33 protein-coding genes and 2 pseudogenes (1 of these 35 cut by a window edge) are annotated in these 52,642 nt (G+C 66.2%); 18 read left to right on the top strand and 17 right to left on the bottom strand.

Features of this window, described 5'->3' with window-relative positions:
• A protein-coding gene (locus ACZ3HL_RS12935; protein ID WP_465530860.1) for a hypothetical protein crosses the window boundary here: on the bottom strand, window positions 1–424 show its 5' end (the start). The gene continues 533 nt to the left of window position 1, outside the view; the window shows 424 of its 957 coding nt (coding positions 1–424); its start codon is at window positions 422–424; its stop codon lies off the left edge, out of view.
• A gap of 537 nt (window positions 425–961) precedes the next feature.
• On the opposite strand from ACZ3HL_RS12935, the gene ACZ3HL_RS12940 reads away from it, so the two are divergent.
• Both ACZ3HL_RS12940 and ACZ3HL_RS12945 read left to right on the top strand, forming a co-directional pair.
• Window positions 962–1,807, top strand: a complete 846-nt coding sequence (locus ACZ3HL_RS12940; RefSeq protein WP_465530862.1) for a TIR domain-containing protein — start codon at window positions 962–964, stop codon at window positions 1,805–1,807.
• A gap of 153 nt (window positions 1,808–1,960) precedes the next feature.
• Entirely contained in the window at window positions 1,961–3,958 is a 1,998-nt protein-coding gene (locus ACZ3HL_RS12945; protein WP_465530864.1) for a tetratricopeptide repeat protein, read from the top strand.
• On the opposite strand, the gene ACZ3HL_RS12950 is transcribed toward ACZ3HL_RS12945, so the two are convergent.
• Entirely contained in the window at window positions 3,952–4,461 is a 510-nt protein-coding gene (locus ACZ3HL_RS12950) for a hypothetical protein (RefSeq protein WP_465531071.1), read from the bottom strand. The two genes, ACZ3HL_RS12945 and ACZ3HL_RS12950, sit on opposite strands and share 7 nt — an antisense overlap.
• Window positions 4,462–4,501: 40 nt before the next feature.
• Window positions 4,502–6,733: a tetratricopeptide repeat protein gene (locus ACZ3HL_RS12955; RefSeq protein ID WP_465530866.1), complete on the bottom strand. Its 2,232-nt coding sequence runs from the start codon at window positions 6,731–6,733 to the stop codon at window positions 4,502–4,504.
• A 74-nt stretch (window positions 6,734–6,807) separates the two neighbouring features.
• Between ACZ3HL_RS12955 and ACZ3HL_RS12960 the strand changes: the two are divergent.
• From ACZ3HL_RS12960 to ACZ3HL_RS12975, 4 genes and pseudogenes are all read left to right on the top strand, one after another.
• Window positions 6,808–6,983, top strand: a pseudogene (locus tag ACZ3HL_RS12960) (transposase); the annotation flags it as partial.
• Window positions 6,984–7,165: 182 nt separating this feature from the next.
• Window positions 7,166–8,197 (top strand): hypothetical protein, encoded by a 1,032-nt coding sequence (locus ACZ3HL_RS12965; protein WP_465530868.1) that lies wholly within the window; start codon window positions 7,166–7,168, stop codon window positions 8,195–8,197.
• Between the two features lie 597 nt (window positions 8,198–8,794).
• Window positions 8,795–10,819 (top strand): hypothetical protein, encoded by a 2,025-nt coding sequence (locus ACZ3HL_RS12970; protein WP_465530870.1) that lies wholly within the window; start codon window positions 8,795–8,797, stop codon window positions 10,817–10,819.
• A gap of 326 nt (window positions 10,820–11,145) precedes the next feature.
• Window positions 11,146–11,499, top strand: coding sequence for a hypothetical protein (locus ACZ3HL_RS12975; protein ID WP_465530872.1), 354 nt, complete (start codon window positions 11,146–11,148; stop codon window positions 11,497–11,499).
• Between the two features lie 147 nt (window positions 11,500–11,646).
• Here the strand turns inward: ACZ3HL_RS12975 and ACZ3HL_RS12980 are convergent, their stop codons facing one another.
• The 7 genes from ACZ3HL_RS12980 to ACZ3HL_RS13010 all read right to left on the bottom strand — a co-directional run bounded on the left by ACZ3HL_RS12980 (window position 11,647) and on the right by ACZ3HL_RS13010 (window position 28,089).
• Window positions 11,647–12,150 carry an HNH endonuclease gene (locus ACZ3HL_RS12980; RefSeq protein ID WP_465530874.1) on the bottom strand — a complete coding sequence of 168 codons (504 nt, stop codon included), beginning with the start codon at window positions 12,148–12,150 and terminating at the stop codon, window positions 11,647–11,649.
• 468 nt (window positions 12,151–12,618) lie between these two features.
• Window positions 12,619–15,027 carry an ATP-binding protein gene (locus tag ACZ3HL_RS12985; RefSeq protein WP_465530876.1) on the bottom strand — a complete coding sequence of 803 codons (2,409 nt, stop codon included), beginning with the start codon at window positions 15,025–15,027 and terminating at the stop codon, window positions 12,619–12,621.
• Entirely contained in the window at window positions 15,024–18,191 is a 3,168-nt protein-coding gene (locus ACZ3HL_RS12990; protein ID WP_465530878.1) for a phospholipase D-like domain-containing protein, read from the bottom strand. Before ACZ3HL_RS12990 ends, ACZ3HL_RS12985 begins: the two co-directional genes overlap by 4 nt.
• Window positions 18,188–21,775: an AAA domain-containing protein gene (locus ACZ3HL_RS12995; protein ID WP_465530880.1), complete on the bottom strand. Its 3,588-nt coding sequence runs from the start codon at window positions 21,773–21,775 to the stop codon at window positions 18,188–18,190. Before ACZ3HL_RS12995 ends, ACZ3HL_RS12990 begins: the two co-directional genes overlap by 4 nt.
• Complete coding sequence (locus tag ACZ3HL_RS13000; protein WP_465530882.1) at window positions 21,775–25,494, bottom strand: AAA family ATPase; 3,720 nt, start codon at window positions 25,492–25,494, stop codon at window positions 21,775–21,777. The genes ACZ3HL_RS12995 and ACZ3HL_RS13000 overlap by 1 nt, the downstream gene beginning before the upstream one ends.
• 7 nt (window positions 25,495–25,501) lie before the next feature.
• Window positions 25,502–26,965, bottom strand: a complete 1,464-nt coding sequence (locus ACZ3HL_RS13005) for a lipase/acyltransferase domain-containing protein (protein ID WP_465530883.1) — start codon at window positions 26,963–26,965, stop codon at window positions 25,502–25,504.
• 306 nt (window positions 26,966–27,271) lie between these two features.
• A protein-coding gene (locus tag ACZ3HL_RS13010) for an IS5 family transposase (protein WP_465530885.1) occupies window positions 27,272–28,089 on the bottom strand; the annotation gives its coding sequence in 2 pieces (ribosomal slippage) (window positions 27,272–27,741 and window positions 27,741–28,089; 819 coding nt in all).
• A 124-nt stretch (window positions 28,090–28,213) separates the two neighbouring features.
• On the opposite strand from ACZ3HL_RS13010, the pseudogene ACZ3HL_RS13015 reads away from it, so the two are divergent.
• A pseudogene (locus tag ACZ3HL_RS13015) lies at window positions 28,214–29,033 on the top strand (IS5 family transposase).
• Window positions 29,034–29,278: 245 nt separating this feature from the next.
• Here the strand turns inward: ACZ3HL_RS13015 and ACZ3HL_RS13020 are convergent.
• Window positions 29,279–29,626, bottom strand: a complete 348-nt coding sequence (locus ACZ3HL_RS13020; protein WP_465530887.1) for a hypothetical protein — start codon at window positions 29,624–29,626, stop codon at window positions 29,279–29,281.
• A 395-nt stretch (window positions 29,627–30,021) separates the two neighbouring features.
• Between ACZ3HL_RS13020 and ACZ3HL_RS13025 the strand changes: the two genes are divergently transcribed.
• Together ACZ3HL_RS13025 and ACZ3HL_RS13030 are read left to right on the top strand one after the other, a co-directional pair.
• Window positions 30,022–30,486, top strand: a complete 465-nt coding sequence (locus ACZ3HL_RS13025; protein WP_465530889.1) for an AbrB/MazE/SpoVT family DNA-binding domain-containing protein — start codon at window positions 30,022–30,024, stop codon at window positions 30,484–30,486.
• Entirely contained in the window at window positions 30,483–31,520 is a 1,038-nt protein-coding gene (locus ACZ3HL_RS13030) for a tyrosine-type recombinase/integrase (RefSeq protein WP_465530891.1), read from the top strand. Before ACZ3HL_RS13025 ends, ACZ3HL_RS13030 begins: the two co-directional genes overlap by 4 nt.
• Window positions 31,521–31,616: 96 nt before the next feature.
• Here ACZ3HL_RS13030 and ACZ3HL_RS13035 read toward each other — a convergent pair whose 3' ends face one another.
• The 5 genes from ACZ3HL_RS13035 to ACZ3HL_RS13055 all read right to left on the bottom strand — a co-directional run bounded on the left by ACZ3HL_RS13035 (window position 31,617) and on the right by ACZ3HL_RS13055 (window position 38,989).
• Window positions 31,617–35,318, bottom strand: a complete 3,702-nt coding sequence (locus tag ACZ3HL_RS13035; RefSeq protein ID WP_465530893.1) for a KAP family P-loop NTPase fold protein — start codon at window positions 35,316–35,318, stop codon at window positions 31,617–31,619.
• A gap of 440 nt (window positions 35,319–35,758) precedes the next feature.
• Window positions 35,759–36,787, bottom strand: coding sequence for a tyrosine-type recombinase/integrase (locus ACZ3HL_RS13040; RefSeq protein WP_465530895.1), 1,029 nt, complete (start codon window positions 36,785–36,787; stop codon window positions 35,759–35,761).
• Entirely contained in the window at window positions 36,784–37,320 is a 537-nt protein-coding gene (locus ACZ3HL_RS13045; RefSeq protein WP_465530897.1) for a hypothetical protein, read from the bottom strand. The genes ACZ3HL_RS13040 and ACZ3HL_RS13045 overlap by 4 nt, the downstream gene beginning before the upstream one ends.
• Window positions 37,321–37,436: 116 nt before the next feature.
• Window positions 37,437–38,360: a TRM11 family SAM-dependent methyltransferase gene (locus ACZ3HL_RS13050; protein WP_465530899.1), complete on the bottom strand. Its 924-nt coding sequence runs from the start codon at window positions 38,358–38,360 to the stop codon at window positions 37,437–37,439.
• The gene (locus ACZ3HL_RS13055) at window positions 38,360–38,989 is read right to left on the bottom strand and encodes a hypothetical protein (RefSeq protein WP_465530901.1); all 630 of its coding nucleotides are present in this window, start codon (window positions 38,987–38,989) and stop codon (window positions 38,360–38,362) included. The genes ACZ3HL_RS13050 and ACZ3HL_RS13055 overlap by 1 nt, the downstream gene beginning before the upstream one ends.
• A gap of 1,357 nt (window positions 38,990–40,346) precedes the next feature.
• Here ACZ3HL_RS13055 and ACZ3HL_RS13060 point away from each other — a divergent pair.
• The 9 genes from ACZ3HL_RS13060 (at window position 40,347) to ACZ3HL_RS13100 (ending at window position 51,264) form a co-directional block, all read left to right on the top strand.
• On the top strand, window positions 40,347–41,096 hold the full coding sequence (locus ACZ3HL_RS13060) for a sigma-70 RNA polymerase sigma factor region 4 domain-containing protein (RefSeq protein WP_465530903.1): 750 nt from the start codon (window positions 40,347–40,349) through the stop codon (window positions 41,094–41,096).
• Window positions 41,097–41,280: 184 nt separating this feature from the next.
• The gene (locus ACZ3HL_RS13065) at window positions 41,281–41,652 is read left to right on the top strand and encodes a pilin (RefSeq protein ID WP_465530905.1); all 372 of its coding nucleotides are present in this window, start codon (window positions 41,281–41,283) and stop codon (window positions 41,650–41,652) included.
• A gap of 3 nt (window positions 41,653–41,655) precedes the next feature.
• Entirely contained in the window at window positions 41,656–43,689 is a 2,034-nt protein-coding gene (locus ACZ3HL_RS13070) for a hypothetical protein (RefSeq protein WP_465530907.1), read from the top strand.
• Complete coding sequence (locus tag ACZ3HL_RS13075; protein WP_465530909.1) at window positions 43,689–44,681, top strand: PrgI family protein; 993 nt, start codon at window positions 43,689–43,691, stop codon at window positions 44,679–44,681. Before ACZ3HL_RS13070 ends, ACZ3HL_RS13075 begins: the two co-directional genes overlap by 1 nt.
• A 3-nt stretch (window positions 44,682–44,684) precedes the next feature.
• The gene (locus ACZ3HL_RS13080) at window positions 44,685–46,544 is read left to right on the top strand and encodes a VirB4 family type IV secretion system protein (RefSeq protein ID WP_465530911.1); all 1,860 of its coding nucleotides are present in this window, start codon (window positions 44,685–44,687) and stop codon (window positions 46,542–46,544) included.
• Window positions 46,541–47,785, top strand: a complete 1,245-nt coding sequence (locus ACZ3HL_RS13085) for a hypothetical protein (RefSeq protein ID WP_465530913.1) — start codon at window positions 46,541–46,543, stop codon at window positions 47,783–47,785. The genes ACZ3HL_RS13080 and ACZ3HL_RS13085 overlap by 4 nt, the downstream gene beginning before the upstream one ends.
• 26 nt (window positions 47,786–47,811) lie before the next feature.
• Complete coding sequence (locus ACZ3HL_RS13090; protein WP_465530915.1) at window positions 47,812–49,239, top strand: type IV secretory system conjugative DNA transfer family protein; 1,428 nt, start codon at window positions 47,812–47,814, stop codon at window positions 49,237–49,239.
• A 60-nt stretch (window positions 49,240–49,299) separates the two neighbouring features.
• Complete coding sequence (locus ACZ3HL_RS13095) at window positions 49,300–50,241, top strand: replication-relaxation family protein (protein WP_465530917.1); 942 nt, start codon at window positions 49,300–49,302, stop codon at window positions 50,239–50,241.
• 39 nt (window positions 50,242–50,280) lie between these two features.
• Entirely contained in the window at window positions 50,281–51,264 is a 984-nt protein-coding gene (locus ACZ3HL_RS13100) for a M23 family metallopeptidase (RefSeq protein WP_465530919.1), read from the top strand.
• A 736-nt stretch (window positions 51,265–52,000) separates the two neighbouring features.
• Here the strand turns inward: ACZ3HL_RS13100 and ACZ3HL_RS13105 are convergent.
• The gene (locus tag ACZ3HL_RS13105) at window positions 52,001–52,522 is read right to left on the bottom strand and encodes a hypothetical protein (RefSeq protein ID WP_465530921.1); all 522 of its coding nucleotides are present in this window, start codon (window positions 52,520–52,522) and stop codon (window positions 52,001–52,003) included.
• Window positions 52,523–52,642: the final 120 nt, after the last annotated feature.

The raw sequence follows: 52,642 nt of genomic DNA on the forward strand, positions 1-52,642 counted from the left end.
GCTGCCGAAACGACGCCAGATCCAGACACGCGGCAAAGACCCCGCGCTGGGCATCATCCACCGCGACACGGTGATGTGTGCGCTCCCAGTGCAGCAGAACCGGGTCAGTAGTCCCCTGACCAGCAAACGACGCCAGCGGACGATGTTCAAAGCCGGCCGCGGCCAGCGTCGCAGCACACCGGTCGACGGGGAGATACGACAGCTCCTGCATGCGGGGCGGGGTGGTCGCCAGGTCGAGCCCAATACACAGTTCGAAGGCCCACCCGACGCTGTCACGCCCGACGACGGGGGCGCTCGCGTCGACTGCATTCGAGGTCAGCTCGTGGACCCACGCTTCCACTACGGACTCGCGATTCGGTAGCTGGTCGTCGAGGAACCGCGACAGTGGAGTCCCTGCGTACATGGCTTGCTCTTGGATACCCACGCCGTCTCCGATCACTCAAGCCGGCCTCATTAACGGAACCGACCATGCTGCACACGTCGTGCAACCGCAAGCCATCAGCAGAATGGCTCTACCGTTGGTAGCATTCATGCTTCTTTGCTCGTGCGCATACCACCATCCCGCATCATCGATGAATGCGGTGTCCCGGCTGCGCAAGGCGCTCGGTCCGGCGGCCGCGGCGGTCGGGGTGCCGGAGCTAATCCTGACCCGCCCGCCCGGCTACCTCCTAATGCTGGACCGGACACGATCGACGCGGTGCGGTTTGAACGGCTGGCCACCGCGGGGTGCACGACAGCTGCGGGGAGATCGGCGAGGTGTTACCACGACTCCGCGTGCGATCCCTCCAACCGACCTCACACCGCATGGGCGACCGTCCACGCCGGCACCAATCGTGAGCAGACGAGTCGATAGACTCCACCAAGTGAAGGTGCAAGCCCGCTTCAGCGAACCGGTCGAGCGCATCCACTGGGTCCCCGGCTCGACCGGCCGGCCCGGCGACGAATCAAGGAGGCGGGCTGAATGCCCGAGCTAGACCGGGACCGCACGGTCTTCGTGATCCACGGGCGCGACAAGAAGGCGCGACGTGCCCTCTTCGAGTTCGTCCGTGCGATCGGCCTTCAGCCATTGGAGTGGTCACAGGTGTTGGCCGAAGTACAGCAAGGCTCCCCGAAGATCGGTGACGTGGTTCAGGCAGTCCTGAGCAAGGGCCGCGCCGTCATCGCGCTATCCACGCCGGACGACCTCGTCCAACTCAAAGACGAGCACGCCGACGACGAACACGACTTAGAGACCCAGTTGGCGGGGCAGGCCCGCCCGAACGTCATCTACGAGACCGGCATGGCGATGGCGCTGATCCCGGAGCGCACGATCCTGGTCGAGCTCGGCAAGGTACGGCGGTTCACCGATCTCAATGGTCACTTTGTGGTGCAGTTGAGCAATGACGCGGCACCGCGCAAGCTTCTCGCCCAGCGACTGCTGAACGTCGGGTGCGCGGTCGACCTCAGCGGGAGCGACTGGCTGGAAGCGGGCGACCTCACCCCGCCTGCCACGACGACGAACGCGCGAGTCACCCTGGCGCGACTGGCTGCTCGCCCGGAGCAGACCGACGAAAACGGGATCCTGCTGGAAAACTTCACCGTCACGCCCGATCACAAGGTGTATGGGGAGGCGCACAACAACGGTACCGCCACGAAGCATCTGATCATCAAAGTCACGTTCTACGATGCGAACGGCAGGATCCTCGGCACGGGCAATGGCGCGCTGAACGGCCTCGCCCCGGAACGGACGAAAACCTTCACTTTGACCACGCAGGACAAAGTTGACGGCTACCAGGATTATAAGGTCGAGGTCGACACCGCGTTCTAACGAGGTCAGAACCCATCGGGGCGCTCGCATCCGCGGGCGAATGAGTCGACAATTGGACTCATGTCCCCAGAGCACCACGTGCGGAACAGCCTCACCGGTGACCAGACGTTCGCGGTGCAAGCCGGTGTCATCCATGACGGTATGCACATCACGATGCCTGACGGCGACAGACCCGAGCCTCGCCAGCTTCCCGCCGGCGTCGCTGGTCTGATCGGTCGCGAGGGCCTGCTGGCCAGGCTGGACGAGTTGCCACCCGACGGACTCGCCGTCCTGTCCGGGATGGCCGGTGTCGGCAAGACGGCGCTCGTCCTGCACTGGGCGCACAGCGCGGCCCACAGGTTCCCGGACGGTCAGCTGTACGTCGACCTGCACGGCTTCGGGGTAAACGAACTTCTGCGCCCGCATAACGCATTGGCAGGGTTTCTGCGAGCGCTCGGGTACTCGCGCCCCGAAGAGCTGGCCACGCTCGACGAGCGCGCCGCGCACTTTCGGACGTTGATGAGCGGCCGTCGGGCGCTCGTCGTGCTGGACAACGCACTGTCCGCGGATCACGTCCGGCCGCTGCTACCCGGTCCCGCCGGAGGCACCGTCATCGTCATCAGCCGCCACCAGCTGAGTGGCCTCGTCGTCCAGCACGCGGCCACCGCGATCCGAGTTGACCCGCTGCCGGAGGAGGCCGGCTTGATGCTCCTCCGCTCGGCCATCGGCGACCGATCTCGCCACCCCGATGCAGGCACGCTGGTGCGTTTGTGTGCCGGATTGCCGCTGGCGTTGCGCATCGTGTCCGAGCGGATCGCTCGCTCCACCTCGGCCGAGCTCGATGGGGTCGTTGCCGAACTCGCCGTCGAACAAGCGCGCTTGGATGTGCTCGACACTCACGACGACCCCCGTTCCGCAGTGCGAACGGTATTCTCCTGGTCCTGCCGGGCACTGCCGGACCACGAGGCCCGCGCCTTCCGATTGCTCGGGTCGCACCCTGGTTCCGAATTCGGTCCGAACGCCGTCGCTGCGCTTCTTGATATCTCTCCGGAAGCCGCTACGAATTTGCTCAGGTCACTGGCGCGGAAGCACCTCCTATTCGATCTAGGTCACGCCCGATTCGGCTGGCACGACCTCCTCCACACCTACGCTCGGGAGCTGAGCGACCGCACCGAATCAGCGGAAGACCGGCAAGTCGCAATGGCCCGGCTGTACGACCACTACTTGCACTCGGCGGACCGGGCGGGGCGAATCGTGATGCCGCATCGACTCCGCTTTCCGCTCGAAGGAGAGGCAGTGGCACTGCCCGGCATGCAGAGTCGCGACGACGCGCTGCGGTGGCTGGATCTTGAACGCCGGAACCTCGAAACGATGTGCGCGATCGATGATCCGGCGCTCGACAGACGGCACTGGCAGCTCGCATACACGTTGCGGGACTACTACTTCCTGACCAAAGCCCGCGACGGGTGGCTGAGCACCCATCAGAACGCTCTCGAGGCATGCGTTCGGGCCGGCGATTCGCTCGCCGAGGCGCGCACGCGCAACAACCTCGGCATGGTGCTGGTCGAAATCGGCGAGCTGGACGAAGCGGCGAAGCACTACCGGCGGGCACGCGAACTGTTCGAAGAACTAGGCAACGGGCACGGCAGAAGCAATGCCCTCGCCAACGAGGCAGCGGTGCTGCGAAGGCGGGGTCACTTCATAGCGGCGTTGCGAAACCAAGAGCTGGCACTCCAGTGGTATCGCGAAAGCGGGGCACACCGGAACGTGGGGATCACCCTGCGAAGCAAAGCACTCGTGGAGACGGAATTGGGCCGCTTCACCAGCGCCGTCGAGCACGCCGGAGAGGCCATCGACATCGCGCTCGGGCTCGGTCTGGAGGTCGACGCGGCGGAGGGTTACGGCAGGCTCGGCCGGATCCACCAGCGGGCGGGCGACCACCTTCTGGCCGAGATCGCGTTCCATCGAGCCCTCCAGCACGCGCGGAACGGCGGCAGCCAGCACGAGGAGGCCTGTGTCCTGCAGGAACTCGGCGGGCTCGCCGCGTCGGCAGGCCGGTTCGAGGAAGCGCGGGACTTCTGGGTCGCCGCACTGAGCTTGTACCGGAGGCTCGGCCCGGCCGAGGGTAGCGCGGTGGCGATGGCACTCGCCCAGCTTGGGGTCAATCAGTAATTCGGCTGGTCCCCCGCGAGTCCGAGCAGCCAGTGGTGGACCACCTCAGCGATGGCGAGATCGAAGGGCTCCAAGATGAGAGGCGTCCGCGCGGCCGCCTCGCCGAGACGGTCACGCGCGTCCTCTGCGATCGCCACAGCGGCTTCGAGCTGATCTCCGACGACCTCGCCGGCCGCTCCGAGCGAATGTGCCATCACCACGTTCGCCCGCAACGCCCTTGGGTCATCCGGGCCGTGCGCCGATTCCTCCTCCGCGAAGGCAACAGCCAGCTCCATGACCTCGACCACCGTGTCTTCCCACGTCACGACATCTTCGTCCTCAGCGGATCGGTGGTCGCTGAGGTTGGCTTTGAGTAACCTCCGTGCCGTCTCCAGTGTGTCGAAGTGCGCTGGTCCCTGCGCCCGGAGCCGTTCGGCATATACAGCCCAGTACGACAGTCCGTGCGCGGTCGCGCTGTTCTCGCGGGCGTCGATGGTGTCCGGGTGATCGGGGCCGAGAACCACTTGCCTGCAGGCAGCCACGTAGTCGTAGACGTCCGCGGCCTCATCGGCCCGGCCGAGCCGACGCAGGTTGTGGCCAATGGCTTCGACCGCTTCCAGCGTCTCGGGCGTGTCCGGCCCGACCGTCCGCTGCCAGCGGGCCCAGGCGCCGTAGGCCAGTGAGAGCGAGTTTCCTTGAGCCACTTCGCCCCACAGCGAGCACAAGGTTGTTCAGCGCGATCAATGTTCTGCGCGAAGTACACCCGTCGACTTCGCAGCGACTGCGGTAAATTGCGCGGTGCAGGCTCAACGACTTCTCGGCGGCGCCGAGCTTTCCGAGTGTATTCGCCAGGTTCTCCTTGGCCTGCAAGCTGTCGCTGTGCGTCGGTCCTTTAAGGGCGCTGTACCGCACAACGGTCTCCTCCTGCAATTCCGCCGCGGTGGTGAAGTTCCCTTGCCCGAAATGCGCTGCCGCGAGGCTCACCAGCGCCACCAGCCGCGTCTCCTCGTCGGCCTCCGCCGACGTCTCGCACAACCGGTGGAGAACCTCGAACGAATACAGGGAGCCCGAGGTGTCTCCGAGTTCGTATTGCGACCGACCGGCCTCGTTCAATACGTGCCACTCGCTCGGCCCGGAAGGCCACTCCTCGGTAGTAGCGAGGGTGATCACGTGGTCCAGCCAGGACGACAATTTTCTGGTGACGTCGAACTGGTCGCGGGCGGATTCGAGCGAATCGCCGATCACATTCACTGCCGCCTCGTGCAGCCGTTGGCGATAGGTGGCGGGGAAGAAGAATTTCGCCGCCCTGGCCAACAGCGCATGTACCCGATGACTGTGGTCGCCCAGCCGGGTGGCCAGGCCGCGCTCGACCAATGCGCCGAACGAGGCCGTGGTGGCTCGGCGGTCCACAGCTGCGCGGAGGATCTTGTCGACGAGATCCCTCGGTAGCGGGGCGTCACCAAGGACGCTACTCACCGCCAGCGCGTCACGGCCATCGTCGCGAAGCGCTCGGAAACTACGCAGCACGGTGGCACTCAACTGCTTGCGGTAGGCGACGGGGATGTCCGTCAGATGTGTCGCCATCTCCAGCGAATCAGGCGTGTTCCGCTGCAGTTCCCGTCGAAGTGACTCATACCCCGCGAACCCGGCTGTCCTGGTCAGTCCAGCAGCGATCGTCAAGCCCAGCGCGTTACGTCCGAGGTCGGTGACAAGTCCTATCGCTCCCGACCGCTGCGCCGATGGGCCGGCCGGAAGCGGATGAGCCGCCGTTAGGACCTCGACGCAGCTCCGCTCGTCCAGCGGGACGAGGACGAGCTCATCCGATACGAGACCTGCGAACTCACCGCGTGTGGTCAGAAGTGTCTTGCCATTGTCCGTAGGGGCGTACATCACGCCCAGCAAAGCTTCGTCCACCGCCGACGGAACGTCATCGACGAGCCACAGGTACGGCTGCCCAGCACGCAATCTCCTGCCAATGGCCGCTGTCAACTCGTCCGTACGGTCCACTTCGGTATCCACGCCGAGCATTCTCGCGATGTCGCGCAACTGTTGGTGAAAGCGCGCCAACACGAGGGCAGGGTCGAACCGGCCGCGCTGACCGCTACCCCCGAGCCGGAGCTGAAACACACCGCCAGGGTGGTCTTCGGCGAACAGACGTGCGTACTCCTCACACAGAGCCGTCTTGCCCTCGCCCGCATCACCCCGGACCGAGACGACCGGATGGCCACGGTTTCCCGGCTTCGACTTGACCCGCAGCGATTCGTGCAATTCCCACATCATTTCGCCGCGCCCACGAAATCGCTTGTTCGCGGGCAACGGGCGCGGATACCAGTCCGGCTCGCCCACCGGCACGGCATCGCCGAATCTGCGCTGGTCGGTGGCACGAACACGAGCGACCTTCGCCGCGATGATCTCGGCTTGCTCCGCGACGTCATGACCTTCGCGGGTGAGCAGCTTCGGCCGCTTGAGCTGACGCGGCCGCAAGGCGCTCGGACGCACGCGCCAACTGATGGGCATGACCCGCTCGGTAGCGCCCTGTTCGAGTCGGTAGGCCGCGGTCAAGGCGATGAGCAGTTCTTTCCGGCAGCTCGGACTTTCGTGGAACGTCGGCGTCATCAGCGGAACGAGCATCCGTGCCCCGAGCAATGCGTCCTGGAGCGCGGGGTTCAGTGTGTCGCCGAAGGGGATGTTCTTGTCGTCCTGGAACACCGCCACGCCACAACCGACGAGCGCGGCGTGCAAGGCGTCCGCCCAGTCCTTGTCGTCCCAGTTGTAGCAGATGAACACGTCGTACACTTTCGCCAACATAGTCGTATCCGTGCCGCGACGAGCACCTGGACAGAGCCGCCGGGATGCAGGTTGTCGGCGACGCCGTGGCTGTCTCAGCAGCCAACACCCACGACATCCACGCGCTCACACCCCTGGTCATGACGATCCCGGCGATCAAGTCCCGGCGCGGCCCGCGACGACGCAAGCCGCCAAGCTGCATGCCGACAAGGCCTACGATCAAGCCGACCTGCGGCGATGGGTCCGCGACCGCGCCATAGATGCTCACTGACGTCATCTTGGCCGAGTACCGCACCGAATGATCGCGATCATGTCCGTCCTCGTCCTGGTGCAGGTAGCGGTACAGGGGTATCTGGGTCGGGTTGGGAAACCGTTACGGCGCGGAGCAAAACGACCAGTCCGGCGGTGTTCGGCCTCTGACACGGGCTTCATACTCGCCTGATGCCCGATGATTCTCGGACTCACAACGAAATCAGCGGAGCTGTGATCGGCAACGTGCTGCAGGCCGCGACCGTGGAGACAATCACCGGCACTCCGCGCCCCACCGCGCTGATCGGGTTGCCGCCCGCGGTACCGGCATTCGTCGGCCGAGACGCGGAACTCGCGCGGCTGACTGGGATGCTGAGGCTTCGTGATCCGGACGAGTCCTCCGGACGCTTAGTCGCCGTCATCGCCGGAATGGCGGGTGTCGGGAAGACCGCTCTCGCTCTTACCGCCGCCCACCGTACTTGGCAAGCCGGATGGTTCCCCGTTGGTGTGCTGATGATCGACATGCTCGGCTACGATTCACCCGAGCACCGTGTTCGTCCCGAAGTGGCGCTGGGCAGCGTGCTCGGCAACGTCGGTGTCATGGGCGAGCACATACCCGCTGACGGGCCGGGCAGAGAACGCCTGTGGCGCACCCTGTTGGCGGAGCGCGCCGCAGTGGGCGAGCGCATGCTGATCATCATCGACAACGTCTCGAGCTCCAGTCAGGTGCGTCCGCTGCTTCCTGGAATGCCACCGCACGAGGTTATGGTCACCAGCAGGCACATCTTGGCCGACGTCGAGGCTGCCGCGCTGATCAGACTGGGTGTACTGAATCCCAGTGAGGCGGCTACGTTGCTCGGCCATCAGCTCACCACGGCGGAAGCCGACGACGACCGTGCGATTACGCAGTCAGCCGAGGTCGAGCAGATCGCGCGGATGTGCGGGGGGCTGCCTCTCTCGATTCGGATCGCAGGCGCGCTGCTCGCGGCCGATCAAGGGCAGCCGTTGGTGGAAATGATCGAGACGCTGGCCGACGAGCGCGTCCGGCTCGACGAACTGAGCTACGACGGCAGCTTCGCCGTGCGCTCCGCGTTCGAACTGTCCTATCGGCAGCTCGAGGAAGCCGACGCCCAGCTGTTTAGGCTCCTGGCTGTGCATCGATCGGCACGCGGACCCCGACAGCGACACATTCATTCCACCTGCTCAGCTCCGAAGGGCTACTGAAGACGAAAGTAGACCCTCCAGCGGCTCTACTCCTGCCCTCAGTCGTGGAACCCAGGCTCAGCGTAACAAGTGGTTCGCGGCCGGTTTCAGTGCAGACCACGGGCAGCGAGCCTCAACTGATCTACACAGGAGAACAGCATGCTAGGGCAGCCAGGCGTGGACAACGGAACCATGTCCCACTGGGCGCGTTCTGCAAGTTAGGCAGCCATCACAAGCCGTGTGGATAGTGAGCAACACGCCCCATGAATACAGATAGGGAGACGTCCGGCTACGCTACCGATGATTCTGGTTGCATGACAGTGTCCCAGGTGCATCTCAGGTCGCGCGCCGGCGGGCCTCGATCCAGAGAGCCGAGCCGGGGGAATCCGAGCTTCCTCGTTGAACGAGCAGCCCCGCAACAAGCGCTAGTCCTGCGCGTGGGTGTAGCATCGCGGTCGGCGGGCGCGGACCGCCATCGTGGAGGATCACTTGCGACCGGCAGCGAGTGATGCAATTCCCCTAGGGCTGTGCCCACCGCGCAGGCGACCTTGTCATCGGTGTACTCGCTGTACCTGACGTCCTTGTCCGCCTGGCCGGAGGCAGAGCAGGGAGTCTTTCGTGCCTGGCAAGTTTCTGGATCAGATCACTCGGCTTGTCGATGACCTCACGATGCAACGACGCCGTACGATCAGTGCCTTCGTGCACCAGCTAAGCAGCCAACTGTCCGAGCCAGAGCAGCGGATACTCCTAAGGGCACTAGCCGATCCGTACCCCGCGGTTGGACGGCTTGAGTACGAACCGACGGTGCCGCACGTCGTGCGACACCGTCTCTTACCCGTAGCGGTGCACCGAGCTCAGCAGGAACTGGAGTCAGCGGTATTCCACGCGCTGTTGCAGGGAATGGTCCTGCTCGAGTCTCATCCGGTCGCCCGGGACTATCGGGTGGGCCATCTAGTTGACGACGTGCGGTCGTACCCGGATGAGTTGCGACTGCGACTCCATCCGGTGGCACTTGGTCCGTTACTAACAAATCTGTTGCCGATCGTGGATCCGGACGATCCAGCAGAACTTTATGGCACCGCTGGTGCACGGGTGTACTGGGACGACGTTGAACGTGTCGAGCTGTGGTTGGCGGACTTCAGCCCGCGGCCCCGCGTGGTGATCACGGGGATCTCGGAGACGGCGTGGAAAGCGGCTAAGGCTTATCTCGATGCTGAGCAATCGTCGGCACTATTGCTGGCCGACGCTTATCCCCACAGCTTGGCGCCGGCTGAGGCCGAGCTGCTGGCGCGGCGGCCGCGAGTATTCGGGCCGAATTCACTAGGCAGTGGGCTTCTACGCCGCATCGGTGTATTTCGCGATGCGTGGTGGGTCAAGTCCAGCGTACGTGGCAACGAATCGCTGGTGGTCGAGTGGCCCGACGCCCCATCTCAACTGAACGTGCTGGAACAGCTCTGCCACCTAGCGACCCAGCTCGCTCCTGGCAGATTCCGCCTGAACATAGATCCCAGCGGACGCATTGTCGAGCTCCACGACATCGATAGTTCTGTGCCGCTGCCCAACGATCCCGGTTGCAAACTGCTGCTCCGGAGAATTTCCACGACGCGCGAAGAATACCTGCGTTCTCGCCACCGATATACGCCCGTTCCCGACCACTGGCAGGCATGGCAGAAAGTCTTCCAGGCCGGCTGGCGGGAAGTTCAGCTCGATCTGGCTGTGCTGTGGAATCGCTACACCGGCGAAGAGCTGCACCCCAGCTCAGACAGAGTGGTCAAGATCAGAAAAGCGGTAACCTCAACTCCGCACGGTAAGGCGATACCAGAAGCACATTCCACCGCGCAGAGAATCCTGGAGACGTCACTGCTGTTGATGATTCGAGGATCCCAGCCTCCTTACAGCGGAGAGCGCTATCGTGGGCACCAGGTGTTTCGCGTGGTCAGCCCTCGACGCGATAAATTGGTTATCAACCTACACGAGAAGGTGGCGCGTTGGTTCCTTCGCGCGATGCTCGCGCCCGTCCAGCCTCACCCAGGCACAGACGGCGTACCTGGGCTGCGCATCGTGCCACAGGAACATGCGCTCGAGCTTCGGTTACTCGATCACGATGGTGTGTGCACCGATGCGTTAGTTGTACTGGACGGAGTGGGCGCTAAACGCTGGCGAGAAATCTGGCCCAATATTCGCGACAGTGTGCATTATGACAGCGGCTGCGTCGACCCAGTGCTCATGGCGAGCCCTCAGCTTAGCAACGGCGAGCGCGCCGGAATGAAATTCCATCGGCACAGCTGCGGGCCCATCTCGCTCGGCAGCGCTTTCCTACGTCGGTTCGGCCTTGTCAGCTGTGCGTACGCCGTGGACGTCTGGACTGGTGGCGAAGGCCGAGATCTGCATGTCGAAATTGACCAAGGACCTTCCGTCCCCACACTTCTCGATGCCCTGGCGGATCCGGTCTTCGGTCTCGTCGACGGATCGGCCTCCATCGTGCACCCATCTCAACGGCACCCCTGCGTTCAGGACCAACGCGTCGTCCCGGACCGATACATCGGACGGGAGAACCCGCCTCGACAACCACCGGCACTCATTCTGCGCCAGTTAGATCCCAGCACCATACCGTCGGCGATGCCTGGTCCGGTGATTTCATGAGCGCACCACGCCGAACGCATATTCTGGTCACCATCGCGGACAAAGTACTGGACTGCGATCAGCGGACCAGGCGAGCTAGCCAGCTCATGCTGACTGCCGCAGGATGTGTCACCTTGATACTGGCCGGTGCAGGGCTTCTTCTTACTCTTCTGCCACTGCCGATCTATGTGACGGCGGGCGTATTAACGGCAGCTGCTGGAATTTCCGGTGTCTTATCACGCCGCCGCCGCTGACTTCGGTTTAGTCTTGTCTTGTGGAACTGCGACAGGTTGGCCAGCATGGACGATTGATGAAGAACAAGTATGCATCACTTGAGGAGAAGAGTTATGGCACTGACGTGGGATGACATCGTGGATCCCGTAGTTCTGTTCGCGGACTCCGGCAACATGCTTGGGCACATGTGGTGGGTAGGCGATCCATCCCTGGCGCTTGAGATGGTCGAGGGGTTTTTCGACGTCGCACACGCATATGATGGTCTCGCCCGTCCTCTGCGTCTCGTCCAGGACGGCGACGGGTTCACGTTCGAACTTGTTTCAAGCGAGCCACGCGAGGCAGAGATGCGCGCCCGCGTGTGCTCGTATTACCGCAGATTCGCACGGAACCAAGCCCAGGAACCGCCGGACGTATCCGGCGTGCGGGAGTTCCTTTACGCGGTCGCGGACGACCATGTCGACGAGTAAGGCTATCGCGGGAAGCTCAGCTGGAATACGCCACGATAGCCGATAACGCAGCAGGTCATCGGGTACCGCGTTATCGACGGAGTCTTCGAAGTCGATCCTGAGGCGCGTCCCATGATGAGCTTCCCGAGTGGCGCTTGGAAGGCGAGGTTACGCAACTCCCCAGGCCGCTGTGACAGTGAGGTAGTGATCGCGGATGGCGGCCGGGTCTGGCCCCTTGACTACGGGCAGGCCGTCGAGTTTGGCGTAGTCGTCGTAGTCGGCCAGTGTCGGTGCGATAACGACGGTCCAGGTCTCGGGGTGGATGGCGAGCAGGCCGCGGTCGAACAGTTTGTGCACGTCGGCCCGCATGAGAAGACCGTCATCGTGGGATTCGTGTTCCGCGAACTTTCGCAGGTGCGCGGCTTCGAGCGCTTCCACTGGGGACGGCCCTGTGATCGCGCAACGCAGGCCGTAGTCCGCGAGCAGGTTCTCCCGGAACTTGTCTTGGCCGACGCGGACCTTTCCTCGTCCCCCGCAATGGCCGCCGGCCGGGACAGTCCGACGGCGAGTCCCCGGCATCGCCGGTGTGGGTACCGTCAGGCCTTTCAGAAGCGCCAGTAACGCGTCGTGGTCGAGGGGGCGGATCGCGTTCTGCGGAGCGCGGTCCAGCATCCGGGTGCGCAGCTCATCGAGTGGTATCGCTCCATCGAGAGCGCGATATCCTGCGCCGTATGGGAGCGGATCTCGGCGGCTTCGGCCATCATTGAGGCCTCGTCTTGCTGGAACTCTTCCAGGACGCGCAGGTCGGACTGACCGCCCTTGGTGGGGGTCTTGGTGTACTCGGGTAGGCGTGTCTGCAAGTCGTACAGCTTTCGCTGCACACTGTTGACCGACCGAAACTTGTCGCCGTACTGCCCTGTAGAGCCGCTCACCCGTGTCCGAAGTCGGAGACACTATGGCCCGCCAGCACTCCCCTCCTGCCCACCGTAGCCCAGATGGATCTTGGCGAACGGATCGTCTCGCGAGCGATCAGCAGGGTGATCATCTGGTTCAGCCGCAGACGGTCTTCCGCGGCCGAACAACTCAGGTAGTCACACCACACTCCGTCTCAGCCTTGAACGGACCCCGTTGATCACACGTCTAGGACTCCTCTGCCGGCAATATCACTCTCACAGCGGCACCCGGCAGTGTCGGATGTGGTGTGTCGGTTACCTCCATGTCTGCCTCGACCACCGAGTTCGAGTAGCGCCGCAACAGCTGGCGAGCCCTGTACAAGCCGAAACCGCGCCCAACTCCTCGGGTGGTCACTCCCTTTCCGAAAATCCGGCGGCCACTCACCGAGGCAGCCAGCCCCGGGCCGTTGTCCCGCACCTCGACCAGGACCTCAGGGGTGTTGATCACCACCATCATCATGACGATCCAACCGCCGTCACCGGGCATCGCCTCCGCAGCATTGTCCAGCACCTCGTACATCGCTGCCTGGAACACCGCGATCGGCACAGCGACTCGCACCACAGAGGGACAACGCAGGTCGATGTGTACGTTCGGGTACTCGCCGCGCCACTGCTCGACCAGATCCGCGAGCACTTCCGGAACGCTGGTGGATGCTGGGGGTATGGCGGCCCACTCATCCTCGGCGAGTTCCTGCCGCATCGCGGTAGCCAAGGCTGCCAGTTTCTCCGGCTCCGCTGCCTCTCGCTCCGCTTCAGCAAATGCGGCGTAGGAAGGTATGATGGCAAACCTGTTGCGGTGCCACGCGGTCAGCGCACTCGGCGTCGGCTCGGCAACGTCCTGCGCAGCATAGGCCGCCATCTGATCGAGTGCGCGGATCAACCTACTCTCGGCCTCGCTGCGAAGCACTCGCACAGCACCGGCGAGCGGCACCACGAGTTCGTCTCCCGCTTCCAGCCGGCTGAGCAGTCCGTTCGCCAGAAGTACGTCGACGCCGCCGTCCACGCTCTTCCGCGACTCACCGTCTTCCGAGACTATGTCGACGCACTCGAGAAGTTTCTCCCGATTCACCGTTCCCGTGTCGTCGTCACAGCTGGCCAGCGCCGCCCACCACGCAGCTCTGGCTTCTGGTGGGCCGCATCGCGCCAGGAGGACTTCGCGCAACGCCTCGTGGAGCGCCAGTTCGTTGCGCCACAAGGCATCTCTAGAGTTCCAGAGGTCCCGGCTCGTGTCTTGTGAGTAACGCAACGCGACCCTCAGGAGTGAGGCGTCCGCACCCGCGCACTGCTCCATCTCGAACGCGGCGGCAGCGGTACCCCGCAGCGACAGGTGCACGATCCATCGAAGCGTCAACCAGCGGGAACTGGCGTCATCGCCGAGAATCCGATCGAGATCCTCCGCCCTGTCCCCGATCAGGGCGTCGACCGGCCACTGGGGAGCCACCAGGCGCAACAGGCCCGCCGCGCGATCACTGGGCAGCACCAACAGCCTGAGCAGGTCCTGCAGCGAGAGCACCGCCGTCGAGTGACGGTCAGTATACCCGTCTGGCGTGAGATCAGGCCCCACCGCTATGTGCGGCTGTATCGACCGCAGCGACGACGGCACCTCGGTGGTGCCGGGGCCGGCGACGTACAGATCGACCTTGCCGTTCGGGTGCAGGCGTGACAGGTGGTCGGCCGCGAACACTCCCTCCAGCACGGCCATGTACCCACCGTCGGACGGCACGGCGGTGCTCCGAGGGTGAGCCACCCCGAGGAACGCGTCGAGGGCCCTGGCGAACTCGCCCGCTGCCTTCGCCGCCTGATGCGTGCCAAGCTGCTGGTACGCGGCGAGCGCCTGCCGTGCGTCCTTCCCCGACGGCTTCCACCTGTCGAGCTCCGGCGGGCGGCCCCTCCCTGAGTTGAGGTGGTATCCGAGCATCTCCTCGGGTGACCACCGCCCCGTCCAGGGTGGGAGCGCCAGAGCGGCTTCGGGGATCGGAGCGCCCACCGGTTCCCGATCCAGCCTGGCGCGGACGGCAACCAGTTCCCCGGCCTCGAGAAGTGCCAGCAACTGCTTCGATGCGAACTGCGCTGCGTCGGCGCCGGCCGAACGCGCCTGTTCCGCGATCCGGTCACGTAGGACCTCCGTCGCCTCCCCGACCTGCTGCTCGAAGCGCCACCACGCGGGCTTCAGCAACTGGTCCGCCGCCACCGCGCGAAACCGTGCGTATTGCAGAACCTCGGTGAGGTTCGGCTTGTCAAACGGCAAGCCTGCGGCCTCCGCGCGACGCACGAACTCGTTGACGGACTGGCGCAACGTCGCAGCCTTCTGCTCCCGCGCCGACGCCAGCCTTAGGGCAAGCTCCGGCGAGACCTTCCAGGCCACATCGGGCCACTGCCCCAGCAGATGCTCCGCCGCGGCGAACTCACCACGGTTCAGTAGATCGTCGAACGTCGCGTGCGGGGACATGCCTCCCGCCCCGCCGAGCACAGCTCTGCCGAGCGTTTCCGCGTCCGGCGACGGCGCGTCCGCGAAGTCGTTCAGAGCGACGAGCAGGTCAGGAAAACGCAGCCTGCCCGGCCACGTCCTGAGCAGATCCAGGTCGAGCTCGGTCATCGCATCTCCCTACCAATCGCCGGCATCGAGCTGAATCGGCGCAACAAAGCGTTCGTCGCATGACCGACCGGCTCGCCGAGCGCGCCGGCCTCGGATTCGAGCCGATGCCATTCCAACTCGAGGAAGCGCGCGAAGTCGCGTTGACCGGCAGCCAGCACGGGATGGGCCTCATGGTCGTCGACGACGAGGGCCAACTGGCGTGCCTCACTCACGTAGCGATCGACTCTCCGGGCGTAGGTGAGGTGATGCTTCCAAGCGACCGGCTGGATCTTGAGTTGTCTCAACGCCAACTCGTTCATGTAGACGCGGGCCTCCTTGGGCAACGTGGCCGCGAGTCGCGCCTGTTCTTCTTCGCCGATCTCGTTCCGCGCGATGCTCAGCACGTGCGACATGACCTCGTCCGGCATGAACATCTGCCTGTGCAGCTTCCGGCCGGAACCGAAGTTGAAGTGGTTCTCGCCTCTCTGGAACGCCTCGACCTCGTCGCGGAGGTCCTCTCTGCGCTGCCGGACGTCGGCGTGGAACGCTTGCTTCCGCGCCCACTCGTCGATGTCTGTGAGCGGCAGCGGGGCGCCGGTGGCCCTGAAGCAGTTCGCGGCCTCCTCCGCCAGGCGGCACCACGCGAGCGGGAAATCGTCACGATAGCGGCTGTCTCCCAGGACCACGAGGTCGTAGACCTCGAGCCCGCTCTCCGCGCCGTGCAGGAGCATCTCCGCGACGACGCCGAGAAGAAGAGTGAGACGTCCTGCGGGCGGCCCCTCAGCGAGCTCCACCGCGAAATCGTATAGCTTCTCGCCGAGCGGCCCGTGTTCGAGCGGAATCGCGGCGGCGGCCTGAGCGGCAGGCAGTTCCGGAACGCGGATCACAGACGCGAGCAACCCCGCTTCCACGAACGCCCGCCGTTCCCATGCCTCGAACAGCAGCCACCTACTCCAGTACTCGCGCCGCTGCCCGCTATCAGACTGCCCGGCCAGCAGGATCGCCGCTTCGCGACGAAGCTTCTCCACGGGTGCCCCAGCGGCCCGCCGATCGTCGAGCACCGTCCACGGATCGTCGTCGACTCTGGCCGCGGCCAAAGCCGGCAGCGGGGGGAGGAAGCAGGGCGCGTCCTCCTCTCCCTCCTGGAGGCCGAACCAGTCCCGGATGCCCATGTTCGCGCCGAACTCCGCCGTGAACATGGTGCTCACGACGTGCAACCCGATCTCCTCGAGGGGTTGTCCGTGCGTCGGGCGCGCCGACTTGTTGCCCACCGCGCCATGGCCGCCGACGACGAGTTCGTGGTCACGAATCACCGCTCGAGCTTTGCCTCGGGTGCCGCGGAACGTCCGCGCGGCGACGACTGCGCCGAGTACCTCACCGTACTTCCCGGCAGGCTGTCGCCCGTCGCGGAAGGGCGGGTGTTGCAAGTGGACGGTCACATTGCGGCTGATGGCCTCCTGAAGTACCTCCGCGAACTCCTTACCGCAGTTCTCGTTCTCCGCGTTGTCGTCGATAATCGCGAGCCGCTCGGCGCTTCCCGCGATCAGACGGTGCACGAGGTCGACGTAGTCGCCACCCCCGACCGCGCGCACAACAGGAGTACCTCGATAGACGTCTTCCACGGCCGCCAAGAGCTCTCTTAGCACCCGGCCCCAAAGGGCAGCCCACTTGGTGCGGTACGCGACCGCATCCTCGCGCCAACCTTTCTCCATCTCCGGCAGCCTCAACCGTCGCCACAACAGTGGCTCTGCCTCGTCCGGATCTGTCTGCTGTATACCGAAATCGCCGGGCAACACCGCGATTCGGCGCGCCGTCTCCCAGTCGGGATAGGCGTTTTTCGCCCATTTCAGCACGCCCAGAACGCATTCAGGTGCTTTCACGGAGCCTTCGCATGGACTGACCAGTACTCCGGCACCGCCGTCCTCCGACAGGATGCTTCGGGAGCCGACGTACATCTGCTTGTCGTCACATACGACCACCGACGTGGTACAGCGGCTGCTGTTCTGCTCGAGCAGGATCTGCCGTGGAAACTTGGCCTTGAGATTCAGCAACGCGATCCTGACCTTCCCGTCCAGCACGGCGGACGGGTGGTCTCCCCAGAGGAATACAAGCCGCTTGCCGGCCTCTGCCGCTGTCTCCAGCAGGGGCAGATTCTTGTTCAGGACGGAGTGGGAAATCCGCGGCACCGATAACACGATCTGCTGCTCGGCCTGCTCCACCAGGTAGGTCAAGGCCCAGTCGACGCCACGCCCTGGAGCCACGCACTCCACCGAGCATCTCGAACGTTCCGCCTCCTCGACATGGTTGAGCACGTCGATGACGATGGCGTGCAGCTCTTTGTGCCTGTCTTCGAGTCGATCCAGCTCGACCGCGCTCACATCGTCAGCGAGCTTCGCCAGTTCGACCATCTGCTCGCGGAGGTCGGCGGGCGGGGCGACAGCAGGAGCCTCCTGGTCCAGCAAACCGCGGACGAACCGGCTGTCGGGCCTGTCCCGCACCAGTTCCCTGACCCTGGACTGGAATCGCTGCGTTGCGCGCGTGTTCCATCCCGACGGGGGTTTGACCAGGGTCAAAGTCAGCTGGCTGGTCAGCTGGTCTCGCCCGAGCAGCACCTCGACCGACTTCCACTGGACAGCTTCCGGCGGGCTCAGCAAGGGATTCGCGAACGAGACCTTCAGTACCTGCCGTCGCAGGCCTCGGCCGCGTTCGACGCGCACGGCCTCTCTCACCGCTCTGAGCAACGAGTTCGGCGGGATGTCGCTGGCGTCGACGCCTCGGGACACCGGCATTTCGAGCGAACCGAACTGAGCTTTCTCCATCCCCGGCCGGTGGGGCATGATCGTTTCGGTCACTGGGTCGAAGAGGAACTTCGCCTTCTCCACCTTGGCCACCAGAGACTCGTCCTCGCCTCCGCCGCACGCGGCCAGTCCGGTGGACGTCGCCTCGAGCACATTCTTCGAGAAGTCGACCGCCAGCAGGCCGCGGCTCCATAAGCCGTGCACCACGTCGAGCATGAGCCTGTTGGGCAGTGAGAACAGTTGGGACAGGTCCCCAACCGTTGACCGCCCTTCGGCCACTGCTCGCAGGACCAGCCCTTCCAACGTGGAAGCGCCGTCCGCCTCGCCTAGTTCCACGTTCAGGGTGATAAGGCGGCACGGGACGGATATCAGCACCGATCTGGTCATTCGACGACCTCCCCGGTGGCGGCGTCGACGATCCGTCCCACTTCGCGGAAAGTGGTGATCACGGTGGCCCAGTCGGGACCGCCGTAGCGCTCGAAGTGAGCCAGATTGCCCACCACGACCATGAGCGTCTTCGCTCGTGACAGCATCACGTTGATCACTTCCGGACTGGCTGTGTGGCCCACGTTCTGCCGGACGTCACTACCTCGTACCGTGCTCCGCACGAGCGAGATGATGCCGATATTCGACTCACCGCCTTGAAACGAGTGCACCGTGTGCACTCTGTCCCCGAGAATGCTCTGCCCGAGTTTATCGACCTGCTGACGGTACGGCGTCAGAACAACGAGTCTGTCCGGGTCACGGTCGTCGCCGAGGTTCAGGTGGTCGACCAATGTCTTGATCAACACGACCTCTCCGGGGTTGTGCCACATGCCCTCGTCCTCGCAGCCCTCGTAACGTGACGTATCCAGCCACACGAGCGGCGCGCCTTCGAGATACCGCGGGGTAGTCAGGCCGTGAGCCCGATCGTCCCGCAGCCCGGGACCGGACTCGATTCCGTCGTAGAAGGCCCGGGCGAACGGCTCCGCCATGTCCGGGTGCATCCGGAACTGCGTGTCGAGCGAGTTGACGGGCAGCAGGTTCCCGCCGGCCGCGGTTTCGCCCTTCTTCGTGAAGAACCCTTCGAAGAGGCGGACGAACTCCTCATAGCCATCGCGTGCCTCGTAGTGCAGCGAGACCTGCTCGTGTTCGTAAGTCGACAGCTTCTCCAGGAACGCGTACATGTCCTGCGACCGGTGCGGACCAAGTTGCCGATGATCTCCGACAAGCGTCCAGCGTACCCCTCGCACGAGCGGGATGATGATCTCGGTCGGCCAGGCCTTCGCCGCTTCCTCCACGATCACCCAGTCGAAGATGCCAACGGAGTCACGGAAGTCGTCGGTCAGCGCTCCCGCGATCGAGCACGTCGCGAACACGACATCGGCGCTCGCACGCACCCGTTCGGTCAGCTCCAGCAACGTCTTCTCCGCGACACCGGCCCATCGACTCATGAGATTCGCCTCTTCCTCGGTGGTCGCTTCCGCGCAGCCGTTCTCCACTCGCTTCCGTGCGCGCTCGACCAAAGCCCGCGCCTGGCGCTCTGCGGTCATCCATCTCAGACCGTCGGGCAGGTCGTCCTCATCCTTGCTCCTCGCGAGCTCGCGCAGTACCAGCACCGACTGGTTCTCGACAGCGGGCCGGAGCAGCGCCACCACCTTGGCCGCTAACTGGTTCAGCGCATCGTTCGACTGGGCGCTCACCAGCACCCTGGCACCGTGCTCGGTCGTCAGGTACTTGTGCAACGCCCGTGAGACAACGGTGCTCTTTCCGGTTCCCGGTGGTCCTTGCAACGCGTAGAAGGGGTGCAGCCGGAGCATCTCACCGATGATTTCGTCCGCCTTACCCACGAGCTTCCTGGTGTTCGGCGGGAGCGGGATCTTGACCACTGGGTCACGTTTGTGCTGCAACTCGATCGATCGCGGTGACTTCAGAACCTTGGCGAGACCTCTCCGTTGCCGGAGGGAATCGACACCCGCACTCTCCCGGCGCAGCTGAACGTCCGTTCCGACGTCGCTCTCGACCCTCAGCCACCCCCTCGCCTGCGTCATCAGCCCCCCGCGCTTCGGCTTGACCACGATCGCGTTGTCGTCGAGTCGCTCGATAAGGGTGACCTCATAGGCGTCCCCGCCGAAGTAGGGAGAGGCCCGGTCGGCCCCGATCATCAGCAGGGGAGCACGGGACTCGTCCAGCAACTGTTCGGCGAACGCGCCCAGGGAGGGTCTGAGCCGTCCGCCATCGACCGACACGTAGGCGGCGAAAAGCGCGTCGCCGTGCTGCCGTGCCCGATCCTTCTCCTTATCGTGGACGAGCACGACTGCGCCATCTTTGCCTTCTCTCCGGTAGAAGGGGTACTGGCGGGCTTTGTGCATCAGGCCGCGGTACTGCAACGTGAATCTGGCTTGGCGCATCAGCGCCTCCACGTCACCGTCCTCCTGTGCCTGGTCTGTCGTCACGGCGTCTGTCAATGGTTTCCAGGACGGACGGCCGGCACGATGGTCGTCGATGGGGTCGCCCTCTCTGAACGGGATGAGATCCACCCGTCCGATGCGTCGCCGAGGGCGAATGGTGAGGATCTCCGGAGCGTGCCGCTTGTCAGTCAAGTACTTGATCACCAACGTGTCGTGGTGCGTTTCCCTGCGCCATCCCGAACTGGACGGCGTGTAGTGGAAATCGCAGAACCACACAGCCTGTTCACCGATCAGCACCCATCGCGCATCGCGCTGGCTAGCCTCGTTCGGGTTCGTCGCCTTCACCAGGCCGAACGCTCCACCGTGCGAGAGGACTAGCTCCGCGTTCCGCAACTCGTTCTGCAGGAAGGTGTGGAGTTCGGCGCAGCCCTCGGGAGTGTCCGGTGAATGGTCGATCCAGCCGCGGACCTTGTACAAGGTGTCGATCGAGCGTTCCGGCATGAAAGCGATGAGTTTCGTCTCGCTGTCGGCGGTCTCCGTCGTCAACGCGGTGCAGATGTCGGTCCAATGCCGCTGCAACTCACCGGATGCCTCGAAGGAGGTAGCGCGGTCGGCCGGTGCGGGATCGAGCATCGTCAGCAGGGTCGCACGCAGCGATCGCGGCATCTTCTGATCGTTGGCGAGCATCCGGCGCATCGCTCTGTGGAGATCGGACAACGCCGAAGGTTGCTGGTCCGGCGCAGCCGATTCGACCGCTCGGCACTCGTTCTCGAGCACGCGAGGCAAAGGGCCGACGAAGAGCTCCCATCCGAGCACGCCCAAGCCGAAAACATCCGTGCTTCCGTAGTCGAGCTGCCGGAACCCGACCTCGTGAAAAATGGGGGCGTGTCGCTCCGGTGGCAGATAGGCGAGGTGGTGCGCCGGGGCCAGATGGTAGGGAGGCTTCAGGTACAGGGCTTTCACGACCTCGTCGTATTCCTGTCTCCCCTCTTCACCGAAGACCGCGTGCAGCAGGTTGTTGATCAGTGCGCCGACTTCGAACCGTGCCAGCGAAAACGTCGTCCTGTCTGGCCTGCCCTCGACGTTCTTCACGCGGATTGCGCCGAGAGAGAGGTTCCGGTGCATGATTCTGGTCCCGTGCAGCTGGCACAGCGCGTCCACCAGAAGACTGAACTGTTCGAACGCAACCACCGGTTGAGCACGCGCCCACTTGGTCACCAAGTCTTCCCAGTCACGGGCGAACGGATACCCCTCGAACCTTGTCATCACGAACGCGACGCCCCTACTGCGATCGAACTTTCCCTCCTCGATCTGCGGAAGCGCGGGATGCCCAAGAACCTGCAGCCGCAGCAGACTGCGCACCTCGTGTTCCCACAGCTCCCCGCCTGCCTGTTCGAGTCCGAGGAAGAGCGTCACAGTCCGCACCTCGGCGATGTTCTGCCGGCCCCGCAGCGTAAGGTTCACCAACCTGTTCGGAATCACGACTTCGGGTTCGAACAACAACGCGTACTCGCCGTACTTCGAGTTCGGGCCGAGGAAGAGGTCGTCGAGAAGATCCCGCAATTCCTGGTCGTCGTCCATCATCGGTCTCCGATCTCTGATGAGCACGCGTAGCTCACGTCCAGCACGAGCACACCGTCATCAGTGGACACGGCCAGTCGCAGATCTCTCAGTGCCAACATTCCTCTGCATGGCGATCCCAGCTCGATTACTCGGAATTGCTCCCACCGCTCCGGGGCGATGCACCGCCACAGAACGACGCTGCCATTTCTGTCCGCTGTCGCGGCCACTCTCACCCGTTCCTCGTCCAAGATCAGAGGTACCTGCGCCGTCACACGCCGGCCGAGATCCACCTCCGCGTTTTCGACGATCGTGTTCACGTCGGCGTAAGACCTTGTCTCCACCTCTACCTCCGCCGCCAGGGCCCACTCCTCACCACTGATGGCATCGAGCACCGTCGTCGTGGGCCTACCTGCACTCTTCTCCACAATCACGAGTGCTTCATCGCCGTTCGCACCGACGTGGAGACCCATGTGCTCGGCAACCGGGTAGGGGCCGGCTTCGCCTATGGACCCGAGGGAAACCGCGGGATCCCAGAAGTGCACCCGCCGGTCACGCTCGACCGTCACCGCGACGACAGGGCCAACGTTGGGCCCACGCAGGACTGTCATTCCCCGGATCGCTCTCTTGCCCATGGACACGGCGGCGAGACATCCGTCGCCGGATGTCATCAGCAAGTCTCCATTAGTCCGGCCGAAGATCGGCAACGTCATTCCTGCGTCCACGAAAACGAGCAGGGTCTGTCCTTCCAGATTTCGCGGCAGGTCGTTCCGCTGCTCGCTCTCGACGTCCGGAATGATTCTGTCGTCGTCGAGCTTCCAGTACCCGGCGGCTCCATTCACGGCAGTCGTGACCAGGACCGTTCCCGCCGGTGTCGTGGCCGCGGCCATTCCAGACAGCAGACCGGAGAACTCCGTGACGGAAAGCAGGACAGGGCTCGCCCCGTCCGCACTCCACAGTCCGATGTGGCCAGCCCTCTGTGCTGTCACGAAAAGCCGCTCGCCGTCCCGTCCCGAGATCGGCACCACCGCGACGACCTCAGCGCTCGAAGCCGGTTCGTCCCGCTGGGGCGCGATCCCCGCTTCGTCGAGCAGAGCGACGTATCCGCCCTCACCCACGACCACGAACCGCGTGGGCTCGTCCTGCACTACCGCGACCGCCCTGACCAACTCACTGGATGTGTAGGTCCGTGGTTCTGCTCCTTCGTCCCCGACGTCCCACAACTGGATCTTCCGGTCTTCGTGGGCGACCGCGAGAAGAGCAGGTACGTCGTCATCGGTGTTGCCCCATGCTGCGATGGCGACGACCGCACTGGTGATGTCCCTCAGCACCTTGGTCGGGCAGTGTCGTCGCCATGGTTCCCACACCAGCACGGTGCCGTCGAGCGAGCCGGTCACCAGCCATCGGGCGGACTGGTTCGCCGCGACCGCGGAGACCGCGCCGTCGACACCTTCGAGTTGCAGATGGGGAGGCGTGCGACGCAGCCGACCCCAGCAGACCCGCCACGCCGCGTTCGCACCGGCTTCGTGAAGACGACCGGTGGCCCGTAGCCCTCCGAGTTGGCGGAGACCAGGACGATCGTCCCGCTGGGACGACTCGATAAGATGGGCGGAGGCGACCGTGCCCAGCACCTCGATGGGCAGGTCGATCTCGGCAGCCTCGGAGCTAGGCCTCGGGCTGAGCGCCAATGCGCTCAACGACGGCATAGGCAGCGCGTCCAGCACCACGGTATGCGCGGCTAGGGCCGCCCATCCCTTGGCCCCGCAGTCCGAGGCATACTCCGCGAGCCGTGACCGCAGATGCGGACTCAGCCGTTCCCCCAACCGAGCCTGGCGGGCAGCGAGGTCGAGCAGGGCGGCGAACACGCCGAAACGATCCTGCTCCTGATCACCTGATTCCAGGAGCAGGTCGGTGAAGCTGCGGTGTGCCAAGCGGTACACACTCCTGCGGTACTCGCCATCGACCATGATGTACCCCGCCGCACGATGGAGGAACAACGCGAGGTCGCCGTCGTCAACCCCGTACTCACCTGCTAGACCCGCCGCGGCCTTCACCCAGACTCCCTCCGCTCTGGGCAAGCCGCGACCGTGTCCGTACGTAAGGGCCTGCAAGAAGGCTTTGGCCTTGGGCATCTCCGCAGTGATGCGTGCGACCGCCGCGCCGAAGAGGCCGCTGGTGTTGCTCTCCAGCAGGTCGCTCAGAGACTCGTCCTCGAGGAGGATGGTCGTTCTCTCCTCGATCGCCTGGACCACCAGGGTCGCTTGGAGGAACTGCCACTTCCCGCTGCGTAGGTGCCATTCGACGCGGTCGGCGACCTTGCGCACGATCGCGGACAAGGCTTCGCCGGGAGCCAGATGCCGCTCCGCCAGCCGGCGCACGTGGTTCTCAGTGTACTCGCGTGCGCCGACCACATCCGGGCCCACCATCCACACTTCGGCGTGTCCGGTTCGCGACCCGAGCACCTCGAGCAGATCGGTCCCAGACACGGCGCCCGCTGCCGTCGCTCTGGTTCCCACCAGCAACTTGACGCCAGTCACTTCGGCCAGGTCTCGAAGCATCGACGCCACCTGAACCGGGTCCCTCGCCTCGTCCAGTGCGTCGGCGACGATCAGCCAATGCCCCTCCCGTGGGTTGTGGGCGAGAGCGGCACGAACAGCCTCGACGGACGTGGTGTCCCCGTCCCGCAGGCCCAGAGCGGACGCCAGCCGTCGCATGACGTCGTCCGGCGTACTTCCCGTCAGCGCCAGAACCACCACAGTCCTCGAAGGATGGCTATCAGGAGCACGACTGACTGCCTCGGCGAGCAACGCCGATTTACCCGCGCCTGCCGCACCCGTCACGATCAGCACGGGCGCGCTGTCCGAGCTCCTGGCCCAGCCGGCGATCCGCTGGAGGTCCGCGGCCCTGCCCGTGAACCGGGTGGTTGTTTCCAGGTGGTTGGCTCCGGCGGCGATCTGGCCCACCGGCATCGGCCGGGGCACGCCTCCCGCCTTCAACCGCTGCCGATCGGCGACGGTCATCGCCCCCGCGTCCCGGAGCTCGTCGGCGAGCACCAGCCGGAACTCAGTACCAGGGTCGACACCGAGGATCTGCGCGAAGAAGACTTCCCTATCACCGCACACGAGGTCGACGATGTCCCGCATCGTGAAGACCTGGTCGTGGTGGCTCAGAGACGCCAGGTAGTCCTCGAGTGCCTGGCGGAACTTGCCCAGATATCCCGGTCCGCTGGTTTCGCCGGAACCGACGAGGAGCAGCGCATGCCCGGAAGGCTTGTGGGTCCCTTGGAACAGGTTGGCGACATCACCGACGAAACTTCTGCCGTTACACGCTTCGATCATGACGATCGTCCATAGGTCGTCGCTGTTGTGCTGCCGGCGTCGCTGCTCCTCGTGGACGTGGTGCGCGAGCATCGCCGGCGTCACGTAGGCATTGCCCGGCGCCGGCCCAGTGCGCGGCACGTGCAACACAGCGCCAACGGTCCTGCTTTGGCCGTGGCCGAACCAGAGCAAGGCGGAAGAACGATCCGCACCGTCCTGTTTGGTGGACCACCGCGCCATTGCGGCGTCCGCACCGGAGAGTGATTCGATCAGCTCCGGCCCACCGTCGGGTGTGACCTGCACGCCGCCCATCCGGGCGAGCGCGGCCCCTGTCAGCTTGGCCTCATCGAGAGTTTCGGCGTGAGCGAAGTCCTCAACCGGTCCGACCGGAAGGGCGTGGACATTGAAAGTGTCAGCTGACATCCGCGCTTCACCGCTCCACAACCAGGATCAGCCGGTAGACGGGCTCCTTGCCACCCGTCACCTCGACCTCGTAGAGCCCTGGCGCATGCAGCACGATCCGCGCTGTTGCCGTGCCGTCGCCGGGCAGCAGTGGCGGATAGTGCTCGGCTCCGCTCCCGACTTCCCTGAGCACGCACGTGGGCAACGCTACGCCATCCCAGCCGCTCACTGTGACGGTGAACGCGTCTCCTGCTGGAGACCACTCGGGTACCTCCAGCCCGATTTCTCCTTCTCCAAGCATGTCTGGAAGCTGGTCGGGGTGGCTCAGTCCGCGCAGCATGCCCACCGCGAGTTCGACCACGGTACTGCTTCGAATGAGTGCGCTGTGGTCTTGGCGGATTTCGATGGGCTTGACTCCCGAATGAGAGCCGTACGCAGCGAACTGGTAGACGGTCCCGTCTCCTCGACGGTCTTCCCGTCTGGGCGCGCCTCCGGAATCTTTCAGAACGCGACCTCCATCGCGCACGTACATGTACTCCTGCCCGACCGCACCGGACTCCGTCATGCGATAGCTCTGCAACGTCCGATGCCCGTACCCCACCACCATGCTGTGCTCCGGTAGGAACCCGAGGTGGCGCTGCTGTTGCCTCCAGTCGAGCGAAGCCCGTGCCAGCTCTGCTTCGCCGCCCAGCGCGACGAAGTCCTGGTGTCCCGGCGCTCGCATGTCAGTGCCGTCGTCCAACGAACGGTAGGAAGGCAGAAGGTCGTACAACCCAGGCATGGTCGGTGCGACCTCCCTGAGCAGGTCCGGGTCGATCGGCACAGGTGCGCCAACGCCGGAGTTCAGCATCACCGCGGCCTTCACCGACCCCTGGAAGGGTGTTCCCGCCGTCAGCACCGCGCGAATGTCATCGCGCACGTCCTCGAATCGCAGAAGTTCCTGCACGAGAAGCCCTCCCATCGAGTGGGCGATAAACAGGAGTCGCGCGGGCACGGATTCCGGATTGCTCGTGCGATACGCACGATGGGCAGGATGGTTTCGCCATGCGTTCAGATGAGCGAGTGCCGCTAGGCGCAGCAGGGCACCGTTGTGTGCGACAGAGAGCCGCCAATCGTAGGGAAACACTGCCACCGCGTCCTTGTGCAACGCGTTGCGGCTTAAGCGCCGAACGACCTGGCCGTAGGGTTGCATTCCGCCGAGTCCCGGTAGCCAGTCCGCGACGTTCAACAGCTTAGTCGCCTTCACCCTGGTGAGCTGCCCAGCACGCTCCTCCTCGCTGACCGCGAGTCTGCGCAGCCGATCAGAATGCATGCGGATGCTGTACTTGAACAGCTCTCCCACACCCCACAGCGTCTCACCGGTATTCGCGTCTTCGAGCGCGCTACCCATGATTCCCGGCACAACGATCACAGCGTCGTGCAGCAGCCTCGTCGAAGCCGGTGAGCCAGTCTGATTGCGCGAAAACGGCGGCATGGCCAACTGATCGATCAAGACTTTTTGTTTGTTACACTGCGCTCGCCGGGAACACCAGCCAGCCAGAACACTCCCTGTGACCCGTTATCCACGACCAGCAATCAACCCACGACAGCTCTTGCCACGCTTACTCCGATCCAGTGGTGATCGCGGCCGTAAGTAACAAAGCTTTGTTCCCCCGCGACCCAGCAGGGAAGCCCAGCCCTGTGCAGCGCAGTAATTCCAACGCGAGTTAGGAAACTCTGAATCGAAGTCGCCCCTGATTCGCTGCCAATTCGTGATGCCACGGCTGACTCAGGGGAACCGTGCCACTTAGAGCGTGTCTCATGTGGCGTGTTTGCGGAGTTTCTTGTGGCAGGTGAGTGCTGCGGCGAGGAGGAGGAAGGCGAGGAAGTGTTCGGCTTTGCGTTCGTAGCGCAGGGTCAGGCGGCGGTATCCGGTGAACCAGGCCATGGTCCGCTCGATGACCCAGCGGTGTTTGCCGAGCTTGCCGGTGGATTCGATTCCTCTGCGGGCGATGCGGACCTTGATGCCGCGGCGAGCGATCCAGGCTCGGAGGTCGGGTTGGTCGTAGGCCTTGTCGGCGTGCAGCTTGGCGGGCTTGCGCCGCCGCGGGCCGCGCCGGGATCTGATCGCCGGCACCGCCATGCCCAGTGGTTTGAGCGCGCAGCTGTCGTGGGTGTGGGCCGCGGAGATCGCGACGGTCAGCGGGAGGCCGTCGCGGTCGGACAGGGCATGGATTTTCGAGCCGGGTTTGCCGCGGTCCACCGGGCTGGGTCCGGTCATGGATCCCCTTTTTTCGCGCGCACGCTTGCTCCGTCGACGATCGCGCGCGACCAGTCGATCAGGTCACGGCCGCCGAGTTCGTCCAGAACCGCGTGGTGCAACCGCCGCCACAGACCAGCTTCGGTCCACTGGCCGAAGCGGCGGTGCGCGGTCTGGAACGGTACCCCGAACGAAGGCGGCAAATCCCGCCAAGCACACCCGCTGCTCAGCGCATACACAATCGCCGTGAACACCGCGCGGGCGTCCAGCGGCGCCGTACCACCGCCCTGCGGGCGCGGCTCGAACGCCGGAATCAACGGCTCCGCCAATTCCCAGAGCTCATCCGGCACCAGCCGCAGCGACAACCGATCCACCACAGCCAAGATCATCGCTTACGGGCAACCGAACACCACGTAAGACACGCTCTTAGGGGTCGTAACAGAATGATCGTGGGTGTGGTTTGATGCTGTGTCTCGGTGATCGTCTGTGAGGGGTGGGCTGGTGGGGCAGCGGCGTCCGTGGGAGGTCGATGACGGTTTGTGGGAGCGGATTGAGCCGTTGTTGCCGCGGGTGGAGCGTCGGTTTCGGCATCCGGGGCGTAAGCGGTTGGATGATCGTAAGGCGTTGTGCGGGATCATGTTCGTGCTCTATACGGCGATCCCGTGGGAGTTCCTGCCGCAGGAGCTGGGCTATGGGTCGGGTATGACGTGCTGGCGTCGGTTGCGGGACTGGACCGAGGCCGGGGTGTGGCAGCGGCTGCATGAGCTGTTGCTGGCGGAGCTGAATGGGGCGGGCCAGCTGGATTGGTCGCGTGCGGCGGTGGACGGATCGCATGTGCGGGCGTTAAAAGGGGGCCGAAAACCGGCCCCAGCCCGGTCGATCGAGCCCGTACCGGGTCGAAACACCATGTGATCACCGACGGCACCGGGATCCCCTGGCGGCGACTCTGACCGGCGGGAACCGGCACGACGTCACCCAGCTGATGCCCTTGATCCACGCGATCCCGCCGGTGCGGGGGCGGCCCGGGCCACCGCGGCGGCGGCCACAACGGCTCTACGCCGACCGCGCCTACGACCACGACAAATACCGCCGTCTTGTCCGCGCCGCGGGAATCACACCTCTCATCGCCCGCCGAGGCCAAGAGCACGGCTCCGGCCTCGGCGTTCACCGCTGGGTCGTCGAGGGCGCCTTCGCCTTACTGCACTGGTTCCGGCGTCTACGCATCCGATGGGAGATCCGCGACGACATCCACGAAGCCTTCCTCACCCTCGGCTGCGCCATCATCTGCTGGCGCAGACTCAAAGCCCACTCAATCTGTTAGGACCCCTTAGTCGCCGCGCTCGCCGAGACATCGAACCACTTCATGATCGTCTCTACGACAAAGATTCCCGACCTTCGTCTCGGAGAGGTGTTTCGCCAACTCCTCGGCTCGGTGAAAGGTGACCTTCCGGTCGATCATCGCTCGCGTGGAGCCGCAGTCGACCGACAGCGCTCTGAGGGCGTGGCCGAATCGCTGAGAAGCAACAGAGCTGCTCGGCACGCACTGCGAGTCCGACCGGAGTTCGGCTATCTCAGCCGAATCGTCAACGACGACCGCATGTGGTCCACGGCTTGGTCGAGATCGGACTCGCGATCGAGCGCACTGAACCTCGCCTTATACAGCTCGACCATGTTCATGAGGATCGCTGGGACCATCGGATGCACGTCGTAGAGCACGTCCAGCACGTCCGACGCGAAACCGACTGCGTGCTGTCGGAGCGACTCGTCCCCGCTCGAATGCGCGGTTGCCAGGAATTCAGTGGCAAGAAAAGCGAAGTAGTGCTTGTCAAACTCCAGACTGATGAGACCGTCAGACGATCGCATCATCATCTTGGCCGCATGGACAATCTCCGCGCTTCCCTCACCCGCCGACATGGCCTTCGCTCGGCACCAGTGAAGTCCTCCGGCGAACTTGACAGTTCAAGAGAAAGTCCATCCGACAAGGAACCGCTGCCGTAAATCTTCGACACCATCAGGTCAACGGCTTGCGTCTGTGTTATCGGGGCAGTGTCGCCCGCCTCAACCTGTCTGATCCTGTGATTCAGCTCGGCGACAGCCTCGTCTGCCACGTAGACCTCCGAAACCTTGCGGTCAGTTCGGCACAAACTGAACGTCACGTTAGCCAGAGCCGTGTGGATAGTGAGCAGCTCCCCCCTCGGACACACTTTCGTGGCATCAGTGCTACGTATAACGTACAGGTGCTTCAACGCACTCCAACACCCTGAACTGGCATTATGCCGGGCCCCGTCATGCCTACGGCGGTGGTGGGCATGACCGGCGCTGTGATTGACCCGGTCGCTTTCCCGCCCACGCCTGCCCGGGGCGGGCGTTCCTCGATGGCCGCGTCGAACCGGCCGCTGCCGTTACCCATCGTCCCCACGCCGCGCACCGAGACCGCGGTGTACGGAATGGCGGCCGTGGACTGCCGAGGGCGGGTAGCCGACCGCACGATGTTCGCCGCGCTGGGCTGGGTAGCGGGCACACCGCTGGCCATCAGCGTCACCGACGGAACGCTGGTGATCGGCACCGACCCCTGCGGGGTGTTCGGCATGACCAGCCAGGGGCATCTTCGCCTTCCCGCGCACGTACGGCACTGCTGCGAACTGGGCCCTGGCGATCGCGTGCTGCTGGCCGCCTACCCCGAACGCGACCTGCTTCTGGTGCACCCACCGACGGTGCTCGACCTGCTGCTCGCCGACTGCCACGCAACGCTGCTGGGCGGTGATCCCGCATGACCACGGAACATCACCAGGGCGCGTCGGCGGACCGGGCCGCCGATCTCGACGCCGCCAGGCTGCTGCTGGCCCGGATGGGCGTCACCGCCGAAGACCTCATCAGCGAGCCGGTCACCCGGCCGCTGCTGCCGACCTTCGCCGAATACATCCCCGTCGTGTCGGACGCCGTTTCTGACGGCACCCGCCGCGTGTACACCTCGTATTGGAACCGGATCCTCGAACACTGGGGGCATCGCCGCTTGGACGAGCCGACGCCGTCGCAGATCAAACAACTCGTCGAGCACATCAAGACCAACGTTGTCGCCCGCCGCAATGCCCGCGGTGGGCGCAGCGCGGGCGAGCACCTGATCGCCGCCCTGCGCTGCCTGTACAAGCACGCCGAAGACGACGAACTCATCGACCCGGCCAATAACCCAGCCCGCAAGGTCGCCAAACCGTCACGCCTCCCGTCGACGCGCCGCGCGGTCGCAGGCGAGCGGCTGGCCGAGATCAACCACACCGCTGCCACCACCGGCAACGACCCGGCCCTCGACACCCTCCTGCTGCGGCTGCATACCGAAACAGCGTGCCGCCGCGGAGGGGCGCTCGCCCTACGGCCGCAGGATCTCGATCCAGCCCAGTGCCTGATCTTCCTCCGCGAAAAAGGCGAGACGGTGCGTTGGCAACCGGTCTCACCGACCTTGATGGCTCACCTGCAACAGCACGTACACGACCGTCACGCGCCACGCACCGGACAACTGCTGCGGTACCGCAACGGCCAGCCGATCACCAGCCGCCGCTATGACCACCTCTGGACCCGGCTGGGCAAGCACCTGCCCTGGGTAGCGACCCAGCAAATCTCCACCCACTGGCTGCGACACACGACCCTGACCTGGGTCGAGCGCAACTTCGGCTATGCCGTGGCTCGCGCCTACGCCGGACACAACGACCATGGCAGCGATGCCGGAACCACCACAACCTACGTCCGCGCCAGCATTAACGAAGTTGCCGCTGCACTGGCAACTCTCACTGAAGAACCGCACCCCCTTGCCTAAGGCTTGATCGCCGACAAAAGCAATTTTGTGAGTCCGATTCCAGCTAGCGACAAGACAGGAATCAAGCGCACCGAAATCAATTTCAGACTACTGGAGCTACGTCTTGGTGTAGTCCACTCGCCTCGTTCTGAAGAACCCCTTGGACGTGGAGTAACCGAGGCGAGGGAGCACTCGCAGCGCCTTGTCTTCGAGAGTCTTGTTGCCATCGACAGCCGCCTTGAGCCGCTGCCCAAGTGCTCCCTTCACGCCGTGGGGCAAGGGGTCGCCGAGGCTGTCAAGGGCGGTAAGGGCAAGGTCTACAGCGCTGGCGTTCCGGCCATTCTCAGTATGGAGATCGATGAGGCCGTAGACGACTGTCTCGAGAAGCCTCTTCCGTGCCGCCATATCGTGAACGTCTGCCTTTACCCACAGCTCTACGACAGCTTGGCGTTGGCTGTTGTTCGTTGTTCGCGAGAAACGGTCACAGAGAAGGCTGGCAACCTCGCCGTCGTCAGCGGCCGCGAGGCCAATCGTCCGTAGAGTGAGATCGGCGGGAACTTCGGAGTCGGGTTGTGCAAGGTAGCGGTCCAAAAAGGCACGCCGTTGGGCGGGCGTCCAGGTCAGTTGAGTTTGCAGTGCCGCGTCGGCGAACTCAGTCGATACCACGCCCTTGGACAACAGTCGGTCGAGGACTAGCGCAAGATCATCGGCATCGGGCCTGCTTAGGCTAGCCCACCGTGTTGCGGCGTCGGAAGCCTGATCTGCGTAGTTGTCCACAATGTTGGCAACGGCCTGAGCGGTCGGAAGCCCTTTCAATGCTGTTGCCGAGCGTCCAGTGCCCGTGGCGAGTATGAGTGGAAGTTCGGCATGGCCAAGGTCGTCCAGCCACGGACTGCTCGCCGCTTCGCTGAGGATGCCATTCAGTACCTCATCATTGATCGATCCAGCCCGGGCGGCTAGAGCCGTGGCTCCATTTACGGCGACGTACTGGTACATAGCATGGTCGTGGTTCACCGGGCTCAGCGATTGAGCGAGCGTTTCTCGGAGCGTGGAAATAACAGCCTCGGCAACGAGCGAGTCATCAACGAACCCGCGGGTGGCGAACAGCTCCGTGTGTGCAAGGAGCAGTTGGCGTGCGGATGCTTCGTCGGCGTCAGAGACGAGAGGCTGAAGTTTCTCGAGGACTTTTGAGGTGAGGCTCGGCCGGCGATCCGTTGGAAGAGCATCAACCAGCGGAGTGATCGCCTCAATGGCGGCATTCGTCTCCGATAATGGCGGCTGCAGCGACCACAACTTGAGTACCAGACGGTCGAGCAACGCAGCGTGGAGAGTATGGATCGCGTGTTGGGCTACTCCTTCCAACCAGGCGGGCCAACGAGCGGCCTTCCGGCGATGGGTGGCGCGGAGCATTGCTGTTACGAGTTCTGGCTCTGCAGCGGGTTCGCTCCGGCGGATGAGATTCTCCGCGGCGTCCCGTGCCTCTTGAACGTCGATCTCGAGCAAGAGGCGTAGTGTCTCGTGCTGCACTGGCGTCTCGCGTGGACCGGCTTCTTCTGCAAGCGAAGCGAGCAGAGCCCTCGGGTCGTAGGGCCTACCTTCCGACTCCGAGGCAGATGCTTTGGATGTAGCGGTTGCAGCCGCTGCGGTGGAGGTGGTTTCCTTCTGGGCCTCGGTCCAGGCATCGTGAGCTTTGATGGCAGCGTTAGCCCGCTCGGCGACGGGGGCGCGAAGGGCTGCCAGCAACTGCACCACGTTATCGTCTGGAGCCGAGAAAATGGCGCTCAGCCTGCTGGTTCCAACCTCGGAGACCAGCGACGACGAGAGGTAAGCCGTCATTTCCGTAGGCGCAGCACGTAGGGCAACCAGTGCGTCAGCGATCAGGAAGTCCGTCGACATCTTCGAATCGGGTGCGACGGCAACCGCGACCACGCGGCTGCGCAGGGCAGCCGCACCAGCCTCGGATCCAGCTTTGGCGAGCGCCCACGCGCTGACTATCGTGTCCTGGTCGAGAACGCCAGCGGCGTCGTCGTGTAGTACACAGATAGCCTCGACAACGGCATCGACCACGTTATCGATACGAAGGTCAGGTATTGCTTCGTTTAACAGAAGGAACGAGCGGGCAGTGTTCGGCCCAGCAAGCCCGCTGCCAGTCCGAATCTGCTGAGAAAGAAGTTGGAGGACGCCTTCGTGCTCCGTTTCGCTCAGCCCGGCGACCCGACGCTGAAGGGTCTGGATGTCCCCGTCCTCTGCCGCTTGTTCGAGTGCGAGCGCGAGTTCACCGTCGAGCCCGAAGACGGTCCCGCTGCTCTGCATGTAGATCAGGTTTCGCGACGGCCCAACAATCTGCCTTGTGCGGCTCAGGTAGTTGAGCAGCTGCCTATTGTGAGCCCGAGCAGTCGAAGTCGTCTGCTGGGCATCTGTCTCTTCGTTGGCTTCTTCACCAGAGGCCAGGACCGTGGCAGGAGCAGCACCGTCGAGCGCGTAGGCACGTGCTAGCTCCTGCACCCGGTCTGAGACGCTGGACGGGAACTTGGTCCCCTCGTCTCGTACAAGTTGGAGCACCAGGCTTGGCAGTTTCGGATCCACTTCCAGGTGCCGAGCGAATAGAGGGAACTCGACGCGCAGACAGACAAGTCGCGCGATCGCAGCCGCGCTATCGCGTGGATTCTCCGACAGCAGGCCGCTCCGATGCCGCTCCTCCGCGAGGCGATAAGTAAGTGCGAACGTGTTTAGTAGGTGCTTGACGCGCCGGGGGCTGGCCACATGGGTCGGGATCAGCACAGAGAGTACGTACTCGGTTTTGATCTCGCCCCAGACTCCGCCACGACTGCCGACAAGCGTGTTCGCGTAGTTGCTGACACTCTGAGTCAACAGCGGCGGAAGACTGACTTGGTACTGGAATACCTTGTCGAGGTAGGCACTGCCGGTACTGTAGTAGGGATTCGCATCGTTGGCGGGCGTCTCCTGCTTCGCGGCCCGCGTGAGTGCTTCCTCGAGGACATTCTGGTCCGCCGCGATGATAAAGACGCATCGCTCGATGCCCAGGAACGTGCGTACCGTGTCCAAGGTCGCGACAACCTCGGTAGCCGAGCATCGATCAAGCTCGTCAACGAACACAACCAGGCGTTTCGCGCCTGTGTCGGAGACGAGGTCACGAAAGAGTTGTTCGAACTGTTCGTCGCTCTCCGGCTTGGCGAGGCTACGGTCAACGCTGAAAGTTTTGCTTGCCAAGGCGATTAAGGCTGCAAGCAGGGTTGCAGGAAGAAGGCCCGCAAGAACGGCTTGCTTTGACAGGGAACGAAACGACGGCCAGAAGTCTTCCTGCTGAAGCCCGGCGACGACCGCGACGATGACACCTAAGATAAGCGTCAGACCGCCCATGAGGAGCGTGAAGACCCAAAGCAGTTTCCCGACGGTCGCCGGGGGAACACTAATATCTGTCTTCGTACGCCCGCTGTAGAGGTCGGCGTGGTACTTGCTGTCATTGCGGCCCAGGCCCTTGGCGACGGCGCTGATGAAGTTGCGGCGGAGAGGAACGTCGGCGTACTTGAACGCGTCGAAGCGAACGAATCGCACACCGTTCTTGCGGTCAATCCGAGATTGGAGCAGGTTGGCGATACCGCTCTTACCCGAGCCCCAGGGTCCATAGAGTGCGATGTTCGAGGGCGTGCGGACCGAGTTCACTAGAGCCGCAAGTTGGTCCACCATCCCCTCGTGGGAGAGTCGGTCATCCTCGACAGCAGTAAGTTCCCGGTCGTCGACGAGGTCATCGGGATGGAGGTTGACTGCTTCGGCCTTCCCAGTCGCTTCTCGTGACATGTAGCCCGCTCCTCAGTAGCTTGTTGAGGCGCAGCCTCTTACCCAATGATGCCCCACGGACGGGTTCGATGGATGGACGTTGGGCCCGTGTCGCGCCAGGTCAAGGCCCTGAGGGCCGCGCCCCTGCCCAAATAGGCGGGTCGGCAGTGTAGCCGCCAACGCTGGCCATCCAGTTCTACCGACGACCCACTGATCACGCGCTAGGCTCAAACAGCGCTCGTGGTCGCTTGTTCGTGAAAGCCGCCGCTGAATGCGTCTGATCCCTCTGGCGTGCGGTCCACATAACCACCGGGCATCAGCTGTGGAAGACGACCTTGTCGGCCAGCATGCTGCGTTCGGCGCCTTGCACCGAGAGTGCTCCGCGGGGACAAGCCCGTCCCTCGCGATCGTCAACGACGGCCGCAGTAATACCAAGCTTGTCCCGATACAAAAGACCGTCCTTAGAGACCAGTCCCACTCGCTGGAGCGAGCGGATGTAGCTCTCCGGTCAGCGCGGCGAGCGCGCCGGCGACTTCGTGTACGTCGGCCCGGACGTAGGTCGACGTCGTTCCCGCGTCGCTCTTGCCGTCGTGCCCGGCGTAGGCGCGGGCGACCGCGTAACCGAAGTTGCGTTCGACCCAGGTGAGGGTGGTGTGCCGGAGCCAGTGGGTGCTGACTTGCTGGGTGGCAACCCAAGGGAGCTGTTTCCCGATGCGTTGCCACAGATGGTCGTAGCGCCTCGCGCTGATCGGCTGCCCGTCGCGGTAGCGCAGAAGTTGCGCTGACGAGTCACCGTCTCCTCGCTGTTCCTGGTGGTTGATCAAGTGGCGCATCAGTGTGGGCGAGACCGGCTGCCAGCGCACGGTTTCGCCCTTCTCCAGTAGCCGGACGAGGCACTGGTCCGGATCTAAGTCTTGTCTCCGGAGAGCGAGGGCGCCACCGCGGCGGCATGCGGTTTCAGTGTGCAGGCGCAACAGGAGCAGGTCGAGTTCGGGATCGTTGCCGGTAGTTCCCGCGGCGTGGTTGATTTCAGCCAGTCGAGCGTCGGGTATGGCTCGCCGGGTGCTGGCCAGTCTTCGCGGCTTGGCGACCCGCTTGGCGGGATTGTCGTTCTCGCTCAGCAGTTCGTCGGCAATGGCGTGCTGGTACAGGCAGCGCAGGGAGGCGATCAGGTGCTCGGCTGCGGTGCGTCCGCCTCGTGAGTTCTTGCGGACCACGACCTGGTGCCTGACGTCTTCTGCCAGTTGCTTGATCTCCAGTGGGGTGGGCTCGTCAATGCGTCGATCTCCCCACACCTCCACAACCCGCCGCCAGTACGTGTTGTAGACGCGACGGGTTCCGGCGGGAACGGCGGCGGAGACACGATTGACGTAGTCACGAATAAGCGGCATCGGCTGACGTGCGGCGGAGGGTGCGGCGAGAAGTTCTTCGGGCGTTACTCCGAGCCGAGCGAGCAGAAGGCGGGCCGCGCTGATCTCCGCGTCGTTCATCGCACATCCCGATGGCGCAAGGTCTTGTGGTAGGCCAGCAAGCTGGCTTCGACGGACGAAGCTGGGTAGGCAGCCAGGAGGTCACGGTCCGGTGATGCCGCGACGAGCAGACGAGCGCCGGTACCGAGGCGGCAGGCATGGCGGACTGGCGCGGGTAGTCGGAGGTGGCCTTGGCGGGTTACGGCATCCGGTCCGGCGGACCGTGTAGCAACGATGACCGCGCGGCCCACGATCGTGATGTTGATCGTGCAGTCTGGAGACCAGCCGAGGACACGTAGGGGCGACCGGTCTGCCAGTCGTCCACGACTGTCGATCGTCGTCACGACGAAGTAGAGCGTGCCGTTCTGAGTGGGTTCGAGCAGCGTCGCAACAGGAAGATTCTTGGCTTGCTGGCTTGTCTGCGGAGTGCCAGCCGACATCGTCGACAGAATGTAGTCCTCGACGGACAGAGGTCCCTCATCCTTCGCGCACATCATGAGTCCTTCATGGATGGTTGGATCGGCCGGGCGTCCCGTTCCGGGGAGCTCATACACGGCTGAGGGGTAACCGAGAGGCGACACCTAACCGGCGGCGATTCGGAGGATGCGGACTCCCCGCGCGCCGGTCATATCGACGCGCAGGGGAATCGGCGGAACAGGTATCGTCCTGTCTAGATGACCGTCGGCTGCTCCGCGACAGAACTCGAGCGGCCCGCTCGGAGAACCAAGATGTCCTCGTGCGCTATCACCCAAGCGGGCACGCCGCGGTCGCGGAGCTTGCGGACGTAGTCGAGCTGGAAGAACGACGAGCGCGGGACGAGCTTGCCGTCGCGCAGTCCCGCCAGCAGCCCGACGCAGCGCTGGACGGGGTCAAGTCCGGCGTTGATCGCGGCGTCCAGCGTGAGCGACGGGAAGTCGATGAGTTCCCCATCGACGCGGAACGGCCGGGTGGTGATGGCGACGACCCCACCGGGCTGCAGCAAGGGGACGGCACGGCGCAGGATGTCGGTGAATCCGCGCAGCAGCATCGGCAGGCTGCGGTGCGCGAGGTTCGCGCGATCGCGGCTGTACCGGTTGTCGTGCTTGCGCACCGGGCGGTGCCCGGGTGCGTGCACTTGGCCGTGGACGCTGGACCCGTACGGCGGGGAGGTCACCAGCAACCCGACCCGCCCGGCGTAGCGGTCAGCGAGATCGGGCAGTACCTGGCGGGCGTCGCCGACGTGGACCTCGCCACGGCCGGTCGCGTCGTTGTCGGCGGCGAGGGTGAGGTTGGCGTCGGCGACCTGCGCCCACCGCTGTTCGTACTCGATGCCGAGCGCGTTGCGGCCTTTGTGGACGGCTTCGACGAGGGTGGTGCCGACCCCGCACATGGGGTCGAGCACGAGGTCGCCGGGTGCGGTGAACGTGTCGATGGCGTGGCGGACGATGGCGGGCAGCATCTTCGCCGGGTGCGCGGTGGACTCGGGCACGTACCGGTCACCGCGCTGAGTGCGTGGGGGCTGCTGCGCGGTCGGCCACACGGTGACCGGAAGCTCGACGAGGGTGTCGCTGCCGCGAGTCAGCACTTCCTGTCGAATCGACTCGTGGGTAGTCATCAGGCGGCTCCGAAGTCGTTGTGGAAGACGAGCAGATCGGTGTGCCCGTCTGCGTGCGCCGCCTCAGCGGGCAGGGTCACCGAGGCCGGCGGACTCGACAGGAGAAGCCGGTCGCCCTGGACGTGGGCGAGCACGGCGATGATGTGCTGGAGGTAGGACAGCCCGGCGTTGGTGGCGGCGGTGACCACCGCGCCGGTGTGGTCGGCGAACCGGCCCGCCCCGGCGGGGTTGCGGGTGGCCACGGCGAGCACCCCGCCGGGAGCCAGCCACCGCGCCCACGAGAGGTATGGCTGGCCGTCGGTGTCGATCCACGGGGCGGGCAGCTCGGCGGTCAGCAGGAGGTCCACCGAGCCGGGGTCCGGGGTGCGCGCCTCGCCGCCGACCCGGTCGTGGTGGCCACCGATAGTGACAGTCTCGGGGTCGACGCGGAGGACTCGGCGGTCGCCGACCGTGTCGGCGACGGCGGCGATCCGGGCGGCGTCCGGTCCGGTCGCCGCGACCGTGTTCCCGCGCGTGGTGAAGGCGGTCACGGCCTGGGTGACGAGGCTGCGGGTGAGGCCCTCGATCAGCGGCGGCAGGCCGTGCTCGTCGGCCGGGGCGGGTGCGCACAACCAGATTCCCAGCGGCACGGACGCGCTTTTCCGCGACCGTGGATGCGGGTGCGCGTCGATTTCAGTTGCGGATTCCGAAGTGATGGGAATAACGCTCATTGTGAAGTATCCTCGCAATTCGCGGTTGCGGGCTCGTACATTGTTCTAAAGGGGGTTTTTCGTGTCGGATTTTGCAGACGAGCCCCAACTTTTTTCTCGCGCCGCGAAGTCCCGAGGTCGGCGTGGTGTTCCCGTGCGGCGGTGCCCTTACCCGCTCGCTTGCTCGTGTCATCGCGGTCGTTGCCGACCGCCCCGGCGATCGAGACCGGAGGACGTTGCGCCCGCGCGGCACGAGGCGTTGACCGCATCGTGGTCGGCGGGCAGCAGTGATGTGTCGGCGGCGTGCGGTGGAGCGTCGAACCCGGCCATCTACACGCCGCGGCCCGGCCGGTGCGCGCCAGCGCGGCCAGGTCGATGACCGCGCCAGGCTCGACCACGATCGACTACCTCCGGCACCGGTGCGAGTTCAACGCGACGCACGCGGAGCGCTCGCACCCATGCGGTGTACACCCGAGGAGCGGGCCTGGACGCAACGCCTCCGGGTAACACGTGGGGCCCCGTGCTGCGCGTAGAACGTCTGCCAGGGTCGTCCGGTTGCCGACACCCGACGGAGCGGCGCAGTGCATAGCGGCTCCGCGGGTGCGCCGACCGCGGGGACCTGGGGGTGCTGGCATGGGCAGCGTCACACCGTCGTCATAGCCGCGCACGCGGTCGGAAGCGGCGCAGCGTCGGCCGCGCCGGAGGCTCGTGTGCGGTGCCCGCCGGGCACTCATCGCGGCGCAGTTCACCGGCTCGACCGACAACGCTGCCCGACGCGACCGCAGGGTGCCGGGCGAGCGGTCGCGTCGGGCAGCGTTGACGCCCCCGCGCCTGGCCACCCGCGGCACCCGTTCGCCGCAGCCCGCCCTTGCCCGCATACGCGTGCAACCGGTTCGCAAGCGGCGCGACGACCGGGGATAGTGAAGATCTTTTCGCGGAGCTGCTGGCGCGGGCGGGCACCGCGCGACGCACCCCTTACGGATTCATTGCACCCCAGGTCAGACGGTATCTGCGTCCGACTGAGTACGGGTACACAGCAGTCAGGGTGACCCCCTTGCGGATTTCTTACACCACTGATTTCAAGATCAACAGGGAAGGTTTGCGCAAGCGGCCTCTGGCGGCATGGACGGCGTCACGTCCACGCCGTTCCCGCCCGCTGTCTCGAGTGGATCGGCTCGCACAAGGGAGTCCCACGATGCCGATCACACCACCGCCGGACGCCCCACGCCCCGGGCCATCGCGTGTCGACCGCCGCGCTCGCCACACGAGCGCTGAGCCGGTCGAGTTCGCCTCGGCAATGAACGCCGCGGAGTCGGCGTTCCAACTGTTGTGCACCGGCCCGAGCCCGCTCGCCCTCGACTGCGCCCCGATCGGGCACGGGCTTCCGCGACGACGGGTGCCGTTGGTCGAGCTGCGCGATGTCCTGCTGGCTCGAGCGACCCCGAAGGCCGCACGGGAGGCGGTGTGGCGCCAGCTGGTGATCGCCGCCCAGACCGACGGCCCGGCATGGGTGCTCGGCGCGGTCGGCGTCGCGCTGCCCGGTCTGCGCAAGGCCGCCGGGAAGCTGATGAAGGACTACACCGGCGATCCTGACGACATCGACTCCGAGGTGCTGGCGGGGTTCACCGCGCGGCTCAAGACGATCGACCCGGACGCGGGAACGTTGGCCAGGAGGCTGGTGCGGGAAGCCCAGATCGCCGGGGCCGCGGTGCGCGCGGCCGAGTGGGACTACGCCACCCGCACTAGGCCGCAGTGGGAGTCGCTCGAGCCACGCCAGCCCGATCAGGGACACGAAGATCTGGTGCTCGCCGAGGCGGTGCGCGACGGAGCACTCACCGAGGCGGAAGCCTCTCTGATCCTGTCAACCCGCCTCGAGGACATGCGCCTGTACGAGGCCGCGGACGAACTGGGCGAGTCGTATTTCCGGGTTTTCCGCGCCCGGAAAAAGGCCGAGTCCGCGCTCATTTCCTGGCTCGACGCCAGGCGCACCAAAAAGCGGAAGATCCGCGAACAAAGCCGGGACCCCGCGTGCAAAAAATCGGCCTGAAAACCCCCTTTAGAACAATGTGAGGGGAATCAGGTCGAGAACCGGGCACACGCGCACCGCGACAGCGGTCCGCCACCGCCGTCTCTGTCGGGCGCAGCAGGCCGCGGGGCCGGTGACCGGCTCCCTGGTTCCCCTCACCTCCACCTCGCCCACCCGCTACCGGTGTCCTCGGGAGGGATCCTGGATGTCTCTGCGATCGCCACGCCATCCACGCGCCTCGTCTGCACGGCGGTTACGTGCCGTCACCGTCCTCACTGGTGCCGGGGTCCTGTTGTTCGTCGCGGTGACTCCCGCGTCGGCCGACACGCTCGTCGTCGCCGCGCCGCCCGGCTCGCTGGACCAGGTCATCGACAACCTGCGCAAATTCCTGATCGGTCTGCTGGTCGGTCTGGCCACGCTGTTCCTGACCATCGGCGGCGTCCGGTACCTCGCCGCGGACGGGGATCCGGGCGAGGTCGAGCGGGCGAAGAAGAGTTTGCGTAACGCCGCGATCGGCTACGGCCTGGCCATGCTCGCGCCGGTCATCGTCACTGTCCTCAAGAGCCTGGTGGGCTGACCGATGACGACCCTCTGCGCACCAGCCACCAGTCCGTCCGAGCCTCCGGTGCGGCGCATCGCCGCCCGGCTGCGCACCGCTGTCCTGGCTGGGCTCGTGTGTGCTTTCGTCGCCGCACTACTGGGTGCCTCGGCCGGGCACGCGCACGCGCAGCCACCCGTGCTGCCGCTGCCTACCGGCTCCAACCCGGGACCGGAAATCCAGTTCCCGCAGGCACCGACAACCACGCCGAACCCGCCGTTGCCGCTGCCGACGAATCCGGACCCGGGGTGGCCCAGCGAGTTGCCACCGCCGCCGACGCCGGGGCAGCCGCTGCCGACCTGGAACCCGCCGACTCCCGCGCCGTCGAGCCCGCCACAGCCGCCACCGATTCAGGTCGACCCCGGCCATCCGGTGACACCCGCACCGCCCGCACCACAGCAGGGGCCGCAGCCGCAGGCCGGGGCCACCGATTGCGGGTGGCTCGACGTGGTGTGCAAGGCCGGGCAGGCGATCGACGAGTGGTTCACCGACCTGGTCACCTCGGCGATGGACCCGGTGCTCGACCTGGTCGGCCGGACCTCGATGACCACCCCGGACCTGGCGGGCAACCCGCAGATCTCGCAGCTGTGGGACATCACCCGCTGGGTCGCGAACTCGCTGTTCATCCTGTTCGTCGTCGTCGGCGGGATCGTGGTCGCCTCGCACGAGACGCTGCAAACCCGGGTCACGATCAAGGAGACGCTGCCGCGGATCGTGGTCGGCTTCATCGCCGTCAACGCCTCGCTGTCGCTGATCGGTCTCGCGATCAACTTCGTCAACGGGATCGCGACCGGGATCCTGGCCGGCGACTCGTCCGGCGGCATCACCACCGGTGTGAAAGACGAGATCCACCGGCAGCTCGAACAGGGCGGGATCTTCATGATCCTGGTCTCGCTCGTCGTGCTGATCCTCGCCGTCGTCCTGCTCGCGCTCTACGTGCTGCGCCTGACGATCACGATCGTCATCGTCGTGGCCGGGCCACTCGCTTTGGTGTGTCACGCCTCGCCCTATACCGAGGGCATCGCCAAGCTGTGGTGGCGGGCGCTGTTCGGTGTGCTGGCGATCCAGGTACTACAGGCGATCACGCTGGTCGTGTTCGTGAAGCTGTTCTTCGTTCAGGGCACCTCCGGCCCCGCCACCACCGATCTGCTCGGTGTCTCGGGCGGCCTGATGAACCTCGTCATCTCCGTGGTGCTGCTGTTCATCTTGGTCAAGATTCCGTCCTGGGTGATGCAGCAGGTCGGCCTCGGTGGGCGTTCGACGATCGCCTCGATCGTGAAGTACGCACTGCTGGCCAAGGGCCTCGGAATGCTCGGCGTCGGCAAAGCCGCGGGCGCCTCCGCCGCCCGCGGCACATTCGGTCGCCGCGGCACCGGAGGGGCGTCCACCCGACCGCGGGGGCGTGGTCCAACCGGTTCTCGCCCCGGCGGTGCGGTGCCTCGCCGGGGCGGCGGTGCAGCGTCTGGGACGGGTGCGCAGCGGATGGCCCACGGTGCCGCGCGGGCGGCCCGGGAGCGTGCGACCCGCGCGTGGGCCGCGCCCGCACGCATGGCACGCGATGCCCGCGCAGCCGCACGCGAACGCAAGCAACCACTGAGCGATGGCGGGTTCACTCCTGTCTCCGGCGCGTCCGTGCCCGCGCCGATGCCAAGCATCCCGGCCGGGGTGAGGGTGGCGCCGCCGATCGAGTCCACCCGCTGGGGTTCGCCCGACCCCCGCAGTCATTCAGGGCCGCCGCCAACCACCGCAGGCACCCGGGCGTCGGCGGCAGCGCGGCCGCCGCGTCCGGCGACCGCGAGCCAAGCGCGGGACCGGACCATGGCGCGCACTCCGCCCCGTGCCACCGGGACAACCGCGCGCCGCACGCCGGTCACCACGCCGCCGGTGCACACGCCCACCTTTCAGGCGCCCGGCGCCGCTCCGTCGTCGCCAGGTGCGCGGAAACAGCCACGCGCACCCCGGGCCGGGACGGCGAAGCCCACACCCCGTAACCCGAAGAAAGGAGGAGGTCGCTGATGCGCAGTGATGACGAGGTTCCGATGTCGGCGCGAGTGCCCGCCGATGTGGAGAAGCCGGACAAGATCGTGTTCGGGTTGACCGCCCGGCAGGCCGCGATCCTCGGCGTCACCGGGCTGCTGCTGTGGGGCACCTACCAGCTCATCCACACGGTAGTGCCGCCGGTGATGTTCGCCGCGGTGGCAATCCCGATCGGCGGGGCCGCGTTCGCGCTGGTGACCATGCGCCGCGACAGCCTCACGCTGGACGCGTGGCTGCTGGCCGCGCTCAGGCAACGGCTGAGCCCGACACGACTGGTGCCCGCCCACAGCGTGCGCGGCGACACCGTGCCCGACGCTCCCGCCTGGGTCGGAGTCAAGGCCGGACCGCTGCCCGCGCCCCTGCGGCTTCCGGCGGAGGCGATCTCGGCCGAGGGTGCGATCGATCTCGGCGAGCAAGGCACCGCGCACGCCGCGGCTTGCTCCACGGTGAACTTCGGGCTGCGCACCGCCGGTGAGCAGAACAGCCTCATCGCGGGATTCTCCCGCTGGCTGCACTCGCTGTCGGGTCCGGTGCAGATCGTCGTCCGCGCCCAGCGCCTCGACCTTGAGCCCTACCTCGACGTGCTCGCCGACGAGGCCGGCGGACTCCCACACCCCGCACTGGAGCAAGCCTGCCGCGGGCACGTGGAGTTCCTGCACGAGTTGTCGGCCAGCCGGGATCTGTTGCGGCGCCACGTCACCGTCGTGCTCCGCCAACCGGCCAGCGGACACCGTGGCCGTGATGCGAGCGCGGCGCAGACCGTCGCGCGGCGCGCGAGCGAAGCCGCCCGTGCGCTGCGGAGCTGCGAAGTCGTCGTCGCCCCGCTCGACGGCGCAGCAACCCACGCCGTGCTCGGCGCAGCCGCCGACCCCAACGGCGGCCCGCACGCCACCCGCGCGGGCACCGCCTCCGGCGTCGTCACCGCACAACCAGCCCTACACGAACCCAGCACCGACGACGTGGAGGTCTAACCGATGAGCACGATGAAAGTGCTGCGGCGCGGCGCCAACCGCATCCTCGGCCGCACCTCCACTTCCGGCTCGGCCAGGACCGGTGCTGGCGCGGTGGCCGGTCCGGATGCGATCGAGGTCGGTCCGCGGTGGCTGCGCGTCGGCGACGGCTATACCGCCACCCTCGCAGTCACCGGATATCCGGCCGAGGTCGGCGCCGGGTGGCTCGAGCCGCTGCTGTCGTATCCAGGCCGGGTAGACGTCGCGCTGCACATCGATCCGGTCAACCCGGCGGTCGCGGCGAAGCGGCTGCGCCGCCAGCAAGGCCGCCTGGAATCCGCCCGCCGGTCCTCGGCGGAGAAGGGCAAGCTCGACGACCCGGAGACCGAAGCCGCCGCAGCCGACGCCGCCGACATGGCCTTCGCCCTCGCCCGCGGCGAATCGAAAATGTTCCGTGTCGGGCTGTACCTGACCGTGCACTCCACGACCGCGGAAGATCTCGAGGCCGAGGTCGCCGAAGTGCGGTCACTGGCCTCGAGTCTGTTGCTGGACGCGCAGCCTGCGTCGTGGCGGTCGGTGCAGGGCTGGACCTCTACCCTGCCGCTCGGGGTGGACCTGCTTGGCATGCACCGCACCCTCGACACTCCCGCTCTCGCCGCGAGTTTTCCTTTCACGTCCCCGGATTTGCCTGCGGCCGATCCGTCACCGCATGCGCCGTTGACTGGCCGGTTGTACGGGGTCAACGCCAGCTCCAACGGGCTGGTGTTGTGGGACCGCTGGAGCCAGGACAACTACAACTCCGTCACACTCGCCCGCAGCGGCGCCGGGAAGTCGTACTTCACCAAGCTCGAAGCGCTGCGCTCGCTCTACCCCGACCCGCACCGGCCCACCCCGGAGGGCGAGGTCGCGGTGCAGGTATTCGTCATCGACCCCGAAGACGAATACCAGCGCCTCACCACGGCCGTCGGCGGCACCTATCTGCACCTGGGCGCACCGGGTGTGCGGTTGAACCCCTTCGACCTTCCCCCGGGCGCGCAGAAACTACCGGACGCATTGACCCGCCGGTCGCTGTTCATCCACACGCTCCTCGCGGTGATGCTCGCCGAGCCGTTGTCGCCACAGGAGACCGCAGTACTCGACCGCGCCGTCACCGCCACCTACGCCAGGGTCGGCATCACCGCCGACCGCCGCACCTGGAACAGGCCCGCACCGGTACTGGCCGACCTCGCCGACGTGCTCACCACCAGCGGTGACTCGGCCGGTACAGACCTGGCCGCGCGCCTCACGCCGTATGTGTCGGGATCGTTCTCCGGCTTGTTCGACGGGCCGACCACAACCACGCCGGACGGGCACCTGGTGGCGATCTCGTTGCGGGACCTGCCCGACGAGCTCAAGTCGGTGGGCACGCTCATCGCGCTGGACGCCGTCTGGCGCCGCGTGCTCGACCCGCACCACCGCCGCCGCCGGTTGGTGATCGTGGACGAGGCATGGCTGCTGATGCACCAGCCCGAAGCGGCGAAGTTCCTCTACCGGCTGGCGAAATCAGCGCGCAAGTACTGGGCCGCGCTCGCGTTCGTGTCCCAAGACGCCGGTGACGTGCTCTCCAGTGATCTGGGTAAAGCGATCGTGGCCAACGCCTCGACACAAGTCCTGTTGCGACAGGCCACGCAGGCCATCGACGCCATCGCCGATGCCTTCCATCTCTCCGATGGGGAACGGGCTTATCTGCTGGCTGCGGGGCTCGGCGAGGCGCTGTTGCTCTCGGGCACCAGCCGGGTGGCCTTTCACGCCCTGGCCTCCGACGCCGAGGACGAACTGATCACCACTTCCCCGGAGTTCCTGGCAGGAATCCCGGCCGACGACGAGGACGACCTCGAACCATGAGCACTGATTCGACCATGCCCGCCTCAATCCCGAACCCCGCCACCAAACTCCTCACGACACTCACCGCCGTCTGGGACGGCGCCCGCACCTGGGTCACCCAGCATCTCGCGTGGGTGATCGTGGTCGCCTTTCTCCTTGCCCTCGGCGTCGCGGTCGTGCTGCGGTTGCGGCGGGCGGCGCGGCGCCGCTGGTATGACGGCGCCCGGCTGGTGACCGTGCTGCCCCCGGCCGGACTCGACCCGGCCGCCGCGCTCGCCGGAGCGCGCCGGTTGTGGTGGGACCTGCCCAGCTTGGCCCCACCTCGCTGGAAACGGCTCGTCGCCGGGATCCCGCACCTGGCGATCGAGTACCACCTGGCCGCGGGCGAGGATCTCGCCGTCTGCTTGTGGCTGCCGGGTCCGGTGCCGACCAGCCGCATCGACGCCGCCCTCCGCGCAGCCTGGCCCGGCACCCTCGTCCTGGACCGCCCCACCAACGGGCAAGCCTCGTCCAGCGACGCTGAGGCGGAGCCCGCGCCGCGGGCGGGGCTGGTGGTCACCGGGGGGATCGTGCGCCCGGAACGGCCGGAGCACCTGCCGCTGCGAGTGCCCGATCCCCGCGACGAATCCGCCGACCCCTTGCGGGCGTTGGAGGCCGTGGCCGGGCAGCTCACCGAGGGAGAGTCCGCAGTGGTGCAGATTCTCGCGCGGCCCGCGGTCGGACGGCGGTTACGCCGCTACCGGCGGACCGTGGACCGGTTGCACCACGGGCGCCCGGGTCGCCGTTCCGCGCTGGCCAGCTTCGTCTCGGTGCTGGTGCGCGAACTGATGGAGATCATCACTGGCAGCAAGTCCACCGCCACCACGCACGGCACCAGCGACCGGGTGCCGCGGCGGCTGGACCCGCAGCAGACCGAGGAACTGCGCGAGATCCGGGCGAAGAAACTCCAGCCGCAGTGGGAAGTCGGGCTCCGCTACTACACCGCCACCACCGCCCACGGCCAGCAGGCCGCCGACCGTGTCCGTGGTCTGGCCGACGCCCTCTTCGGTGTCTTTGCCCTGCTGGCTGGTCGTAATGCCCTGGCCCGGCACCGCCTGTCCAAGCCGCGCGCGGTGATCGGCGCCCGGCGGATGCGGCGCGGCGCGCTGCTCTCTGCCGGGGAGCTGGCCGCGCTGGCGCACTTGCCCGCCCGCACCGACGCACTGTCGAGCGGCCAGGCCCGCAGCGTTCCCGCGCCACCCCACACCACCCGGCGCCTCTGAGCACCGCGGCGAGAGGAGATTCTTCGTTGCCCACACACAAGAAACCCTCACCTACTCAGGGCAACACCGACGCCGCAGCGACGCCCGGCCCGGCCCGGCTCACGCTACGTCCGGGACATGACCGGCGTCGAAGGACGCCGAAGCCGCTCGGGGTCACCGACGCCGGGCCAGCACGCCGGGTCGTGCTGCCCGTTGTCGATGCTCGCCACCATCTCCATATCGCCGGGACCACTGGGAAAGGAAAGTCGACCGAGCTGCTGCGACTCGCTCTCGCCGATATCGAGGCCGGGCGCGGGGTTGCGGTGATCGAGCCGCGCGGCGATCTCATCCGTGACCTGCTCGACCGGATGCCTGAAGATGCCGGCGAGCGGCTCGTCCTCATCGACCCCGACGAGACCCAGGCACCTCCTGCGCTCAACGTGCTGGATCCGGCCGGGCTCGGCGGCGAGACCGTCGCCGAGCACCTGGTGTCCACTTTGCACCGCATCTACTCCGCGTGGTGGGGACCCCGAGTGGAAGACACGCTGCGCGCCGCGGCGTTCACGCTCACCCGGCGCCCTGGCTCGACGCTGGCGGATATTCCGTTGCTGCTGACCAACACCCGGTATCGGCGGGAGGCCACCCGCCGGATCAAGCGGGAAGACCCTGCCGGGATCGGGGCGTTCTGGGCCGCCTACGACAAGCTCACTCCCTCGGCCGCGGCGGCGCAGGCCGGTCCGGTGCTGTCCAAGCTGCGCGCGGTCACCGCCCGCCGGTTCGTCGCGGACCTGTTCGGCACCGCAACGAGTTCGTTCGACCCGGCCGACATTCTCGACGGCGGGATCCTGCTCGCCCGGCTCCCGAAAGGCGAGCTGGGCGAGGACTCCGCAAGGCTGGTCGGGTCGCTGCTGGTGGCCTCGCTCTGGCAGGCCGCGATCGGGCGCTCGCACCAGCCCGAGCACAGCCGTGCCGACGCGACCATCCTGATCGATGAGGCACAGAACTTTCTTAACTTGCCTACCCCGCTCGGTGACGCGCTGGCCGAGTCCCGGGGGTATCACGTCGGGTGGGTGCTCGCGCACCAGCACCTCGACCAGCTCACCCCCGCCTTGGCGAAAGCGTTGGATGCCAACGCTCGCAATAAGTTGTTCTTCGGGGTGAGCCCGGACGACGCCCGGCACCTCGCCGCGCACGTCGGCCCGCACCTCGACGCGGGCGACCTCGCCCGGCTGGCCCGCTACCAGGCCGCGGTCCGGCTCTCGGTCGACAACCGCGACACCCCCGGCTTCACCCTGCGCACTCTCCCACCGCCGCCGGTCATCGACGGCCGCGCCGACGAACTCCGCGCGGCGGCCCGCGCTCATGGCATCGATCGCGCGACCCGCGACCGAGCCCGCAGCCGCCGCGTGTTCGCCACCCGCGCCCCCAGGACCGAGCTGGATGCCGGACTCGACCACGACGACGACCTCGACTGACCCACCCCCGCGGGTCGTCTTTCACCTCTATACCCGCTCGTGATCGGAGGCACCGTTCCCATGCCCGACAACGACGAGAACTCCACGGCCGCGCACACCGGGCGGACTCGCCGACACCGCCACCGCGGCTCGGTCGCCGACCCGGTCGAGCTGGCCTCGCGACTGACCGAACGCGACCGGACCCTGTTGTCGCTGCTGGACGAGCACCGCGTGCTCACCAGCGCCCACGTCGCCGACCTGCTGTCCTATCCGAACCTCAACCGGGCACAACGACGCCTGCTGGCGTTGTGGCACTGGCACGTGCTCGACCGGTTCCGCCACCCCCGCGGCGACGGCGCCCTCACCGGCTGGCGCTACACCCTCGGCATCGCCGGACACGGCGTGCTCGCCGCCATGCGCGGCCAGGCCCCGCCCCGACCGAACACCGTGCGCGAACAGGTGCTCCGGCTGGCCACCAACCCGAGACTGGCCCACCTGCTCGGCATCAACGACGTACTCGCCGCCCTGACCGCACACGCCCGCCGCCACGAGGATGCGGAGCTGCGCTTGTGGCACGGCGAACGTTCCGCCGCCGCCGACTGCGGCGGCCTGGCCCGCCCGGACGCGCTGATCGTCTACCGCGAAAACGGTGCACAGCTCGTGGGCTGCTACGAACACGACACCGGCAGCGAACCACTCACCCGCGTGGTCGAGAAACTCGACGGCTACGCCGAACTCGCACACGCGGGCGGCCCCCAGCCCGCCCGCAAAATCCAACAACGCCACGGCTTCTGGGTGCTGTTCGGCCTGCCCACCCCCGCGCGCGAAACCCACCTCCGCGAACGACTCACCGCCACCGACACCACCGGCCCCGGCATCGCCGCCGGAGACGTCGGCTGGCGCATCGCCACCACCCACGCCGACGCCCTGCGCGACCCCGGAGGCCCCGTGTGGCTGCCCCTGCACGGCAACCAGCGCCAGCGCCTGGCCGATCTCGCCCGAACACAAGATCCCGCGCGCTAAAGCCCCAAGGCACCCACCCACCGCTGAAGGGAGGACCGGGTGAAACCCGCCGTCAAACTCGCCGTCACCGCCGGGTGCGTGACCCTCACACCGGTGCTGTTCCTCTCCGCCAGCCTCGGCGCGATCCTGGGCACTGACGGCGCCAACGGCACAGGCGGCGCAGGCGGCTCTCTCACCTGCACCACGACCGGTGCGCCGACCGGGAGCGTGGCCGGATACGGCCCCGACCAGATCGCCAACGCCGCTACCATCGTCGCTGTCGGCAAACAGATGCGGGTACCCGGATACGGGTGGGTGATCGCGATCGCGGCAGCGATCACCGAGTCCAAGCTCCACAACCTCGACTACGGAGATCGGGACTCGCTGGGATTGTTCCAGCAGCGACCGTCGATGGGGTGGGGTACCCGTGCGCAGATTCTCGACCCCGTCTACGCCGCCACCAAGTTCTACCAGCACCTGCTCGCGCTACCGAACTGGCAACACATGGCGCTCGCCCCGGCCGCGCAAGCCGTGCAACGCAGCGGATTCCCAGACCGATATGCCCTGTACGACCAGGCCGCACAGCGGATCGTCAGCGCGCTGACCGGCGTGTCCTGCGCCCCGACCTCACCGTCGCCGAACAACACGGGGTGGGTCGTCCCGGTCGCGGGCCGCTGCAGCTCGGGCTTCGGACCGAGAGGCAGGGAATTCCACAATGGGCAGGACATCGCCGCGCCGATCGGCACCCCGATCGTCGCCGCCAGCGGCGGCCGGGTGATCGCCTCCGGCCCCGCCAGCGGCTACGGCCTCTGGATCCGTATCGAACACGCCGCAGGCGTGATCACCACCTACGGGCACAACAACCGCAACCTCGTCACCGTCGGCCAGCCCGTGCAGGCCGGACAGCCCATCGCCGAAGTCGGCAACCGCGGCGAATCCACCGGCCCGCACCTGCACTTCCAAGTCGAGCCCGGCGGTCAGCCCACCGACCCGGTCGTCTTCTACCGGCAGCAGAACGCACCACCGTTGTGCGGCCCGAAGTAACACCGCCCGGTCCGGCTCCGGCACCACCCGCGTCGTGCGATCACGGCGCCGTTCGGCGGATGCCGGTGAGCCGGGCCGACCGGTTCAGTCTGTCGCGCGCCGCTGCCGATGCCCGGTCGAGCGCCGAAGGTCGATGCCGAGTTTGCTCAGGTCGCGGATAGTGTTACGCAAGCTACGGTGGTCCGAGGCAGTACCCGGGAAAGTGTAGGTGCGGCCGTCGGGAAGCTTGACGCACCAATGCTTTCTGCGACGACTCAACTCGCATCCGGCCGCTTCCAGTTTGGCACGCAGCTCGCGCCAGGTGGTGGGCCAGACTGTCCCGGCACCACCGCCTCGTCGTCGACGCCGCAGTGGCGACGAGGTCCGTCTGGACGGCGGCGGACGGCGGGTGTTAGCGCGGCAGCTGAAGGCGACGAAACACACCAGACCGTCGGCACGGACGTGGAGTTCGCACTCGCCTCGACGGTAGCGAAGCACGCCGGGGTCGCCCGGAACGGGTGCCGTCCAGTGTGGCTGGTAGAAGGCGGCGAGCACCGCCCGCACCGCGTCCTGGCCGGACACGCGGCAGGCGGCGCCCGGTGTCATGCGCGGAAGAGCGTTCCCTGTCACAACGACACGTCCACTGTGGACTTGCATCGGGACGGCGGCGTCGTCGCCGAGCACCTCGTCCGTTCGCGGTGCGGCGAGATTGCGGGTGGACGTGGGTGGCATGGCGGGCTGGGCGTGAGCCGCTCGGTCATCGTGACGGCACCCCCTCGACGGCAAGCGACTCGGGATCCGGCCCCCGCCACACCGCCGGTACCGATCCGGAGTCGGTGCGGCGCAACGGGTGGATCCGCAGCCGAGCGCGGTAGCTGCCCGACCGCCCGGCGCCGACCGCAGTCTCGATCCACGATCGCGCGTGCGTGGTAGTGGCGAACGGGCCGACGAACAGCGCCAACCGGCGGGCGGGCGGGTCGACCATCATCGACACCACCACTTCGTCCATAGAGGATAGTGGCGGACGGTGGTCGTGCACGGTGAGGGTGTCGGCCACCGGATCGGGCAGTTCGATGACGTCACCGGTCATCGGGGCGATGGCATGGGTGGTGATCGGGTCCGTCTCCGGCGGGTGCAACGCGATCGCGCGCGCGAAGGTGTCCTCGGTGGTGAGCCACTGCGCGGCGAGGGTCGCGTCGCCGCGCGTTGGGAAGGTGCCGTAGGCGCGCAGACCCTCGCGGGCGCACACCGCGATCGCGGCGAACACAGCGGTGTTCATCGAAACGATGTCCCTTCAGGCGGCTACGGGGGGCGGGGGGGGGGGGGGGGGGGGGGGGGGGGGGGGGGCGCGCGCGGGGGGGGGGGGGGGGGGGGGGGGGGGGGGGGGGGGGGGGGTGTA

Source organism: Amycolatopsis sp. NPDC000009, from assembly GCF_055563465.1.

What these genes read in the sequence shown, in the direction of transcription:
- ACZ3HL_RS12940 (WP_465530862.1), top strand. Translation starts at nt 962, where the DNA reads ATGCCCGAGCTAGACCGGGACCGCACGGTCTTCGTGATCCACGGGCGC.
- ACZ3HL_RS12945 (WP_465530864.1), top strand. Translation starts at nt 1,961, where the DNA reads ATGCCTGACGGCGACAGACCCGAGCCTCGCCAGCTTCCCGCCGGCGTC.
- ACZ3HL_RS12965 (WP_465530868.1), top strand. Translation starts at nt 7,166, where the DNA reads ATGCCCGATGATTCTCGGACTCACAACGAAATCAGCGGAGCTGTGATC.
- ACZ3HL_RS12975 (WP_465530872.1), top strand. Translation starts at nt 11,146, where the DNA reads ATGGCACTGACGTGGGATGACATCGTGGATCCCGTAGTTCTGTTCGCG.
- ACZ3HL_RS12980 (WP_465530874.1), bottom strand. Translation starts at nt 12,150, where the DNA reads ATGCTGGACCGCGCTCCGCAGAACGCGATCCGCCCCCTCGACCACGAC.
- ACZ3HL_RS12985 (WP_465530876.1), bottom strand. Translation starts at nt 15,027, where the DNA reads ATGACCGAGCTCGACCTGGATCTGCTCAGGACGTGGCCGGGCAGGCTG.
- ACZ3HL_RS12990 (WP_465530878.1), bottom strand. Translation starts at nt 18,191, where the DNA reads ATGACCAGATCGGTGCTGATATCCGTCCCGTGCCGCCTTATCACCCTG.
- ACZ3HL_RS12995 (WP_465530880.1), bottom strand. Translation starts at nt 21,775, where the DNA reads ATGGACGACGACCAGGAATTGCGGGATCTTCTCGACGACCTCTTCCTC.
- ACZ3HL_RS13000 (WP_465530882.1), bottom strand. Translation starts at nt 25,494, where the DNA reads ATGTCAGCTGACACTTTCAATGTCCACGCCCTTCCGGTCGGACCGGTT.
- ACZ3HL_RS13020 (WP_465530887.1), bottom strand. Translation starts at nt 29,626, where the DNA reads ATGTCGGCGGGTGAGGGAAGCGCGGAGATTGTCCATGCGGCCAAGATG.
- ACZ3HL_RS13025 (WP_465530889.1), top strand. Translation starts at nt 30,022, where the DNA reads ATGACCGGCGCTGTGATTGACCCGGTCGCTTTCCCGCCCACGCCTGCC.
- ACZ3HL_RS13030 (WP_465530891.1), top strand. Translation starts at nt 30,483, where the DNA reads ATGACCACGGAACATCACCAGGGCGCGTCGGCGGACCGGGCCGCCGAT.
- ACZ3HL_RS13035 (WP_465530893.1), bottom strand. Translation starts at nt 35,318, where the DNA reads ATGTCACGAGAAGCGACTGGGAAGGCCGAAGCAGTCAACCTCCATCCC.
- ACZ3HL_RS13040 (WP_465530895.1), bottom strand. Translation starts at nt 36,787, where the DNA reads ATGAACGACGCGGAGATCAGCGCGGCCCGCCTTCTGCTCGCTCGGCTC.
- ACZ3HL_RS13050 (WP_465530899.1), bottom strand. Translation starts at nt 38,360, where the DNA reads ATGACTACCCACGAGTCGATTCGACAGGAAGTGCTGACTCGCGGCAGC.
- ACZ3HL_RS13060 (WP_465530903.1), top strand. Translation starts at nt 40,347, where the DNA reads ATGAACGCCGCGGAGTCGGCGTTCCAACTGTTGTGCACCGGCCCGAGC.
- ACZ3HL_RS13065 (WP_465530905.1), top strand. Translation starts at nt 41,281, where the DNA reads ATGTCTCTGCGATCGCCACGCCATCCACGCGCCTCGTCTGCACGGCGG.
- ACZ3HL_RS13070 (WP_465530907.1), top strand. Translation starts at nt 41,656, where the DNA reads ATGACGACCCTCTGCGCACCAGCCACCAGTCCGTCCGAGCCTCCGGTG.
- ACZ3HL_RS13075 (WP_465530909.1), top strand. Translation starts at nt 43,689, where the DNA reads ATGCGCAGTGATGACGAGGTTCCGATGTCGGCGCGAGTGCCCGCCGAT.
- ACZ3HL_RS13080 (WP_465530911.1), top strand. Translation starts at nt 44,685, where the DNA reads ATGAGCACGATGAAAGTGCTGCGGCGCGGCGCCAACCGCATCCTCGGC.
- ACZ3HL_RS13085 (WP_465530913.1), top strand. Translation starts at nt 46,541, where the DNA reads ATGAGCACTGATTCGACCATGCCCGCCTCAATCCCGAACCCCGCCACC.
- ACZ3HL_RS13095 (WP_465530917.1), top strand. Translation starts at nt 49,300, where the DNA reads ATGCCCGACAACGACGAGAACTCCACGGCCGCGCACACCGGGCGGACT.
- ACZ3HL_RS13105 (WP_465530921.1), bottom strand. Translation starts at nt 52,522, where the DNA reads ATGAACACCGCTGTGTTCGCCGCGATCGCGGTGTGCGCCCGCGAGGGT.